We start from the raw sequence: 55,239 nt of genomic DNA on the forward strand, positions 1-55,239 counted from the left end.
TGCGCCGGGGACGTGGCTGAGGCCTTTAGCGCTTATGTCCGGCCTTTCTATGCAATGACCCTGCGCATGGCTATCATGCGTGCCTCATTGTGAGGCGATACTTGCATGCTGACGTTGTTAAAACTTCTGAAAGACGGCCGATTTCACTCCGGAGAAGCACTTGGCGCCGCCCTGGGCGTCAGTCGAAGTGCAGTCTGGAAACAACTCCAGCACCTTGAGGCAGAGCTGAACCTGCCCATCCATAAGGTTCGTGGCAAGGGGTATCAATTGGCTTCGCCGCTGGTGTTCTTGAGTGCTGAGGAGATCGCGCTATTTGCGCCCTCGTTGACGTGGCCTGTTCGTATTTCCGACTCCATTGACTCTACCAATGCCGAAGCACTGCGTCTTGTCGAGACAGGCTCTGCGGCGCCGTTCCTGGTGCTGGCGGAGCAGCAAACAGCAGGAAGAGGCAGGCGTGGCCGAAAGTGGGTCAGCCCCTTCGCGCAAAATGTGTATTACAGCCTTGTACTGCGTATAGAGGGTGGTCTTCGACAGCTTGAGGGTTTGAGTCTTGTTGTTGGCTTGGCCGTCATGCAGGCCCTGCGTGAGTCGGGTGTGCGTGGGGCTGCCTTGAAGTGGCCAAACGATGTGTTGGTTGGGCAGAAAAAAATTGCCGGGATTTTGCTGGAATTGGTAGGGGACCCTGCTGATATCTGTCACGTTGTCCTTGGAATCGGGATCAATGTGAATATGCAGAGGGCTGACGAGGTTGATCAGCAATGGACCTCGGTGCAGCTCGAGACGGGGGCTCCTGTCAATCGTAATGTCCTGGTGGCCCAACTCGGTCTGCAGTTGCAAAGCTATCTTGATCGTCATAGAGCCGCTGGCTTCGCAGCACTTCAGGCGGAATGGGAGCAGAGTCATGCGTGGCAGGGCAAGGCGGTATCGCTCATTGCAGGTGTCAACCAAGTGGATGGCGTGGTGCTGGGTGTCGATGGGCAAGGTGCTTTGCGTTTAAGCGTCGATGGGGTCGAGAAAATATACAGTGGTGGTGAGTTAAGCCTGAGGTTGCGTGATGATTCTTGAGCTCGACTGTGGGAATAGCTTTATCAAATGGCGTGTGCTCGGCTCAGGTGGGGGGGGCGCTTGCGCGGAGGGCGTTGCGGGTTCGGATGTCGCGTTGATAGAAAGCCTGGTGGCGTTGCCTGGCTTGTCGCTGACGCGCTGCCGGTTGGTGAGCGTTCGTGCCCAGGAAGAAACAAGCAGGCTTGCCGAGGCGCTGGTGGAGGCTTTTGGCGTTGCTGTTTCCTGTGCGGCCTCTGCGCGTGAAATGGCAGGCGTACGTAACGGCTACGAGGATTTCGAGCGTCTTGGGCTTGATCGGTGGCTGGCAATGTTGGGTGGATTCAAATTGGCTTCAGGTGCCTGCCTCGTGCTTGATTTTGGTACGGCGGCGACTGCAGATTTTATTGCTGCAGATGGCGAGCACCTCGGCGGCTTTATTTGTCCGGGTATGCCGCTCATGCGAAACCAGCTGCGTACGCACACGCGCAAGATCCGTTACGACGATGCCGCCGCCGAAAGGGCCCTGGAGCGCCTTTCTCCTGGTCGTACGACCGTAGAGGCGGTCGAGCGCGGCTGCACGCTGATGCTCAGGGGGTTTGTGTTGACTCAGCTTGAGCAGGCCCGTAGCTACTGGGGTGATGACTTCACTGTGTTCCTGACCGGTGGAGATGCCGATCTGGTACGAGATGCCGTGCCCCAGGCCCGACTCGTTCCTGACTTGGTTTTTGTCGGGTTGGCGATGGCGTGTCCTTTATCTTGAGGTGATTATGCGTTGGCTGTTTTTGCTTTTACTCGTCCTCAACGCCTTCTACTACATTTGGCACCAGCAAGAAGCGCCTCTGCGCGCCAAGGATGTCACGCCCTTGAGTCTCTATCGGGGTTCTCAGCAGGATATTCGACTGTTGAGTGAATCATCGGATGCCGTGGTCCGCAGGGATCGGGCAAAAGCGTCCGATGCGCAAAGCACCTGCTTGTACATCGGCGGCTTTGCGGATCAGCACGAAGCGCAATCTCTCGAGCAGCGTCTCATTAGTCTGGATATAAAGGTCAAGCTTCAGCTGCTGAGTACGCCCGACATCTCGGGTTACTGGCTTCGCGTAGCCCCGGAAAGCCGACGCCTGGCGGATGATCTGCCCTTTGAAAACCTTGCTAAGGAATTCAATGAGTTAAAACATAAAATAATGCTGTGCGAAGGCATTGCAACTCTCGAATAGTTTGCATAGAATGGCGCCCGCTTCGCAGTGAAGACCTTTAAGGCCTTCAGTGAGAAGCGAGGTCAACGCAGCTAACCTCATATTTTTAAATGAGAAAATGCTTGACAGAAGGCCGGCGTGATGTAGAATGCCGGCTCGCTTAGGAGGGGTTCCCGAGCGGCCAAAGGGATCAGACTGTAAATCTGACGTCTACGACTTCGAAGGTTCGAATCCTTCCCCCTCCACCATTTTTAGCGTGAGCTGCAAGCTCCGCGGGTATAGTTTAGTGGTAGAACCTCAGCCTTCCAAGCTGATGATGCGGGTTCGATTCCCGCTACCCGCTCCAAGTTTGCAGGTTGTGCACGGTGTTTTGCTCTTGTAGCTCAGTTGGTAGAGCACACCCTTGGTAAGGGTGAGGTCAGCGGTTCAAATCCGCTCAAGAGCTCCATATAACAAGGCAGATATGAAAATATCTGCCTTTGTTTTAACAGCTGCCTCGGCTTGATTGTGTTGTGCTTGGCTTTGTTGCTGGGTGTTTTCAAGTCTCTAGGGGTTGGTTGTTGTAAAGTCTTTTTCAGGCCTGCATAATGGTCGGCCTGATTTTGTTTTAGGTCAGTAGCTCAATTGGCAGAGCGACGGTCTCCAAAACCGTAGGTTGGGGGTTCGATTCCCTCCTGACCTGCCAGATTCACGTGGTGTGTCTGGCTTTCTTTTCACAGGATCTTCATAGATGACTCCTAAGGCTGAAGCTCAAAGCTCTCGTTTCGATCTCGTCAAGTGGCTCGCCGTAGTCGCATTGGTGGTCGTAGGCGTTGTTGGCAATCAGTACTACTCTGCTTCGCCGATCCTGTACCGCGTCCTCGCTTTGCTCGCCCTTGCTGCTGTGGCTGCCTTTGTAGGCCTGCAGACTGCTAAAGGCAAGTCGTTCGCGGTCCTGGTAAAGGAAGCACGCACCGAAATCCGTAAAGTCGTTTGGCCGACTCGCCAAGAAACCACGCAGACCACGTTGATCGTTGTGGCTGTTGTTCTGGTTATGGCGTTGCTGTTGTGGGGGCTTGATTCCCTGCTCGGCTGGCTTGTTTCCTTGATTGTTGGCTAAGGGTGTCCCGTGGCTAAGCGTTGGTACGTTGTGCATGCTTACTCGGGTTACGAGAAGCATGTTATGCGCTCTTTGCTAGAGCGCGTAAAGCTCGCAGGCATGGAAGATGGCTTCGGCGAAATTCTGGTTCCCACTGAAGAAGTGGTTGAAATGCGGAATGGTCAGAAGCGTAAAAGCGAACGCAAGTTCTTCCCTGGCTACGTGCTGGTTCAGATGGACATGAATGAAGGTACTTGGCACTTGGTCAAGGACACTCCTCGTGTCATGGGTTTTATCGGCGGTACTGCTGATAAGCCTGCTCCGATCACCGACAAAGAGGCAGAAGCAATTCTGCGTCGTGTTGCTGACGGTAGCGACAAGCCCAAGCCGAAGACTTTGTTCGAGCCGGGTGAGGTTGTTCGTGTCACAGATGGTCCGTTTGCTGATTTTAACGGCACCGTCGAAGAGGTTAACTACGAAAAGAGCCGGATCCAAGTGGCAGTGCTCATTTTCGGTCGCTCTACTCCGGTAGAGTTGGAGTTCAGCCAGGTCGAGAAGGTCTAGCTGGGCAAGCATCCCAACCCCGCAGCCTTAGGCTGTGGGGTTTTGTCGTCACTGGGATAAACGCGCAAGTAACCGGGGAGCCTTTCGAGGCGTTAGAACCCGTAATTGGAGTGCCTCATGGCCAAGAAGATTACCGCTTACATCAAGCTGCAAGTGAAGGCCGCTCAGGCCAACCCTAGCCCACCCGTCGGTCCAGCTCTGGGTCAGCACGGCGTGAACATCATGGAATTCTGCAAGGCCTTCAACGCCCGTACTCAGGGTCTTGAGCCAGGTCTGCCGACTCCAGTGATCATCACTGTATACAGCGACCGTAGCTTCACTTTCGAAACCAAGTCGACCCCGGCTTCGGTTCTGCTGAAGAAAGCTGCTGGTCTGACTAGCGGTTCCGCTCGTCCTAATACCGTTAAGGTTGGCACCGTGACTCGTGCTCAGCTGGAAGAAATCGCGAAAACCAAAAACGCGGATCTGACTGCAGCTGATATGGATGCAGCCGTGCGTACCATCGCCGGTTCTGCTCGTAGCATGGGCCTTAACGTGGAGGGTGTGTAATGGCTAAGCTGACCAAACGCCAAAAGGCTATCGCCGGCAAAATTGAAGCAGGCAAGTCCTACAACTTTGTAGACGCTGCTGCCCTGCTGACCGAGCTGTCGACTGTCAAGTTCAGCGAGTCCGTTGACGTTGCTGTAAACCTGGGTGTTGACCCACGTAAATCCGACCAGGTCGTTCGTAGCGCAACTGTGCTGCCACACGGTACCGGTAAGACTGTACGTGTAGCTGTCTTCACCCAAGGCCCGGCAGCTGAAGCTGCTCTGGCCGCCGGCGCTGACCGCGTTGGCATGGACGACCTGGCTGCCGAAATGAAAGGCGGCGACCTGAACTACGACGTAGTTATTGCTTCCCCGGATGCAATGCGCGTTGTAGGTCAGTTGGGTCAGATCCTCGGTCCACGTGGTCTGATGCCTAACCCGAAAGTCGGCACCGTGACTCCAGACGTAGCTACCGCGGTTAAAAACGCCAAGGCTGGTCAGGTTCGTTATCGCACCGACAAAAACGGCATCATTCACACCTCCGTTGGCAAAGTCGGCTTCGACGCCGTCAAGCTGAAGGAAAACGTTGAAGCCCTGATCGCTGATCTGAAGCGTATCAAGCCAGCTTCCTCGAAAGGTATCTACGTCAAGCGCGTTACCCTGAGCACCACTATGGGCCCAGGTCTGGTCATCGACCAAGGCTCGCTGGACGTATAAGACACAGATTGGCGCGAGAGATTGCGCCAATTGAAAAAATTGGGGTCCCTGCCTGGCGGGGGCTATCCAAGACCGTAGGCGGCGCAAGTCTTAAACCACAAGCCTACGCAGATGGTGCTCCCGGTTCCTTACCGAATCAGACACCAAAACGACATCCGGCTTCGGCCAGATGAAACGGTAACAAGCAGGAGTTAAACCCGTGGCAATTAATCTCGAAGACAAGAAGGCCATCGTCGCTGAAGTCAACGAGGCTGCCAAAGCTGCTCTGTCCGCTGTCGTGGCTGATGCCCGTGGTGTGACAGTAGGCGCTATGACCGGACTCCGTAAAGAGGCTCGTGAAGCTGGCGTATACGTACGTGTTGTACGTAACACCCTGCTCAAGCGCGCTGTTGCTGACACTGAATACAGTGTTCTCAACGACGTGTTCACCGGCCCGACTCTGATCGCGTTCTCCAAAGAACATCCAGGCGCTGCTGCCCGTTTGTTCAAAGAGTTCGCCAAGAGTCAGGATAAGTTCGAGATCAAGGCAGCTGCGTTCGAGGGCAAGTTCCTCGCAGCTAACCAAATCGACGTACTGGCAACACTGCCGACCCGCGACGAAGCCATTTCGCAGCTGATGAGCGTGATTCAAGGCGCTACCAGCAAGCTGGCTCGTACTCTGGCTGCAGTTCGCGAGCAAAAAGAAGCTGCCGCAGCCTAAGGCTGAGCGACTTCTCTCGCGTATTTTTGTTTATTTCGATGGCCGCGTAGGCCGTCCCCCAATTCAGGAAATACAGCAATGTCTATCTCCCAAGACGATATCCTCAACGCCGTAGCTGAAATGTCGGTTCTGCAGGTTGTTGAGCTGATCAAAGCTTTCGAAGAAAAATTCGGCGTTTCCGCTGCCGCTGCTTCCGCTGGCCCAGCTGCTGCTGCTGCCGTTGTTGAAGAGCAAACCGAATTCAACGTCATGCTGACCGAAGCTGGCGAGAAGAAAGTAAACGTGATCAAGGCAGTACGTGAACTGACCGGTCTGGGCCTGAAAGAAGCCAAGGCTGTAGTTGACGGCGCTCCTGCCCTGGTTCTGGAAGCTGTTGCCAAAGACGCAGCTGACAAAGCCAAAGCAGTACTGGAAGAAGCAGGCGCTAAAGTCGAGCTGAAGTAAGCATCGACCTTGCGTCTCCAGCCCAAGCGTTAAGCTGAAGGCTGATGGCTGGTGGCTCTTGCCACCGGCCTTTTTCCGTTCTTGGCTGTCGACTCGGTCGCCGCCATTAACGCGCTGTAGCCACCCGATGCGGTGGTGCAAACCATGGGGTTTGCAAGATTTTCTGGCTGCTCCCGTCGGAGGGGCCAAACAAGCAGGTGACCAAGCTGGGGAACGCTGATGGCTTACTCATATACTGAGAAAAAACGTATCCGCAAGGACTTTAGCAAGTTGCCGGACGTCATGGATGTCCCGTACCTTCTGGCTATCCAGCTGGATTCGTATCGTGAATTCTTGCAGGCGGGAGCGACCAAAGATCAGTTCCGCGACGTGGGCCTGCATGCGGCCTTCAAATCCGTTTTCCCGATCATCAGCTACTCCGGCAATGCTGCGCTGGAGTACGTCGGTTATCGCCTGGGCGAACCGGCATTTGATGTCAAAGAATGCGTGTTGCGCGGTGTTACGTACGCCGTACCTTTGCGGGTAAAAGTCCGCCTGATCATTTTCGACAAAGAATCGTCGAACAAAGCGATCAAGGACATCAAAGAGCAAGAAGTCTACATGGGCGAAATCCCATTGATGACTGAAAACGGTACCTTCGTTATCAACGGTACCGAGCGTGTTATCGTTTCCCAGCTGCACCGTTCCCCGGGCGTGTTCTTTGACCACGACCGCGGCAAGACGCACAGCTCCGGCAAGCTCCTGTACTCCGCGCGGATCATTCCGTACCGTGGTTCGTGGTTGGACTTCGAGTTCGACCCTAAAGACTGCGTGTTCGTGCGTATCGACCGTCGTCGCAAGCTGCCGGCCTCGGTACTGCTGCGCGCGCTCGGCTATACCACTGAGCAAGTGCTGGACGCCTTCTACACCACCAACGTATTCAGCCTGAAGGATGAAACCCTCAAGCTGGAGCTGATCGCTTCGCGTCTGCGTGGTGAAATTGCCGTCCTGGACATCCAGGATGAAAAAGGCAAGGTCATTGTTGAAGCTGGCCGTCGTATCACTGCGCGCCACATCAACCAGATCGAAAAGGCCGGTATCAAAGAGCTGGAAGTGCCTCTGGACTACGTCCTGGGTCGCACTACCGCCAAGGTCATCGTTCACCCGGCTACAGGCGAAATCCTGGCTGAGTGCAACACCGAGCTGAACACCGAGATCCTGGCCAAAATCGCCAAGGCTCAGGTCGTTCGCATCGAGACCCTGTACACCAACGACATCGACTGCGGTCCGTTCATCTCCGACACTCTGAAGATCGACTCCACCAGCAACCAATTGGAAGCGCTGGTCGAGATCTATCGCATGATGCGTCCTGGCGAGCCACCGACCAAAGACGCTGCCGAGACCCTGTTCAACAACCTGTTCTTCAGCCCTGAGCGCTATGACCTGTCTGCGGTCGGCCGGATGAAGTTCAACCGTCGTATCGGTCGTACCGAGATCGAAGGTTCGGGCGTGTTGTGCAAGGAAGACATCGTCGCGGTACTGAAGACTCTGGTCGACATCCGTAACGGCAAAGGCATCGTCGATGACATCGACCACCTGGGTAACCGTCGTGTTCGCTGCGTAGGCGAAATGGCCGAGAACCAGTTCCGCGTTGGCCTGGTGCGTGTTGAGCGTGCGGTCAAAGAGCGTCTGTCGATGGCTGAAAGCGAAGGCCTGATGCCACAAGACCTGATCAACGCCAAGCCAGTGGCTGCGGCGGTGAAAGAGTTCTTCGGCTCCAGCCAGCTCTCGCAGTTCATGGACCAGAACAACCCGCTCTCCGAGATCACCCACAAGCGCCGTGTTTCGGCACTGGGCCCGGGCGGTCTGACCCGTGAGCGTGCAGGCTTTGAAGTTCGTGACGTACACCCGACGCACTACGGTCGTGTTTGCCCGATCGAAACGCCGGAAGGTCCGAACATCGGTCTGATCAACTCCCTGGCTGCGTATGCGCGCACCAACCAGTACGGCTTCCTCGAGAGCCCGTACCGCGTGGTGAAAGACGCTCTGGTCACCGACGAGATCGTGTTCCTGTCCGCCATCGAAGAAGCTGATCACGTGATCGCCCAGGCCTCGGCCACGATGAACGACAAGAAAGTCCTGGTCGACGAGCTGGTAGCGGTTCGTCACTTGAACGAGTTCACCGTCAAGGCGCCGGAAGACGTCACCTTGATGGACGTTTCGCCGAAGCAGGTAGTTTCGGTTGCAGCGTCGCTGATCCCGTTCCTCGAGCACGACGACGCCAACCGTGCGTTGATGGGTTCCAACATGCAGCGTCAAGCTGTACCGACCCTGCGCGCTGACAAGCCGCTGGTAGGTACCGGCATGGAGCGTAACGTAGCCCGTGACTCCGGCGTTTGCGTCGTGGCTCGTCGTGGCGGCGTGATCGACTCCGTTGATGCCAGCCGTATCGTGGTTCGTGTTGCCGATGACGAAGTTGAAACTGGCGAAGCCGGTGTCGACATCTACAACCTGACCAAATACACCCGCTCGAACCAGAACACCTGCATCAACCAGCGTCCGCTGGTGAGCAAGGGTGATCGCGTTCAGCGTAGCGACATCATGGCCGACGGCCCGTCCACCGACATGGGTGAACTGGCACTGGGCCAGAACATGCGCATCGCGTTCATGGCATGGAACGGCTTCAACTTCGAAGACTCCATCTGCCTGTCCGAGCGTGTTGTTCAAGAAGACCGTTTCACCACGATCCACATTCAGGAACTGACCTGTGTGGCACGTGACACCAAGCTTGGGCCTGAGGAAATCACTGCAGACATCCCGAACGTGGGTGAAGCTGCACTGAACAAGCTGGACGAAGCCGGTATCGTTTATGTAGGTGCTGAAGTCGGCGCAGGCGACATCCTGGTAGGTAAGGTCACTCCGAAAGGCGAGACCCAACTGACTCCGGAAGAAAAACTGCTGCGTGCGATCTTCGGTGAAAAAGCCAGCGACGTTAAAGACACCTCCCTGCGTGTACCTACCGGTACCAAGGGTACTGTCATCGACGTACAGGTCTTCACCCGTGACGGCGTTGAGCGTGATGCTCGTGCACTGTCCATCGAGAAGACCCAGCTCGACGAGATCCGCAAGGATCTGAACGAAGAGTTCCGTATCGTTGAAGGCGCGACCTTCGAACGTCTGCGTTCCGCCCTGGTAGGCCACAAGGCTGAAGGCGGCGCAGGTCTGAAGAAAGGTCAGGACATCACCGACGAAGTTCTCGACGGTCTTGAGCACGGCCAGTGGTTCAAACTGCGCATGGCTGAAGATGCTCTGAACGAGCAGCTCGAGAAGGCCCAGGCCTATATCGTTGATCGTCGCCGTCTGCTGGACGACAAGTTCGAAGACAAGAAGCGCAAACTGCAGCAAGGCGATGACCTGGCTCCAGGCGTGCTGAAAATCGTCAAGGTTTACCTGGCAATCCGTCGTCGCATCCAACCGGGCGACAAGATGGCCGGTCGTCACGGTAACAAAGGTGTGGTCTCCGTGATCATGCCGGTTGAAGACATGCCGCACGATGCCAATGGCACACCGGTCGACGTCGTCCTCAACCCGTTGGGCGTACCTTCGCGTATGAACGTTGGTCAGATCCTTGAAACCCACCTGGGCCTCGCGGCCAAAGGTCTGGGCGAGAAGATCAACCGTATGATCGAAGAGCAGCGCAAGGTCGCAGACCTGCGTAAGTTCCTGCACGAGATCTACAACGAGATCGGCGGTCGCAACGAAGAGCTGGACACCTTCTCCGACCAGGAAATCCTGGATCTGGCGAAGAACCTGCGCGGCGGCGTTCCAATGGCTACCCCGGTGTTCGACGGTGCCAAGGAAAGCGAAATCAAGGCCATGCTGAAACTGGCAGACCTGCCAGAAAGCGGCCAGATGCAGCTGTTCGACGGCCGTACCGGCAACAAGTTCGAGCGCCCGGTTACTGTTGGCTACATGTACATGCTGAAGCTGAACCACTTGGTAGACGACAAGATGCACGCTCGTTCTACCGGTTCGTACAGCCTCGTTACCCAGCAGCCGCTGGGTGGTAAGGCTCAGTTCGGTGGTCAGCGTTTCGGGGAGATGGAGGTCTGGGCACTGGAAGCATACGGTGCTGCTTACACTCTGCAAGAAATGCTCACAGTGAAGTCGGACGATGTGAACGGTCGGACCAAGATGTACAAAAACATCGTGGACGGCGATCACCGTATGGAGCCGGGCATGCCCGAGTCCTTCAACGTGTTGATCAAAGAAATTCGTTCCCTCGGCATCGATATCGATCTGGAAACCGAATAACACGTGACGCGAATCGAGAGCGGGGCCGTTTAGCCCGCTCTCTGCTCCGCCAGGAGGAAAGGCCTTGAAAGACCTACTGAATTTGCTGAAAAACCAGGGTCAAGTCGAAGAGTTCGACGCCATCCGTATTGGATTGGCATCGCCTGAGATGATCCGTTCGTGGTCGTTCGGTGAAGTTAAAAAGCCGGAAACCATCAACTACCGTACGTTCAAACCTGAGCGTGACGGCCTGTTCTGCGCCAAGATCTTTGGCCCGGTAAAGGATTACGAGTGCCTGTGCGGTAAGTACAAGCGCTTGAAGCACCGTGGTGTGATCTGCGAGAAGTGCGGCGTTGAAGTTGCACTGGCCAAGGTTCGTCGTGAGCGCATGGCGCACATCGAGCTGGCTTCGCCGGTTGCCCACATCTGGTTCCTGAAATCGCTGCCGTCCCGTATCGGCTTGCTGATGGACATGACCCTGCGTGATATCGAACGCGTTCTCTACTTCGAGAGCTATGTCGTTATCGATCCAGGCATGACCACCCTTGAAAAAGGTCAGCTGCTGAACGACGAGCAGTACTTCGAAGCGCTGGAAGAATTCGGTGACGATTTCGATGCCCGCATGGGTGCCGAAGCTGTCCGCGAACTGCTGCACGCTATCGACCTGGAGCACGAGATTGGCCGTCTGCGTGAAGAGATTCCGCAAACCAACTCCGAAACCAAGATCAAGAAGCTGTCCAAGCGTCTGAAGTTGATGGAAGCCTTCCAGGGTTCCGGCAACCTGCCAGAGTGGATGGTGCTGACCGTTCTGCCGGTTCTGCCGCCAGACCTGCGTCCGCTGGTACCGTTGGATGGTGGTCGTTTCGCGACTTCCGACCTCAACGACCTGTACCGTCGCGTGATCAACCGTAACAACCGCTTGAAGCGCCTGCTCGACCTGTCCGCTCCGGACATCATCGTGCGCAACGAAAAGCGTATGTTGCAAGAAGCTGTCGATGCCTTGCTCGACAACGGTCGTCGTGGCCGCGCTATCACCGGTTCGAACAAGCGTCCTCTGAAATCCTTGGCTGACATGATCAAGGGTAAGCAAGGTCGTTTCCGTCAGAACTTGCTCGGTAAGCGTGTTGACTACTCCGGTCGTTCGGTAATTACCGTAGGCCCGACCCTGCGTCTGCACCAGTGCGGTCTGCCGAAGAAGATGGCTCTCGAGCTGTTCAAGCCGTTCATTTTCGGCAAGCTGGAAATGCGCGGTCTCGCGACCACCATCAAGGCCGCCAAGAAAATGGTCGAGCGCGAACTGCCAGAGGTTTGGGACGTTCTCGCTGAAGTGATCCGTGAACACCCGGTTCTCCTCAACCGTGCACCGACCCTTCACCGTCTGGGTATCCAGGCGTTTGAACCGGTACTGATCGAAGGTAAGGCTATTCAGCTGCACCCGCTGGTCTGTGCTGCGTACAACGCCGACTTCGACGGCGACCAAATGGCCGTGCACGTACCGCTGACACTGGAAGCCCAGTTGGAAGCGCGCGCGTTGATGATGTCGACCAACAACATTCTGTCGCCAGCCAACGGTGAGCCAATCATCGTTCCGTCGCAGGACGTTGTACTGGGTCTGTACTACATGACCCGTGAAGCGATCAATGCCAAGGGCGAAGGTCGTGTGTTCGCTGACCTGCAGGAAGTTGACCGTGTGTTCCGTGCCGGCGAAGCCGCACTGCACGCCAAGGTCAAGGTGCGGATCAACGAAACCGTCAACGACCGTGACGGCGGCAGCGTGACCAACACTCGTATCGTCGACACCACTGTCGGCCGTGCGCTGTTGTATCAAGTTGTGCCAAAAGGTCTGTCGTACGATGTCGTCAACCTGCCGATGAAGAAAAAGGCGATCTCCAAGCTGATCAACCAGTGCTACCGCGTGGTTGGTTTGAAAGAGACCGTGATCTTCGCTGACCAGTTGATGTACACCGGTTTTGCTTATTCGACCATTTCCGGCGTTTCCATCGGCGTTAACGACTTCGTTATCCCGGATGAAAAAGCCCGCATCATCGGTGCAGCCACCGACGAAGTGAAAGAGATCGAAAGCCAGTACGCCTCCGGCCTGGTAACCCAGGGCGAGAAGTACAACAAGGTGATCGACCTTTGGTCCAAGGCGAACGACGAAGTATCCAAGGCGATGATGGCCAACCTCTCGAAAGAGAAAGTCATCGACCGCCACGGCGTCGAAGTTGACCAGGAATCCTTCAACTCGATGTACATGATGGCCGACTCGGGCGCACGGGGTTCTGCTGCGCAGATCCGTCAGCTCGCCGGTATGCGTGGCCTGATGGCCAAGCCGGACGGCTCCATCATCGAAACGCCGATTACTGCGAACTTCCGTGAAGGTTTGAGCGTACTTCAGTACTTCATCTCCACTCACGGTGCTCGTAAAGGTCTGGCGGATACCGCGTTGAAAACCGCTAACTCCGGTTACCTGACGCGTCGTCTGGTAGACGTTGCACAAGATCTGGTTGTAACCGAGATCGATTGCGGCACCGAGCACGGCCTGCTGATGACTCCGCACATTGAAGGCGGTGACGTTGTAGAGCCGCTGGGTGAGCGCGTATTGGGTCGTGTTATTGCCCGTGACGTATTCAAGCCAGGTACCGAGGAAGTTATCGTTCCTGCCGGCACTCTGGTCGACGAGAAGTGGGTCGAGTTCATCGAACTCAACAGCATCGACGAAGTGATTGTTCGCTCGCCGATCAGCTGCGAAACCCGCTATGGCATTTGCGCCAAGTGCTACGGCCGTGACTTGGCTCGTGGTCACCAGGTGAACATCGGTGAAGCGGTCGGCGTTATCGCTGCCCAGTCCATCGGTGAGCCGGGTACCCAGCTGACCATGCGTACGTTCCACATCGGTGGTGCGGCAAGCCGGACCTCCGCAGCTGACAGCGTTCAGGTGAAGAATGGCGGTACCGTCCGTCTGCACAACCTGAAGCACGTTGAGCGAGTGGATGGCCACCTGGTTGCTGTGTCCCGTTCCGGTGAGCTGGCAATCGCTGATGACTACGGTCGTGAGCGTGAGCGCTACAAGCTGCCGTACGGTGCTGTGATCTCGGTTAAAGAAGGTGACAAGGTCGACGCTGGCGCAATCGTGGCCAAGTGGGATCCGCACACTCACCCAATCGTTACCGAAATGAAAGGTACCGTGACCTACGTGGGCATGGAAGAAGGCATCACGATCAAGCGTCAGACTGACGAATTGACCGGTATGACCAACATTGAAGTACTCGACGCGAAAGATCGTCCAGCTGCCGGTAAAGACATCCGTCCTGCCGTGAAGATGGTCGATGACAACGGCAAGGACTTGTTGCTGCCAGGCACTGACGTAATCGCTCAGTACTTCCTGCCAGCCAACGCCCTGGTCGGTGTAGCGGATGGTGCGAAGATCGCGATCGGTGATGTTATCGCGCGTATCCCGCAAGAAACTTCGAAGACCCGTGACATCACCGGTGGTCTGCCGCGTGTTGCCGACTTGTTCGAAGCTCGTCGTCCGAAAGAAGCGTCGATTCTGGCTGAAGTCAGCGGTACCATCGCGTTCGGTAAAGAGACCAAGGGCAAGCGCCGTCTGGTCATTACCCCGAACGACGGTAGCGATCCGTATGAAGAGCTGATTCCGAAGTGGCGTCACCTGAACGTGTTCGAAGGCGAACAGGTAAACCGCGGCGAAGTTATCTCCGACGGTCCAAGCGATCCACACGACATCCTGCGTCTGCTGGGTGTGAGTGCGCTGGCCAAGTACATCGTTAACGAGATCCAGGACGTTTACCGCCTGCAAGGCGTGAAGATCAACGATAAGCACATCGAGACCATCCTGCGTCAGATGCTGCGTAAAGTTGAAATCGCTGAGTCTGGCGATTCCAGTTTCATCAAGGGCGACCAGATGGAATTGACTCACGTGCTGGTGGAAAACGAGCGCCTGACGAACGAAGAGAAATTCGTTTCCAAGTTCACTCGCGTGCTGCTGGGTATCACCAAGGCGTCGTTGTCGACTGAGTCGTTCATCTCGGCGGCCTCCTTCCAGGAGACCACTCGCGTACTGACCGAAGCAGCGGTAACCGGCAAGCGCGATTACCTGCGCGGCCTGAAAGAAAACGTGGTCGTGGGTCGTCTGATCCCGGCAGGTACCGGTTTGGCTTACCACAGCGAGCGCAAGCGCCGCCGTGATGCTGACAAGCCGCTGCGCGTAAGCGCCAGTGAAGTGGAAGCTGCACTGACCGAAGCGCTGAACTCTAGCGGTAACTGAGTTCTGCGATAAATAAGTCTGGGCCCTGGCAGCCCCCATTCGTCGGATCGAGGCAATTTTGTCGCGGTTCGATGAGAGGGGAGGTCGGGGCCTTGCCTTGACTGGGGGCAAGATCCTCTTTAGACTCTTGTACCCCTAAATTTGGCGGGAATTCGTTCCTGCCATTTTGCTTTTCTTGCAAGACAATAGCGTCGCAAGACAACAGTGGAGCTAGTAGATGGCAACTATCAACCAGCTGGTACGTCAGCCGCGTAAGCGTATCGTCGAGAAATCCGACGTACCTGCGCTGCAGAACTGCCCGCAACGTCGTGGCGTATGCACTCGCGTGTATACCACTACGCCGAAAAAACCTAACTCGGCACTGCGTAAAGTATGCCGTGTGCGTCTGACCAACGGTTTCGAGGTTTCCTCGTACATCGGCGGTGAAGGCCACAACCTGCAAGAGCACAGCGTGGTACTGATCCGCGGCGGTCGTGTAAAAGACTTGCCAGGTGTTCGTTACCACACCGTACGCGGCTCCTTGGATACTTCCGGCGTTAAAGGTCGTAACCAGGGTCGTTCGAAGTACGGTACCAAGAAGCCTAAGTAGTAGCGGCTTTTTGTAAAACTGAATCATCTTATTTTCTGAGTCGATAAGAGTAAGGTCGGAGGCGTCCCGAAAGGGCACCGATTCCGAGCGAACCTGAAGACCGTTTGAGGGCTTATCCATGCCAAGAAGACGCGTAGCAGCCAAGCGCGAAGTGCTTGACGATCCAAAATACGGAAGCCAAATTCTGGCCAAGTTCATGAACCACGTGATGGAAAGCGGCAAGAAAGCCGTTGCCGAGCGTATCGTTTATGGCGCGCTGGAAAAGGTTAAAGAACGCAAGAACAGCGACCCCCTGGAAATCTTCGAGAAAGCTCTCGACGCCATCGCTCCGCTGGTCGAAGTGAAGTCGCGCCGTGTAGGCGGTGCTACTTACCAGGTTCCGGTTGAAGTTCGTCCGTCCCGTCGTAACGCTCTGGCAATGCGCTGGTTGGTAGACTTCGCCCGTAAGCGCGGCGAGAAGTCTATGGCTCTGCGTTTGGCTGGCGAACTGTTGGACGCTGCTGAAGGTAAAGGTGCTGCTGTTAAGAAGCGTGAAGACGTGCACCGTATGGCTGAAGCTAACAAAGCTTTCTCGCACTACCGCTTCTAATCTTAGCTTCACTAATTTTGCGAGGGCTTTATGGCTCGTACTACTCCGATTAGCCGCTACCGTAACATCGGTATCGTTGCTCACGTGGATGCTGGTAAAACCACCACCACCGAGCGCGTACTGTTTTACACCGGCAAAAGTCACAAAATGGGCGAGGTGCATGATGGCGCCGCGACCACAGACTGGATGGTTCAGGAGCAGGAGCGTGGTATTACCATTACTTCTGCTGCTATTACCGCCTTCTGGAAAGGTTCCGAGAAGCAGTACAAGGATGAGCACCGCTTCAACGTAATCGATACCCCGGGCCACGTAGACTTCACCATTGAAGTTGAGCGTTCCCTGCGCGTACTCGACGGCGCTGTCGTTGTGTTCTGTGGTACTTCGGGTGTTGAGCCTCAGTCGGAAACCGTATGGCGTCAAGCCAACAAATACGGCGTTCCACGTCTTGTTTACGTAAACAAGATGGACCGTGCTGGTGCCAACTTCCTGCGCGTGATCGGTCAGATCAAGCAGCGTCTGGGTCACACCCCGGTGCCAATCCAATTGGCCATCGGTTCCGAAGACAACTTCCAGGGTCAGATCGATCTGATCAACATGGAAGCTGTTTACTGGAATGACGCTGACAAAGGTATGGTCCCTGTTCGCAAGCCTATCCCTGCAGAGCTGCAGGAACTGGCTGACGAATGGCGCAATAACATGGTTGAGGCTGCTGCCGAAGCCAGCGAAGAGCTGATGAACAAGTACCTCGAAGGTGAAGAGCTCACCAACGCGGAAATCAAGGCCGCTCTGCGTCAGCGTACTATCGCTGGTGAGATCGTCTTGGCTGTTTGCGGTTCTTCCTTCAAGAACAAGGGTGTTCCCCTGGTTCTCGACGCCGTTATCGACTACCTGCCTGCTCCAACTGACATTCCTGCTATCAAGGGTACCAACCCTGATAACGAGGAAGAAGAGATGGAGCGTCACGCCGATGACAGCGAGCCGTTCTCGGCTCTGGCGTTCAAGATCGCTACTGACCCATTCGTGGGTACTTTGACCTTCGTCCGCGTTTACTCGGGCGTGTTGGCCTCCGGCGACGGCGTGATCAACTCGGTTAAAGGCAAGAAAGAGCGCGTGGGTCGTATGGTGCAAATGCACGCAAACGCCCGTGAAGAGATCAAGGAAGTGCGCGCTGGTGACATCGCGGCCCTGATCGGCATGAAGGACGTCACCACTGGTGAGACTTTGTGCGACGCTGCTAAGCCAATCATCCTGGTTCGCATGGACTTCCCGGAGCCGGTTATTTCGGTTGCCGTTGAGCCTAAGACCAAGGATGACCAGGAAAAAATGGGTATCGCTCTGGGCAAACTTGCTCAGGAAGATCCATCTTTCCGCGTCAAGACTGATGAAGAGACTGGTCAAACGATCATCTCCGGCATGGGCGAGTTGCACCTGGACATCCTGGTTGACCGGATGCGCCGTGAGTTCAACGTCGAAGCCAACATCGGTAAGCCTCAGGTTTCCTATCGTGAGCGCATCACGAAGAACTGTGAAATCGAAGGCAAGTTCGTTCGTCAGTCCGGCGGTCGTGGTCAGTTCGGTCACTGCTGGATCCGTTTTGCTCCTGCTGACGAAGGTCAGGAAGGTCTGCAATTCGTGAACGAAGTAGTAGGTGGTGTTGTTCCTAAGGAATACATCCCTGCTATCCAGAAGGGTATCGAAGAGCAGATGAAGAACGGTGTTGTTGCCGGCTATCCGCTGATCGGCCTGAAAGCAACCGTTTTTGACGGTTCTTACCACGACGTCGACTCCAACGAGATGGCGTTTAAGGTGGCTGCTTCCATGGCAACCAAGCAACTGGCCCAGAAGGGCGGTGGTGAGTTGCTTGAGCCAATCATGGCGGTAGAAGTTGTTACACCTGAAGACTATATGGGTGATGTCATGGGCGACCTTAACCGTCGTCGCGGCATGATCTTGGGTATGGAAGACACGGTTTCCGGCAAAGTGATTCGCGCCGAGGTTCCGTTGGGTGAGATGTTCGGTTATGCGACCGACGTTCGCTCCATGTCCCAGGGTCGCGCAAGCTACTCTATGGAATTCAAAAAATACAACACAGCTCCGGCGCACATCGCTGAAACTGTATCCAAAAAACAAGGCTGATTCAGTCCTTTAGGCAAGGAGTTAATTGTCGTGGCTAAAGAAAAATTTGATCGTTCCCTACCGCACGTAAACGTTGGCACCATCGGCCACGTTGACCACGGTAAAACCACTCTGACCGCTGCTCTGACTCGCGTCTGCTCCGAAGTTTTCGGTTCGGCTCGTGTTGACTTCGACAAGATCGACAGCGCACCAGAAGAAAAAGCTCGTGGTATCACCATCAACACCGCGCACGTTGAGTACAACTCGACTATTCGTCACTACGCTCACGTTGACTGCCCAGGTCACGCTGACTACGTGAAGAACATGATCACTGGTGCTGCCCAGATGGACGGCGCGATCCTGGTTTGCTCGGCCGCTGATGGTCCGATGCCACAGACCCGTGAGCACATCCTGCTGTCCCGCCAGGTAGGCGTTCCGTACATCGTGGTTTTCCTGAACAAGGCTGACCTGGTAGACGACGCTGAGCTGCTGGAACTGGTTGAGATGGAAGTGCGCGATCTGCTGAGCACTTACGACTTCCCAGGCGACGACACTCCGATCATCATCGGTTCTGCTCGTATGGCTCTGGAAGGTAACGACGAAAACGAAATGGGCACCACTGCCGTTCGTAAACTGGTTGAAACTCTGGACAGCTACATCCCAGAACCAGTTCGTCTGACCGACAAGCCGTTCCTGATGCCAATCGAAGACGTATTCTCGATCTCTGGTCGCGGTACTGTTGTGACTGGTCGTATCGAGCGCGGTATCGTTCGCGTTCAAGATCCACTGGAAATCGTTGGTCTGCGTGACACCACCGTCACCACCTGCACCGGTGTTGAAATGTTCCGCAAGCTGCTCGACGAAGGTCGTGCTGGCGAGAACTGCGGCGTTCTGCTGCGTGGTACCAAGCGTGACGACGTTGAGCGTGGCCAGGTTCTGGTTAAGCCAGGTTCGGTTAAGCCGCACACCAAGTTCACCGCAGAAGTTTACGTTCTGAGCAAAGAAGAAGGCGGCCGTCACACTCCGTTCTTCAAAGGCTACCGTCCACAGTTCTACTTCCGTACTACTGACGTGACTGGTAACTGCGAACTGCCGGAAGGCGTTGAAATGGTAATGCCAGGCGATAACATTCAAATGACTGTTACCCTGATCAAAACCATCGCAATGGAAGACGGTCTGCGCTTCGCAATCCGCGAAGGCGGCCGTACCGTTGGTGCTGGCGTTGTAGCTAAAATCATCGAGTAATTATCTCTTCTGAGATAGCTCGATTTTTTGAGAAGGCCCCCGCTTAGCGGGGGCCTTTTTTATTGGGTTGACACCTATCTGGGGCGTCTATAGAATTGCGCCTCCTTTTAACGGGCGTATTGCGCTCGCTGGGAATAGCAGCCGGAGTCTGAAATCCAATGCAAAATCAGCAAATCCGTATCAGGTTGAAGGCTTTTGACCATCGCCTGATCGACCAATCCACCCAGGAAATCGTGGAAACCGCGAAACGTACTGGTGCTCAAGTGCGTGGTCCAATTCCACTGCCTACCCGTAAAGAGCGGTTCACCGTTCTGGTCTCCCCGCACGTCAACAAAGACGCGCGTGACCAGTACGAGATCCGTACTCATAAGCGCGTACTGGACATCGTCCAGCCAACGGATAAAACCGTTGATGCACTTATGAAGCTCGATCTGGCGGCCGGTGTGGAAGTACAGATCAGCCTCGGCTAAGACTTGGGTCTTAGTCGTGTAACGCTCTGAAATGGGCGGCCATAGCGGGTGAAAGCCCCGTACACTCATGAGGTTTACAACATGACTATTGGTGTAGTCGGTCGTAAATGCGGTATGACCCGTATTTTCACCGAAGAAGGTGTCTCCATTCCGGTCACGGTCATTGAGATCGAGCCGAATCGCGTCACCCAGTTCAAAACTGAAGAAACCGATGGCTATCGTGCAGTGCAAGTCACTGTCGGCGAGCGTCGTGCTTCGCGCGTGACTGCTGCTCAAGCAGGTCACTTCGCTAAAGCAAACGTTGCAGCTGGTCGCACTGTTATGGAGTTCCGTCTCGAAGACGGCGACTACCAGGCTGGCGATCTGATCAACGCTGAAATCTTCGCCGCTGGTCAACTGGTTGATGTAACCGGTCAGTCCAAGGGTAAAGGCTTCCAGGGTACGATCAAGCGTTGGAATTTCCGTGGTCAAGACAACACTCACGGTAACTCCGTTTCCCACCGCGTCCCGGGCTCTATTGGCCAGTGCCAGACTCCTGGTCGTGTATTCAAGGGCAAAAAAATGTCCGGTCATATGGGCGCTGAGCGCGTGACCGTGCAGTCCCTCGAAGTAGTGCGCGTCGACGCTGAACGCAATCTGTTGTTGGTCAAGGGTGCTGTTCCTGGCGCTACTGGCGGCAACCTGGTTGTACGTCCAGCGGCCAAGGCTCGCGGTTAAGGGGAAGCTGACATGCAATTAAATGTAAATGACGCTCAAGCGATCGAAGTTTCCGAACTGACATTTGGCGGCGAATTCAACGAGACGCTGGTTCACCAAGCAGTCGTGGCCTACATGGCCGGCGGCCGTCAAGGTAGCAAGCAGCAAAAGACCCGTTCCGACGTACGTGGTGGCGGTAAGCGCCCTTGGCGTCAGAAAGGTACTGGCCGTGCTCGTGCCGGTACTATCCGTAGCCCAATCTGGCGTGGCGGCGGTACCACTTTCGCAGCTCGTCCACAGGATCACTCTCAGAAGCTCAACAAGAAGATGTATCGCGCAGCACTGCGCTCCATCCTTGCTGAACTCGTGCGTACTGATCGTCTGGTTGTGGTTCAGGACTTCGCTGTTGAAAGCCCGAAAACCAAAGATCTGCTGGGCAAGCTGAACAACATGAGCCTGACCGACGTTTTGATCGTGTCTGAAGCTGTTGATCAGAACCTGTACCTGGCTGCTCGCAACCTGCCACACGTTGATGTACGTGACGTGCAAGGTTCCGATCCAGTTAGTCTGATCGCATACGACAAGGTGTTGATCACCGTGTCGGCCGTGAAGAAATTCGAGGAGCTGCTGGGATGAACCAGGAACGCGTATTTAAAGTTCTGCTTGGCCCGCACGTTTCCGAAAAGGCTACGGTTCTGGCTGACAAGAAAGGCCAGTTCGTTTTCAAGGTTGCAACCGATGCAACCAAGCTGGAAATCAAGAAGGCCGTCGAAAGCCTGTTCAGCGTGAAAGTAGAGCGTGTTACTACCCTGAATGTTCTGGGTAAGAGCAAGCGCACTGCTCGCGGTCTGGGCAAGCGTAATGACTGGAAGAAGGCAGTTATCTCCCTTCAGCCAGGCCAAGATCTCGATTTCAGCAGCAGTGCTGAGTAAGGAAGGGGTGCATCATGGCAATCGTTAAATGCAAACCGACTTCCCCTGGCCGCCGTTTTGTGGTCAAGGTGGTCAACCAGGAGCTGCATAAAGGCGCTCCTCACGCACCGCTGCTCGAGAAGAAATCGAAGTCTGGTGGTCGTAACAACAATGGTCGTATTACCACTCGTCACATCGGTGGTGGCCATAAGCAGCATTATCGTCTGGTCGACTTCCGTCGCAACGACAAAGATGGCATCGCTGCCACTGTCGAGCGTATCGAATACGATCCAAACCGTACTGCTCACATCGCTCTGCTGCTGTACGCAGATGGCGAGCGTCGCTACATCATCGCCCCTAAAGGCGTGAGCGCTGGCGACCAGCTGATCGCAGGTGCCCTGGCACCGATCAAGCCGGGCAACGCTCTGCAACTGCGTAACATTCCAGTTGGTAGCACCGTACACGGCATCGAATTGAAGCCAGGTAAAGGCGCGCAAATCGCTCGTTCCGCTGGTGCTTCGGCTCAGCTGATCGCTCGTGAAGGTGTCTACGTGACCCTGCGTCTGCGTTCTGGTGAGATGCGTAAAGTGCTGGCTGAATGCCGCGCGACCCTGGGTGAAGTCTCGAACTCCGAGCACAGCCTGCGTTCGCTGGGTAAAGCTGGTGCCAAACGCTGGCGTGGCGTTCGCCCAACCGTTCGTGGTGTTGCCATGAACCCGGTTGACCACCCACACGGTGGTGGTGAAGGTCGTACCTCTGGTGGTCGTCATCCGGTATCGCCATGGGGCTTCCCGACTAAGGGCGCGAAGACTCGTGGTAATAAGCGTACCGACAAAATGATCGTCCGTCGTCGCAAGTAAATAGAGGGATACGACAGTGCCACGTTCTCTGAAAAAAGGTCCTTTTATTGATCTTCACCTACTGAAGAAGATCGAAGTGGCGGCGGAAAAGAACGATCGCAAACCAGTTAAGACCTGGTCGCGTCGTTCGATGATCCTGCCACAAATGGTCGGTCTGACCATTGCAGTACACAACGGTCGTCAACACGTCCCAGTTCTCGTTAACGAAGACATGGTCGGCCACAAACTAGGCGAGTTTGCCGGTACCCGCACTTATCGTGGGCACGTGGCAGACAAGAAAGCCAAGCGTTAAGGGGTAAGGAAATGGAAGTAGCCGCTAAGTTGTCGGGCGCTCGAATCTCCGCCCAGAAAGCCCGCTTGGTCGCCGACCAGATCCGCGGGAAGAAGGTGGGCGAAGCGCTCAACCTGTTGGCTTTCAGCAGTAAGAAAGCCGCCGAGATCATGAAGAAAGTGCTGGAGTCGGCCGTAGCCAACGCCGAGCATAACGAAGGCGCAGACGTTGATGACCTGAAGGTCAGCACCGTTTTCGTCAACGAAGGGCGTTCGCTGAAGCGCATCATGCCACGTGCCAAAGGCCGTGCTGATCGCATCGTCAAGCGGTCTTGCCATATCACTGTCAAGGTTGCTGACAAGTAACGGAGTCGAAGAGATGGGTCAGAAAGTACATCCCATTGGCATTCGCCTGGGAATCGTCAAGGAGCACACCTCCGTCTGGTACGCAGACGGTCGGACTTATGCGGACTACTTGTTCGCTGATCTGAAGGTGCGTGAGTATCTCCAAGACAAACTAAAAAGCGCGTCCGTAAGCCGTATCGATATCCATCGTCCGGCCCAAACTGCACGTATCACCATCCACACCGCTCGTCCAGGTATCGTTATCGGGAAGAAAGGTGAAGATGTTGAGAAACTGCGTCAGGACCTGACCAAGCAAATGGGTGTGCCTGTGCACATCAATATCGAAGAGATCCGCAAGCCGGAGCTCGACGGTATGCTGGTTGCGCAGAGCGTAGCTCAGCAGCTGGAGCGTCGCGTAATGTTCCGTCGCGCTATGAAGCGCGCCGTACAGAACGCCATGCGCATTGGTGCCAAAGGCATCAAAATCCAAGTGAGCGGTCGTCTCGGCGGTGCTGAAATCGCACGTACTGAATGGTATCGCGAAGGTCGTGTGCCACTGCACACCCTGCGTGCCGACATCGACTATGCCAACTACGAAGCTCACACCACTTACGGTGTGATCGGTGTAAAGGTTTGGATCTTCAAAGGCGAAGTAATTGGTGGTCGCCAAGAAGAACTGAAACCACAAGCACCAGCGCCTCGTAAAAAAGCTGCTAAGTAAGGGGTACGCCAAATGTTGCAACCTAAGCGTACGAAGTTCCGCAAGCAGATGACAGGCCACAACCGTGGTCTGGCTCAGCGCGGTAGCAAAGTCAGCTTCGGCGAGTTCGCGCTGAAGTCTGTAGCTCGTGGTCGTCTCACCGCTCGTCAGATCGAGTCAGCGCGTCGTGCTCTGACCCGTCACGTAAAACGTGGCGGCAAGATCTGGATCCGTGTATTCCCGGACAAGCCGATCTCCAAAAAACCTCTCGAGGTTCGGATGGGTAAAGGTAAGGGTAACGTGGAATACTGGGTAGCCCAGATTCAGCCAGGCAAAGTCCTGTATGAAATCGAGGGTGTTTCTGAAGAGCTGGCGCGTGAGGCTTTCGCCCTGGCTGCTGCAAAGCTGCCGCTCGCCACCTCCTTTGTTAAACGGACGGTGATGTGATGAAAGCGAATGAACTTCGTGAAAAATCCGCACAGCAGCTGAACGAGCAACTGCTCGGCCTGCTGCGCGACCAGTTCAATCTGCGTATGCAGAAAGCAACTGGCCAGTTGGGGCAGTCTCATCTGCTCTCGCAAGTTAAGCGTGACATCGCTCGCGTGAAGACTGTGCTCAACCAGCAGGCAGGTAAGTGATCATGGCTGAAGCCGAAAAGACTGTCCGTACGCTGACTGGCCGTGTTGTCAGCGACAAGATGGACAAAACCATCACCGTTTTGATCGAGCGTCGCGTTAAGCACCCGATCTACGGTAAATATGTTAAGCGTTCGACTAAGCTGCACGCGCACGACGAAACCAATCAGTGCCACATCGGCGACAAAGTCACTATTCGTGAAACTCGTCCGCTGGCCAAGACCAAGTCTTGGGCACTGGTTGATGTTCTCGAACGCGCTGTGGAAGTCTAAGGACTAGGGGTCGGAGAAATTATATGATTCAGACTCAATCCATGCTCGATGTGGCCGATAACAGCGGCGCTCGCCGTGTTATGTGCATCAAGGTGCTGGGTGGCTCCCATCGTCGTTACGCTGGTATCGGTGACATCATCAAAGTTACCGTGAAGGAAGCAATTCCTCGCGGTAAGGTGAAAAAAGGCCAAGTGATGACTGCTGTTGTAGTCCGCACTCGTCACGGCGTACGCCGTGCAGATGGCTCCATTATCCGCTTTGATGGCAACGCTGCTGTTCTTCTGAACAACAAGCAAGAGCCGATCGGCACCCGTATCTTTGGGCCAGTGACCCGTGAACTTCGTACTGAGAAGTTCATGAAGATCGTCTCGCTCGCCCCAGAAGTGCTGTAAGGAGATCCGACATGCAAAAGATTCGTCGTGACGACGAGATCATCGTGATCGCCGGCAAAGACAAAGGTAAGCGCGGTAAGGTGCTGAAGGTTCTCGCTGACGACCGTCTGGTCGTTGGTGGTCTGAACCTGGTCAAGCGTCATACCAAGCCTAACCCGATGTCGGGCGTACAGGGCGGTATCGTCGAGAAAGAAGCGCCACTGCACGCTTCTAACGTCGCCATCTTCAACGGCGAAACCAACAAGGCTGATCGTGTTGGTTTCAAAGTAGAAGACGGTAAGAAAATTCGTGTCTTCAAGTCGACCCAAAAAGCGGTTGATGCTTGAACACTGCTAGGTAGATAAGACCATGGCACGACTACAAGAGATTTACCGGAAGGAAATCGCCCCCAAGCTTAAGGAAGAACTTAAGCTCGGGAACGTGATGGAAGTTCCGCGCGTTACCAAAATCACCCTGAACATGGGTCTGGGCGAAGCGATCGGCGACAAAAAAGTCATCGAGCACGCTGTTGCTGACCTGGAAAAGATCACCGGTCAAAAGGTCGTTGTGACTTACGCTCGGAAATCCATCGCTGGCTTTAAAGTCCGTGAAGGTTGGCCGATCGGCGTCAAAGTGACCCTGCGCCGTGAGCGTATGTACGAATTCCTGGATCGTCTGCTGTCGATCTCCCTGCCTCGGGTTCGCGACTTCCGCGGCCTGAATGCCAAGTCCTTCGATGGTCGTGGTAACTACAGCATGGGCGTGAAAGAGCAGATCATCTTCCCGGAAATCGACTACGACAAGATCGATGCTCTCCGCGGTCTGGACATCACCCTGACCACCACTGCCAAGAACGATGATGAAGGCCGCGCTCTGCTGCGTGCATTCAAATTCCCGTTCCGCAACTGATTGGAGTAGGACCATGGCCAAGATGAGCATGAAAAACCGCGAGCTGAAGCGTCAGCTCACGGTTGCCAAGTACGCCAAGAAGCGTGCAGCACTGAAAGCGATCATCGTTGATCTGAACGCAAGTCCAGAAGCGCGTTGGGAAGCTACAGTTGCTCTGCAGAAGCAGCCACGTGACGCAAGCGCTTCGCGCATGCGTAACCGCTGCCGCCTGACCGGTCGTCCACACGGCGTTTACCGCAAGTTCGGCCTCGGCCGTAACAAACTGCGTGAAGCGGCAATGCGTGGTGACGTACCAGGTCTGGTTAAAGCCAGCTGGTAAGTACTTTCAGCGTCCAGGTGGGAGGTATCTCAAGATACTGACCACCGGTGACCTTGAATCTGGAACAAGCCCCTTTTGGGGCTTGTTTCATTTCCGGAGTGTGTCTAGAATACCCGGCTCGCCTGAGCCCGTGTTTTCTATGCTCGGAGATTCTCGGCGACATATGTAGCCGCAAGGCTAATTTTTTTGTATTAGGAGCGTCTAGCCCATGAGTATGCAGGACCCGTTAGCGGACATGCTAACTCGTATCCGTAATGCCCAGATGGCTGAAAAGTCCGTCGTAAGCATGCCATCTTCCAAGTTGAAGGTAGCTGTTGCCAAAGTCCTGAAAGACGAAGGCTACATTGCGGGTTATCAGATCAGCAGCGAAACCAAGCCACTGCTGTCCATCGAGCTGAAGTACTTCGAAGGCCGTTCGGTCATCGAGGAAGTGAAGCGCGTTAGCCGTCCAGGCCTGCGTCAGTACAAGTCCGCTGAGGATCTGCCGAAAGTTCGTGGCGGTCTTGGCGTGTCTATCGTCTCCACCAACAAAGGTGTGATGACGGATCGTGCTGCGCGCGCTGCCGGTGTCGGCGGCGAAGTTCTTTGCACTGTGTTCTAAGGGGGGATAAGCATGTCTCGCGTCGCTAAGAACCCCGTTAAGCTGCCAGCCGGTGTCGAAGTCAAATTCGCAGGCCAACAGCTTTCGGTGAAGGGTGCCAAGGGTACTCTTGAACTGAACATCCATTCGTCCGTTGAGATCGTTGAAGAAGCTGGTGAGCTGCGTTTCGCTGCTCGCAATGGCGATCAACAAACTCGCGCAATGGCCGGTACCACGCGTGCGTTGGTAAACAATATGGTCCAAGGCGTAAGCCAAGGCTTCGAGCGTAAGCTCCAGCTGGTCGGTGTTGGTTACAAAGCGCAAGCAAAAGGCACGGTTTTGAACCTGGCCCTTGGCTTCTCGCACCCAGTGGATTACGAACTGCCGGAAGGCATCACCGCTGAGACTCCTAGCCAGACCGATATCCTGATCAAGGGCATCGATAAGCAGCTGGTAGGTCAAGTGGCTGCTGAGATCCGCGACTTCCGTCCACCAGAGCCGTACAAAGGCAAAGGTGTGCGCTACGCGGACGAAGTCGTCCGTCGTAAAGAAGCCAAGAAGAAGTAGGGCATAGCAAATGACCGACAAAAAAGTTACTCGACTGCGTCGCGCTCGCAAAGCACGCCTGAAAATGCACGAACTCGAAGTCGTGCGTCTCTGCGTGTTCCGCTCGTCGCAGCACATCTACGCCCAGGTCATCTCGGCCGACGGCAACAAAGTCCTGGCAAGCGCCTCGACTTTGGATAAAGAACTGCGTGATGGTGCCACTGGCAACATCGACGCGGCCACAAAGGTTGGCCAGCTGGTCGCTACGCGTGCTAAGGCCGCTGGCGTCTCGCAAGTGGCTTTCGACCGCTCTGGCTTCAAGTACCACGGCCGCGTTAAAGCGCTGGCTGATGCTGCTCGTGAAGCTGGGCTGGAGTTCTAAGTTATGTCAAATAACGACCAAAAGCGCGACGAAGGCTACATTGAGAAGCTGGTTCAAGTTAACCGCGTAGCCAAAACCGTTAAAGGCGGCCGTATCTTCACTTTCACCGCGTTGACCGTGGTGGGTGATGGTAAAGGGCGCGTTGGCTTCGGCCGTGGCAAGTCGCGTGAAGTGCCTGCTGCGATCCAGAAGGCAATGGAAGCTGCTCGTCGCAACATGATCCAAGTTGATCTGAACGGCACCACGCTGCAGTACGCAATGAAGTCCGCTCATGGCGCTTCGAAGGTGTACATGCAGCCTGCTTCTGAAGGTACCGGTATCATCGCTGGCGGCGCTATGCGTGCTGTCCTCGAAGTTGCTGGCGTTCAGAACGTTCTGGCCAAGTGCTACGGCTCGACTAACCCGGTAAACGTGGTTCACGCCACTTTCAAAGGTTTGAAAGCTATGCAATCCCCTGAATCCATTGCCGCCAAGCGTGGCAAAAGCGTCCAGGAGATCTTCTGATCATGGCTACCGTTAAAGTAACGCTGATCAAAAGCATGACCGGCCGCATCCCTAACCACAAACTGTGCGTTAAAGGTCTGGGTCTGCGTCGCATCGGTCACACTGTAGAAGTCCAGGATACTCCCGAGAATCGCGGGATGATCAACAAGGCTTACTACATGCTGCGTGTAGAGGGTTAATCGATGAAACTCAATGATCTGAGTCCAGCGCCGGGTTCCCGTCGCGAAAAGCATCGTCCGGGCCGTGGTATCGGTAGCGGTTTGGGTAAGACTGGTGGCCGTGGCCACAAAGGTCAAACCTCCCGCTCCGGTGGCACCATTGCTCCAGGCTTTGAAGGCGGTCAACAGCCGCTGCATCGTCGCCTGCCTAAGTTCGGTTTCGTTTCCCTGAAAGCCATGGATCGCGCAGAAGTGCGTCTGTCCGAGCTGGCCAAAGTGGAAGGCGACATCGTTACTGTGCAGACCCTGAAAGATGCCAACGTGATCAACGTCAACGTACAGCGTGTGAAAATCATGCTGTCCGGTGAAGTGACTCGCGCTGTCACTATCGGCAAGGGAATCGGCGCCACCAAAGGTGCGCGTTCGGCTATCGAAGCAGCTGGCGGCAAGTTCGAGGAATAAATGGCTAAGCAAGGTGCTCTCTCAGCGCTCGGCAAAGGCGGTATGTCTGAACTTTGGGCTCGTCTGCGTTTTCTGTTCCTGGCGATTATCGTCTACCGAATAGGCGCACACATCCCGGTTCCAGGTATCAACCCGGACCGACTCGCAGACCTGTTTCGACAGAATGAGGGGACCATTCTTAGCTTGTTCAACATGTTTTCCGGCGGCGCGCTGGAACGGATGAGCATCTTTGCACTGGGGATCATGCCGTACATTTCGGCATCGATCATCATGCAACTGATGACCGCCGTCAGCCCGCAGCTGGAGCAGTTGAAGAAGGAAGGTGAAGCTGGCCGTCGCAAGATTAGCCAGTACACCCGCTACGGCACTGTCATCCTCGCCCTGGTTCAAGCTATCGGCATGTCCGTTGGCCTGGCCGGGCAGGGTGTTGCGTTCACTGGTGACTTTGGCTTCCATTTCGTCGCGGTATCCACTTTTGTGGCTGGTGCGATGTTCATGATGTGGCTGGGTGAGCAGATTACTGAGCGTGGTGTTGGCAACGGTATCTCGATGTTGATTTTCGCAGGTATCGTCGCCGGTCTTCCGAGAGCAATCGGGCAGTCTTTCGAGTCTGCGCGTCAGGGTGATATCAATATTTTCGCCCTGGTTGCCATCGGTTTGCTGGCAGTAGCGATTATCGGTTTTGTGGTGTTCATTGAGCGTGGCCAGCGTCGTATTGCTGTTCACTACGCCAAGCGTCAGCAGGGCCGCAAGGTCTTTGCTGCGCAGACCAGCCACTTGCCGCTGAAAGTGAATATGGCCGGTGTTATTCCGGCAATTTTCGCGAGCAGCATTTTGCTGTTTCCGGCTTCGTTGGGTACCTGGTTTGGTCAGTCTGAAAATATGGGCTGGCTGCAGGACCTCTCTCAGTCGATCGCTCCTGGTCAGCCGTTGAATATTCTGCTGTTTAGTGCAGGGATTATTTTCTTCTGCTTCTTCTATACGGCGTTGATGTTCAATCCGAAAGACGTAGCGGAAAACCTGAAGAAGTCCGGTGCCTTTATTCCGGGTATTCGTCCAGGTGAGCAGTCTGCACGCTACATTGATGGCGTTCTGACTCGTTTGACCCTGTTCGGTGCTCTATATATGACGGCCGTGTGCTTGTTGCCCCAGTTCCTGGTGGTTGCAGCAAACGTTCCGTTCTACCTTGGCGGGACCTCGTTGCTGATCGTGGTCGTGGTTGTGATGGACTTCATGTCCCAAGTACAATCGCACCTCGTTTCGCACCAGTACGAATCCCTGATGAAGAAAGCCAACCTGAAGGGCTACGGCAGCGGCATGTTGCGCTGAGTACCCCATAAGGTTCGAGGAGTTGGTGATGAAAGTTCGTGCATCGGTGAAAAAGCTGTGCCGTAACTGCAAGATTATTCGCCGCGAAGGTGTTGTTCGAGTAATTTGCAGCGCGGAACCGCGTCACAAACAGCGCCAAGGCTGAGTGTGATCCGCTTGAAGCCCGGCAGCTAGTGCGCTGCCGGGTTGATTATTTGTTATTACAGCGATATTATCTCGCGCCCTATTTCTTGGCTTCCGGGGCGTAGGTAGCTGTCAATTGGAGTCCCACTGAATGGCCCGTATTGCAGGCGTTAACATTCCAGATAACAAGCACACTGTTATCTCGCTGACCTACATCTATGGTGTTGGTCGCACTACTGCGCAGAAAATTTGCGCAGTTGCTGGGGTAAACCCAGCCGCTAAGATCAAGGATCTGAGCGACGAGCAGATTGAACAGCTGCGTGGCGAAGTGGCGAAGTTCACCACTGAAGGTGACCTGCGTCGCGAAATCAACATGAAAATCAAGCGTTTGATGGACCTCGGTTGCTATCGCGGTCTGCGTCATCGTCGTGGTCTTCCAGTACGCGGTCAGCGTACCAAGACTAACGCGCGTACCCGTAAAGGTCCGCGTAAGCCGATCCGCAAGTAATCGCCCCAGCGAATCGACAGGAAAATTATCATGGCAAAACCTGCTGCTCGTCCTCGTAAAAAAGTTAAAAAGACAGTGGTTGATGGCATCGCCCACATCCATGCTTCTTTTAACAACACCATCGTGACCATCACCGACCGTCAAGGTAACGCGCTTTCTTGGGCTACCTCCGGTGGTTCGGGTTTCCGCGGTTCCCGCAAGTCCACCCCGTTTGCTGCTCAAGTAGCTGCTGAACGTGCTGGTCAAGCTGCGCTGGAATACGGCCTGAAAAACCTCGACGTTAACGTCAAAGGTCCAGGTCCAGGTCGTGAGTCTGCTGTCCGTGCTTTGAACGGCTGTGGCTATAAGATCGCCAGCATCACCGACGTGACGCCAATCCCGCACAACGGGTGCCGTCCGCCGAAGAAGCGCCGCGTGTAATCCAGGAGATTGTAAAGAATGGCTCGTTACATTGGTCCAAAATGCAAACTCGCTCGTCGCGAAGGCACCGATCTCTTCCTGAAGAGCGGCGTGCGCGCGATCGAATCGAAGTGCAACATTGAAGCAGCACCTGGTATCCACGGCCAACGCCGCGGTCGCCAGTCCGATTACGGCACCCAACTGCGTGAAAAGCAGAAGGTCCGTCGTATCTACGGCGTTCTCGAGCGTCAGTTCAGCGGCTACTACAAAGAAGCTGCTGGCAAGAAAGGTGCAACCGGTGAAAACCTGCTGCAACTGCTCGAATGCCGTCTGGACAACGTTGTATACCGTATGGGCTTTGGTTCGACTCGTGCCGAATCCCGTCAGCTGGTATCGCACAAGTCGATCAGCGTTAACGGTCAGACCGTAAACGTTCCGTCCTACCAGGTTCGTGCTGGTGACGTGGTCGCAGTTCGCGAGAAAGCAAAAAACCAACTTCGCATTGTCCAAGCTCTCGATCTGTGTGCCCAACGTGGCCGCGTAGAATGGGTAGAAGTAGACACTGAGAAGAAGTCGGGCGTTTTCAAGAACGTTCCTGCTCGCAGTGATCTGTCCGCCGACATCAACGAAAGCCTGATTGTCGAGCTCTACTCCAAGTAAGGGCTAGAAAATAGGTGCATCCATGCAGATTTCGGTAAATGAGTTCCTGACACCCCGCCACATTGATGTGCAGGTTGTCAGTCCAACCCGCGCCAAGATCACTCTCGAGCCTCTCGAGCGTGGTTTTGGCCACACCCTGGGCAACGCGCTGCGCCGCATCCTGTTGTCCTCAATGCCCGGCTGTGCAGTAGTCGAGGCCGAGATTGACGGTGTGCTCCACGAGTACAGCGCCATCGAAGGTGTACAGGAAGACGTAATTGAAATCCTGTTGAACCTTAAAGGTCTGGCTATCAAGCTGCACGGCCGTGACGAAGTTACGCTGACCTTGTCGAAGAAGGGTTCGGGGGTGGTTACCGCTGCCGATATTCAGCTGGATCATGATGTCGAGATCGTTAACCCCGATCACGTAATCGCTAACCTGGCGTCTAACGGCGCCCTGAACATGAAGCTCACCGTAGCTCGTGGTCGTGGTTATGAACCGGCCGACTCGCGTCAGAGCGATGAAGACGAAAGCCGCAGCATTGGTCGCTTGCAGCTTGACTCTTCGTTCAGCCCGGTTCGCCGTATCGCATACGTGGTGGAAAACGCCCGTGTCGAGCAGCGTACTAACCTGGACAAGCTGGTTATTGATCTGGAAACCAACGGTACTCTGGATCCTGAAGAGGCTATCCGCCGCGCTGCAACCATTCTGCAACAGCAGTTGGCTGCGTTCGTCGACCTCAAAGGTGACAGCGAACCAGTGGTAATCGAGCAGGAAGACGAGATCGATCCGATCCTGCTTCGCCCGGTTGACGATCTGGAACTGACTGTACGTTCGGCTAACTGCCTTAAGGCGGAAAACATTTACTACATCGGCGACCTGATTCAGCGTACCGAAGTAGAACTGTTGAAGACTCCGAACCTGGGCAAGAAATCCTTGACTGAAATCAAGGACGTTCTGGCCTCCCGCGGTCTGTCCCTCGGCATGCGCCTCGACAACTGGCCGCCTGCAAGTCTTAAGAAGGACGACAAGGCGACTGCCTGATCGTCGTAATCACCGAACGTGAGTTTGGTAAGGAATGAACCATGCGTCATCGTAAAAGTGGTCGTCACCTGAGCCGTACCAGCTCGCACCGCAAGGCCATGTTCCAAAACATGGCGGTGTCGCTGTTCGAGCACGAGCTGATCAAAACTACACTGCCGAAAGCTAAAGAACTGCGTCGCGTTGCTGAGCCGCTGATTACTTTGGCCAAGACAGACAGCCTGGCTAACCGCCGTCTGGCTTTCGACCGTACTCGTTCGAAAGCTATCGTTGGTAAGCTCTTCAACGACCTGGGCAAGCGTTACGCTACCCGTGAGGGTGGCTACCTGCGCATCCTCAAGTGCGGTTTCCGCGCTGGCGACAACGCGCCTATGGCGTACGTCGAGTTGGTTGATCGTGCTACTGCTGGCGAAGCTGTAAGCGCCGAGTAAGACGACAAGCTGTAACGAAGAACCGGGCCTAGTGCCCGGTTTTTTGTGCGCGTAATAAAAGCGCCACGTGTACAAGCTTTCGTCAGGTCAAGATTGGCACTATGAATGGAGGGATTGTCGGTAGTTTTTCTCTATTGATGTCTGCAATTTAATGAATTTGTAGACGTCATGTTGATGATCGATACTTCCTCCAAGCCGATAGCCGGCAGTTCCAAGTCCGACCTGAGGAAAATTGAGCATGAGCCAGAACAAAATCCTTACTACTGCCAGTGGCGCGCCCGTTGCGGATAACCAGAATTCCCGTTCCGCCGGCCCTCGTGGCCCGCTGCTTCTTGACGACTTTCACCTGATCGAGAAGCTTGCCCATTTCAACCGTGAGAACATCCCTGAGCGTCGCGTACACGCCAAAGGCTCGGGTGCTTACGGTACATTCACCGTGACAAAAGACATTACTCAATACACCAGTGCCAAACTGTTCGAGTCTATTGGCAAGCAAACCCCAACCTTCCTGCGGTTTTCCACGGTAGGCGGCGAGCGTGGTTCGGCTGACACCGAGCGCGATCCGCGTGGTTTCGCCCTGAAGTTCTACACCGAAGAAGGCAACTGGGACATCGTGGGTAACAACACGCCGGTATTCTTCATTCGTGATCCATTGAAGTTCCCTGACTTCATCCACACCCAGAAACGTCTGCCGCAAAGCAACTTGAAAAGCGCGCAGATGATGTGGGACTTCTGGTCGCACTCCCCTGAGGCGCTGCACCAGGTCACCATCCTGTTTTCGGACCGTGGCATCCCCGATGGCTACCGTCACATGCATGGCTTCGGCAGCCATACCTACAGCCTGATCAACGCCAAGGGCGAGCGTCACTGGGTGAAGTGGCACTACAAGACCAAGCAAGGCATCAAGAACCTGGCGCCTGCCGAGGCTGCACGCCTGGCTGGTACCGATCCTGATTACGCCCAGCGCGACTTGTTCGGTGCAATCGAGCGCGGTGATTTCCCGAAATGGCGCGTCTGCATCCAGATCATGACTGAAGCCCAGGCAAACGCTCACTATGAGAACCCTTTCGACGTGACCAAGACCTGGTCGCAGAAGGAGTTTCCGCTGATCGAAGTGGGTGAGCTGGAGCTCAATCGCAATCCGCAGAACTATTTCGCCGAAGTGGAACAAGCTGCGTTCGGTCCGAGCAACATGGTGCCGGGTGTGGGCTTGTCGCCAGACCGCATGCTGCAGGGGCGTGTGTTCGCGTACGCAGATGCCCACCGCTACCGCGTCGGCACGAATCACCAGCAACTGCCGGTGAATGCCCCGCGTAGCCCGGTAAATAGCTACCAGCGTGACGGCTCGATGGCATTCGGCAGCAACGGTGGTGCGGCGCCCAACTATGAGCCCAACAGCTACAGTGACGCACCGAAGCAAGCCCCGCAGTACGCTGAGCCTGCCCTGGCGCTGAACGGTGCCGCGGATCGCTACGATCACCGCGAAGACACCGATTACTACAGCCATGCAGGTGCGCTGTTCCGCCTGATGAATGATGAGCAGAAAGCATTGCTCACCAGTAACATCGCCGGTGCAATGTCCGGGGTTTCCAGTGATGTGGTTCAGCGTCAATTGCAGCACTTCTACAAGGCAGATCCTGCTTATGGAGAAGCAATCGCAAAGGCACTGGGTGTATCGCTTAACTGACTCTAAACGATAAGCAGAACCGCCCTCATTTGGGCGGTTTTTGCGTTATTTCAGCTACTTTTCTCCGGAAATCTTCACTTTTCTGCCGTTGATCTCGTGACCTATAGATCAGCATGGTTCAAACTACAGGCTTTCAAGCAGGGAGATGTAGGGCGATGCAAGGTCACCCCGACGTAATCGATTACCTCAACACGTTGCTGACGGGCGAACTGGCAGCTCGTGACCAATATTTCATCCACTCGCGTATGTACGAAGACTGGGGCTTTACCGAGCTCTACGAGCGTATCAACCACGAAATGGAAGAAGAGGCACAGCACGCCGACGCTCTGATGCGCCGTATCCTGATGCTCGAAGGCACGCCACGTATGCGGCCCGACGATCTGGATGTGGGCACCACGGTGCCTGACATGCTCGCTGCCGATCTTCGCCTCGAGTACAAGGTCCGTGCCGCCCTCTGCAAAGGCATCGAGCTTTGCGAGCAGCACAACGACTACGTCACCCGGGAAATCCTGCGGGTGCAGTTGAACGATACCGAAGAAGATCACACCTACTGGCTGGAAAAACAGCTTGGCCTGATCAAGCTGATCGGCCTGGAGAACTACCTGCAATCGCAGTTCTGATTTCCGGCTACAAAAAAGCCCCTGTCATCTTGAAGTGACAGGGGCTTTTTATTGGGCCCGGGAAGGTCAGGCCCGATCGCGCGCCAGCAGCGGTTTCAAGTAGTAACCGGTGTGGGACTGTGGCATCTCGGAGACCTGCTCCGGTGTCCCCACTGCAATGATCTGGCCGCCCTTGGAGCCGCCTTCCGGCCCCAGGTCTACCAGCCAGTCGGCTGTCTTGATCACATCCAGGTTGTGCTCGATCACTACCACGGTGTTGCCGTGGTCCCGCAGGCGGTGCAGCACGTCCAGCAGTTGCTGGATATCCGCGAAGTGCAGACCGGTGGTTGGCTCATCGAGGATATACAGGGTCTTGCCCGTATCGCGCTTGGACAGCTCGCGCGACAACTTCACCCGCTGCGCTTCACCGCCGGACAGGGTGGTCGCCGATTGCCCCAGCTTGATATACGACAGGCCCACATCCATCAGTGTTTGCAGCTTGCGCGCCAACGCCGGGACGGCGTCGAAGAACACCCGGGCTTCCTCGATGGTCATCTCGAGGGTTTCGTGGATGCTCTTGCCCTTGTATTTGATCTCCAGGGTTTCGCGGTTATAGCGCTTGCTCTTGCACACATCGCATGGCACGTAGATGTCCGGCAGGAAGTGCATCTCGACCTTGATCAGGCCATCGCCCTGACAGGCCTCGCAGCGCCCACCCTTGACGTTGAACGAGAACCGGCCCGGCCCGTAGCCCCGCGAGCGGGACTCCGGCACACCGGCGAACAGCTCGCGAATCGGCGTGAACAGCCCGGTGTAGGTTGCCGGATTGGAGCGCGGTGTACGGCCAATCGGGCTCTGGTCGATATCGACCACCTTGTCCAGGTGTTCCAGGCCCTTGATGCTGTCGTGCGCTGCAGCTTCCAGCGTAGTCGCGCCGTTCAGGGCGGTGGCACTCAGCGGGAAGAGCGTGTTGTTGATCAGCGTCGACTTGCCCGAGCCGGACACGCCGGTCACGCAGGTCAACAGGCCCAAGGGGATTTCCAGGTCCACATTGCGCAGGTTATTGCCACGCGCTCCCTTGAGGTGCAGCGCGAGCTTCTTGTTGCGCGGAGTGCGCTTGGCCGGCACTTCAATCTTCACGCGGCCAGACAAGTATTTGCCGGTCAGCGAGTCCGGGTGCGCCATGACTTCGGCAGGTGTGCCTTCAGCGACGATATGTCCGCCATGCACACCCGCACCCGGGCCAATGTCGACGACATAATCCGCCAGGCGGATCGCGTCTTCATCGTGCTCGACCACGATCACCGTGTTGCCGATATCCCGCAGGTGTTTCAGCGTACCCAGGAGGCGGTCGTTGTCGCGCTGATGCAGGCCAATCGACGGTTCATCAAGGATATACAGCACGCCCACGAGGCCTGCACCGATCTGGCTGGCCAGTCGAATCCGCTGGGCCTCACCACCGGACAAGGTGTCGGCGCTGCGATCCAGCGACAGGTAGTCCAGGCCCACGTTAACCAGGAACTGCAGGCGCTCGCGGATTTCCTTGAGGATCTTGTCGGCAATTTCCCCGCGGCGTCCGGTCAGCTTCAGTACACCAAAGTATTCACAGGCATCGCCGATTGGCAGGTTGGTCACCGCCGGCAGGGTCTTCTCGCCGACCCAAACATGCCGGGCCTCACGACGCAGGCGTGTGCCACGGCAATCCGGGCACGGCTGGGTGCTGAGGAATTTCGCCAGCTCCTCGCGCACGCTTGCCGATTCGGTCTCGCGGTAACGGCGTTCCAGGTTCGGCACGATGCCTTCGAACGGGTGCGAGCGCTTGACGATGTCGCCACGGTCGTTCAGGTACTTGAAGTCGACGTTCTGCGAACCACTGCCGTTGAGAATGACCTTCTGCTGGTCAGCAGGCAGTTGGTTGAAGGGTACTTCAAGACTGAACTTATAATGGGAGGCCAACGACCCGAGCATCTGGAAGTAATAGACGTTGCGCCTGTCCCAGCCGCGTATCGCCCCCTCCGCCAGTGTCAGTTCGCCATTCACCAGGCGCTTGATGTCGAAGAATTGCTTCACACCCAGGCCATCACAGGTGGGGCAGGCGCCAGCCGGGTTGTTGAAGGAAAACAGCTTGGGTTCCAGCTCGCTGATGGCGTGGCCACAGATCGGGCAGGCGAAGCGCGCGGAGAAGATGATTTCTTCGCCTGGCTCGTCGTCCATCGGTGCGACCAGGGCGATGCCATCGGCCAGCTTCAATGCGGTCTCGAACGACTCCGCCAAACGCTGCTGCAGGTCGGCGCGCACTTTGAAGCGGTCGACCACCACATCGATCGAGTGCTTCTTCTGCTTGTCGAGCTTAGGCGCTTCGTCCAGCTCATAGAGCTTGCCATTGATGCGCGCGCGTACAAAACCTTGCGCGCGCAGCTCTTCGAAGACCGAAAGGTGTTCACCCTTGCGCTCGCGAATTACCGGTGCCAGCAGCATCAGCTTCGCGCCTTCCGGCTGCGCCAGCACCAGGTCGACCATCTGGCTGACGGTCTGGGCCTCCAGCGGGATGTCGTGGTCCGGGCAGCGTGGAATACCTACTCGCGCGTAGAGCAGGCGCAGGTAGTCGTAGATCTCGGTAATGGTGCCCACGGTGGAGCGTGGGTTATGGGAGGTCGACTTCTGTTCGATGGAGATCGCCGGCGACAGGCCTTCAATGGTGTCGACGTCTGGCTTTTCCATCATCGACAGGAACTGGCGGGCGTAGGCCGACAGCGACTCCACATAGCGGCGCTGGCCTTCGGCATACAGCGTGTCGAACGCCAGGGACGATTTGCCGGAGCCGGACAGGCCGGTGATGACGATCAGTTTGTCCCGGGGCAGGGTCAGGTCGATGTTCTTCAGGTTGTGGGTTCTAGCCCCACGAATCAGGATCTTGTCCAAGATGGCCTCGCACGGCGGGCGTAAATAATGCCGGAGTATACGGCTAAAGACTGGATGAATATACACTGTCAAAAGGCCGCTTGCAGCCTTACATGAAAGCTGCGCGGCAAACCGCCGCATATACCCTCTCAATCGATGGGACTGGTAGAATCGCCGCCGGTTCACACGAGGTTTTTCCATGCACGATCCCCACAGCGAACGCATGAGTAGCGGCGAGACCCGAGCAGCAAGCGGTCTGGCCCTGGTGTTCGCCTTCCGTATGCTTGGCATGTTCATGGTGTTGCCGGTGCTGGCGACCTATGGGATGGACCTCGCAGGCGCGACCCCCGCATTGATCGGCCTGGCGATTGGCGCCTATGGGCTGACCCAGGCAATTTTCCAAATTCCTTTCGGGATCATTTCCGACCGCATCGGCCGTCGCCCGGTGATTTACCTGGGGCTGATCGTGTTCGCCCTCGGCAGTGTGCTCGCGGCCCAGTCCGATTCGATCTGGGGCGTGATCGCCGGACGCATCCTGCAAGGCGCCGGTGCAATTTCCGCCGCTGTCATGGCGTTGTTGTCGGACCTGACCCGCGAGCAACACCGCACCAAGGCCATGGCCATGATCGGCATGACCATCGGTCTGTCCTTCGCCGTGGCGATGGTGGTCGGCCCCTTGCTGACGCGTGCCTTCGGTTTGCACGGGCTGTTCCTGGCCACTGGCGGCATGGCGTTGTTCGGTATCGTGATCGTGGCCTTTATGGTGCCGCGCTCCACCGGCACCCTGCAGCACCGTGAATCGGGTGTCGCACGCAAGGCATTATTACCGACGCTCAAGCACCCGGACCTGTTGCGCCTGGATTTAGGTATCTTCGTATTGCACGCGATGCTGATGTGCAGCTTCGTCGCCTTGCCTCTCGCACTGGTGGAAAAAGCCGGTCTGCCCAAGGAGCAGCACTGGTGGGTCTACCTGACAGCGCTGCTGGTTTCGTTCTTCGCCATGATCCCGTTCATCATCTACGGCGAGAAGAAACGCAAAATGAAACGAGTTTTGCTCGGCGCCGTCACGACGCTGATGCTCACTGAGCTATTCTTCTGGCAGTTCGGCGACAGCCTGCGGGCGCTGGTAATCGGCACGGTGGTGTTCTTCACCGCGTTCAACCTGCTGGAGGCCTCGCTGCCGTCGCTGATCAGTAAAGTTTCACCGGCCGGGGGCAAGGGCACTGCGATGGGGGTGTATTCCACCAGTCAGTTCCTGGGTTCCGCACTGGGCGGCATCATGGGCGGCTGGATGTTCCAGCATGGCGGTTTGTCGGTTGTGTTCCTCGGATGCGCCGGGCTGGCTGCACTTTGGCTGGCCTTTGCTGTTACCATGCGCGAACCTCCCTACGTCACAAGTCTGCGTTTGCCGCTGTCGCCAGAGGCGATCCGTGAAAGCGGTCTGGTAGAGCGCCTGAAGGCCGTCGTAGGGGTAACAGATGCAGTCGTGGTCGCTGAAGAGGCGGCCATTTACATCAAACTGGACACCGAATTATTGGATCGCGCGACGCTCGAGCAACTGGTCAACCCAGTGCCGACAGCGCGCCCAGCCTAGGAGAACGTTATGGCCCGTGGGGTTAACAAAGTCATATTGGTCGGTACATGCGGCCAGGATCCCGAAGTTCGCTACTTGCCTAACGGTAACGCCGTGACCAACCTGAGTCTGGCGACCAGCGAACAGTGGACCGACAAGCAGACCGGCCAGAAGGTCGAGAAAACCGAATGGCACCGCGTATCGATGTTCGGCAAGGTCGCCGAGATCGCCGGTGAGTACCTGCGCAAAGGTTCGCAGGTCTATATCGAAGGCAAGCTGCAGACCCGCGAGTGGGAAAAAGACGGCATCAAGCGTTACACCACCGAAATCGTGGTCGACATGCAAGGCACCATGCAACTGCTGGGCGGCCGTCCACAGGGCGACCAACAGGGCCAGGGCGGCATGTCCAACTCGGCACCGCGTCCACAACAGTCGCGTCCGCAGCCAAGCCAGCAGCCACCGCGTGAGTCGCGTCCAGCGCCACAACAGGCCGCGCCGCAGCCTGCGCCGGATTTCGACAGCTTTGATGACGATATCCCGTTCTAAGGTTTAACCTTCGGAACGAGCAAAACCCCCGACGGCGCAAGCCTCGGGGGTTTTTTATTGCCGTTTGTCAGGCGTCTGTCGAGGCCGCTCGCACCACCAATTCCTTAAAGCGTTGCAGCACTGCCGAGCCATCACCCACCCGCGTCGCCAGATGCAAGGGTGCTACCAGGCTGCGGCACTCGCTCAACTCCCGGTAGACGATGCCATCCCCCCGCAGCCGCTGCATAGACGCCGGCACAATCGACACCCCAAGGCCCGCAGCCACCAGGCTCAACGTGGCGGTCATGCGCGGTGCTTCCTGGACCACTTGCGGACTGAACCCCGCTTCACGGCAGGCCACCAGGATTGCGTCATACAACCCCAGTCCGACACGACGGCGATAGAGCACGAAAGACTCGGTGGCCAGCGCAGACAAGGGCAGGGGGATGTCAAAGTCGATCGCCAATGGATGATCGGTCGGCAGCGCCAGCAACATCGGCTCCACTAGGATCGGCTCGTCCTGCAATGATTGCGTGCCGCTGAGCGGTGAGCGGATAAACGCCGCGTCGAGTTTCTCATGCGCCAGCGCGTCCAGTAGTTCGCCGGTTCCGGCTTCCTCCAGTACGACCGAGACTCCCACGAAGGTTTCCCGAAACAGCCGCAACACACTCGGCACAAACGGGTGCAAGGCCGCTGAGCTGGTAAAGCCGATGGCCAGGCGCCCGCGTTCTCCCCGAGCGGCGCGACGCACGACATCGGCGACACCGTCGACGCGCGCCAGCACCTCGCGTGCTTCATCCAGCAGGGCCAACCCGGCCGGAGTCGGCCGCACGCCGCGTGGCAGGCGTTCCATCAGTACCACATCCAATTCGGCTTCCAGGCTTTGCAGCAAGCGCGTCAACGGTGGCTGCTGCATGCCCAGGCGTTGCGCAGCGCGGGTGATGTAGCCTTCTTCGGCAATGGCAACGAAGGCTTTGAGTTGGCGAAGCTCCAGCATAGGAATACTTTTGAGGTATGGGAGGTAGCCAATCCTGGCATTTGTTCTCATGGCTCACAAGAATTAGGCTGTAGCCAACCTCAAAAAGAAGGAAAGCCGCGATGACCTGGTCAGCCAAGCAATACACAATGTTCGAACAGCAGCGCACCCGTCCCGTCCGTGACCTGGTCGCGGCCATTCCGAATACCGAGGTGCGCAATGCCGTCGACCTGGGCTGCGGCCCCGGCAACTCCACCGAAGTACTCGCCGAGCGCTTCCCGCAGGCGCACGTCACTGGCATGGACAGCTCCGATGACATGCTGGTCGACGCCCGCAAACGGCTGCCGGCGTTGAGCTTCGAACTGGCGGATATTGGGGCCTGGCGCCCTGCACAGGCTTACGATGTGATCCTGGCCAATGCCTCGCTGCAATGGCTGCCGGACCACGCCACACTCTACCCGCATCTGGTCAACCAACTGACGCCCGGCGGCACGCTGGCCGTGCAGACGCCGGACAACCTCGACGAACCTGCCCACCGGCTGGCCCGCGAGGTGGCTGCCGACGGCCCGTGGGCGGCCAGCATCGGTGCGGTCAAACACAATGAGCGGCACAGCGCGAACTACTACTACGAGCTGTTGAGCAAACACTGCACCGTGGACGTGTGGCGCACCACCTACCTGCATCCACTGGCCGACCACGCGGCTGTGGTGGAGTGGTTCAAGGCCTCGGCATTGCGGCCGTTTCTGGCGCCGTTGACCGACGAAGAAAAGGTCGCCTTCCTACGTGAATATCAGGCACGAATTACCCAGGCTTACCCAGCCCTGGACGATGGCACCGTATTGCTGCCATTTCCGCGCCTGTTCATCATCGCCACGCGCTGACGCGCTCCACACGAGTGGCGGTTACGCGGCCGCCGCTTGTGCCTGCAAATACTCCTGTGCCGACACCACGCTGGCATAACCAAACGCCAACGATGCCATGTAGGTGTCATGCACTTGCGCCGCCGGGATCACCTTGCCATTGAATTCCAGGTCCCGCGTGGCGCAGGCGTCATGGATCAGTGTGACCTTGTAGCCCAGGTCCGCCGCCGCTCGCACCACCGCATCAATGCACATATGGCTCATGCTGCCGACCACCACCAACTCCGTGATGCTGCGTTGTTCCAGCAGTGCACGCAGGTTGGTCTCGCGAAACGCATTGACGAAATGCTTGAGCACCACCGGCTCGCTGCCCTCATTCAGCACCTTGGGGTGCAAATAAGCGCCCTCGGAGCCCGGGGTGAAGAAGGGCGCGTCATCCGAGGTAAATTCATGGCGCACATGAATCACCGCATCGCCCGCCTGGCGAAAGGCCTGGAGCACCTGCGCGGCCTTGTCTGCCGCGGCTTCCACGCCGTCGAGCGGCCACTTGCCCTGGGGGAAGTAGTCGTTCTGGATATCGATTAGGATGAGCGCTTGCTTGGCCATGGGTGTTGCCTCGTGATGGGTTGATGGGGCCAGTATGTTAGCTGGCGCCGGCGCACGGGATTGGCTGCACCGACAATAACAGGGGGAAAACTGACAATGGCGGTTGTGGAGCTGGGCGTGTTGATCTACCACGGTGCACAGTTGGCGGCTGTCCACGGCCTGACCGATTTGTTCGGGGTGGCTAACCGGATTGCTGCCGAGCATCAATCCGCGCAACTGCCGTTGCTGCGGGTCAGCCACTGGCAGGTGGATGCCCATGGCACGCCTGCGCGGGTATTCGACACTCACCCCGGCCCCGGGCAACCGATGATGGCCCTGCTGGTGCCGCCTTCAATCGGTGAGTTCAGCGAAGAACAGGCACCGCCCGCGCTGCTCGAGTGGATTCGCCAGCAACACGCGGTTGGCACCGTGCTCGGCGGTGTGTGCATCGGCTCCATCATGCTGGCGCGCAGCGGCCTGTTGGACGGGCGCAGCGCCACCACTCATTGGTCCTCCGCCAGCGCCTTCGCCACACGGTATCCGGCGGTGCGCCTGGAGGCCGATAAACCTATCGTCGATGACGGCGACCTGATCACCACTGCCGGGCTGATGGCCTGGTCCGAACTGGGCCTGCGCCTGGTCGATCGCCTGATGGGCCCGAGCATCGCCGCCGGTACCGCGCGCTTCCTGGTGATCGAGCACAGTGACAGCGCCAGCCAATGCGGCAGCAACTTTGCGCCGATCCTGGGGCACGGCGACAGCGCGATCCTCAAGGTTCAGCACTGGCTGCAAGCCAGTGGCGCAGTGGACGTGTCGGTGGCGGCGATGGCGCAGGAGGCGGGCCTGGAAGAACGCACCTTCCTGCGGCGGTTTCGCGCCGCCACCGGCTTGAAACCCACCGAATACTGCCAGCACCTGCGCGTCGGCAAGGCGCGGCAGATGCTGGAATTCACCAACGGCACCATCGACCATATCGCCTGGACCGTGGGCTACCAGGACCCCAGTGCATTTCGAGCGATCTTCAAGAAAATCACTGGCCTGGCCCCCAGCGATTATCGCAACCGTTTCGGCGTGTGAATCGTGCAGAACGCCGCAGCTTCAAGGCGGCGTCGTGCAGAATCAAACAGGCCAACTGCCATCGCTTTTTCGACAACCGGTTGATTTCATTCGCATCCTCCTTGAAGGCGCCTTGGCCTGATCCCTGCAACCTCCCCACTACACACATGGCGGAAGGCCAAGGGGGACGCATGACCCCGAAGAATCGCAAAAAACTCGTAGTTGCCCACTCCACGCGGGAGGGTGCGCCACAGCATGAGGTGGAAACCAATCGTGCGCTGGCGCGCTGGCTGGCGCAGATCCTCGGGCTGAAGTTCGGTGGCAGCTATGACCCCGACCAGCATGCCGACCGAGCCCTCTACCTGTTGCCCACACAAACCCTGGTCGGCGCGGCCCAGGCCCGCGCGCTGAACGTCAATGGCCCCGAAGACCTGTGGGGCGGCTACGTGGATCACGACTTTATCTGCACCAAAGCCATCAGCCATGGCGTTTTGGGCCCGGATGCGGTGACCCCACTCGGCTGGTCGCCATTGTTCTGCGAGCGGGTACGCGACGTCGTACTCGACGGCCTCAGCGTATTTGCCCAGCAGGATGCACGCGAAGCCGCCACACGCTTGCTCTACAGCGGCCCGATTCGCTTGAAACCGGTGCATGCCTGCGCCGGGCGTGGCCAGGAAGTGATCCGCAGTCTCGACGCGTTCGATGCGGTGCTGGCGCGACCAAACGCCGCGCAGCTGTTTGAGAGCGGCGTGGTGCTGGAGCAGGACTTGCACGACGTCATCACCCACAGCGTGGGCCAGAGCTTTATTGGCGAGCACGTGCTCAGTTATTGCGGCGAGCAGTTCCTGACACAAGACGCACACGGCGAAGAGGTGTACGGCGGTTCCGATTTAATCGTGGTCCCGGGCGACTACGAAACGCTGCTCGCCCTCGCGCTGCCGGACGACGTGCGCCAAGCCATCGAACAAGCACAGGTTTTCGACGCGGCCGCCGATGAGGCCTACCCTGGCTTCTATGCCTCGCGGCGCAACTACGACATCGCCCAGGGCCTGGACAGTGACGGCCAGCGCCGCAGTGGCGTGCTCGAACAGTCCTGGCGCATGGGCGGGGCCAGCAGCGCGGAAGTCGCGGCGTTGCAAAGCTTCATCAACCACCCCGGCCTGCGCGCGATCCGGGTGTCCTCGGTGGAAACCTACGTGGACCAGGCGCTGCCCGCCGATGCCATCGAGGTGTACCGCGGCCCGGCGGAAAACAGCGAGTTTCTTCTCAAGTATGTGACGGTTAAATCTTATGACGGCTAGAAGCGAAAGCATTGCGATCGATATCGACGACGAACAGATGAGCGCCACCTTCCTGAGCCCCAAATCCAAAGTCCCGGGCGTGTTGTTTGTGCACGGCTGGGGCGGTAGCCAGGAGCGCGACCTGGAGCGTGCCAAAGGCATCGCCGGCCTAGGCTGCGTGTGCCTGACCTTCGACCTCCGGGGGCATGCCGGCACCGGTATCCCGTTGTCGCGCGTTACCCGCGAAGACAACCTGCGCGACCTGCTGGCAGCTTATGACCGGCTGCTCTCGCACCCGGCCATCGACACCTCCGCAGTGGCGGTGGTGGGCACCAGCTACGGGGGTTACCTGGCGGCGATTCTGACCTCGTTGCGCCCGGTGCGCTGGCTGGCGCTGCGTGTGCCGGCGCTGTATCGCGATCAGGAATGGCTCAAGCCCAAGCGCGATTTGGACAAGGCCGACCTGATGGATTACCGCAGCACCCTGGTCCAGGCTGAGACCAATCGCGCGCTGCATGCCTGCGCGCAATTTACCGGGGATGTGCTGATCGTCGAATCGGAAACCGACGACCATGTGCCCCATGCGACTATCATGAGCTACCGCGCGGCCTGCCAGCAGACGCACTCGCTGACTCACCGCATCATCGATGGCGCGGATCACTCCCTTAGCGATCCAGTGTCCCAGCAGGCCTACACCTCGATCCTGGTGGACTGGATTACCGAGATGGTGGTGGGCGAGCGGTTGAGCATCATCCAGTCTCAATAGGGGGGCTTTGGATCGCTATTGGCGGCAACCCAACACCTGCAGGGGAGCGCATCGCAGTGTAGGCGCTGGCTTGCCATCGATAGCGATGCCCCCGGCAACATCTTTCTCAAGCCGGTGTTTTCTTCACCCGCAACGCCTTGGCCTTCGCCTCGACACCGACGTACATCACCAGCGCGATCAGCAGCGGCAGAATAAAGTAGATCGCGCGGTAGGCAATCAGCCCGGCAAGCAAACTGCCGCGCGAGGCCTCATGTTGCAGCAGGGCAATAAACACCGCCTCCAGCACGCCCAGCCCGGCGGGGATATGCGTGATTACGCCGGCAATCGCGCTGATCAGTAACACGCCGAGCACGAGCGGATAATCCAGTTTCGCCGGCAGCAAGGTGAAAATCACCGCGGCCATCAACGACCAGTTCAACGCCCCCAGCGCCAATTGCAGGCATGCCATACGCAGCGACGGCAGGTTGATCTCGATTCCGCGAATCGACCAGGCGCGCTTTTTCGAAAACTGGCAGGCCGCCAGATACCCCAGGCTGGCCAGGACCAGCAACACACCAATGCCCTGCAATGCACCGCTGCTGACTTTCCACCCTGGCGGCATCGTCACCAGGCCGCTGCTGAACACCACCCCGGCCAGGGCCATATAGCCAAACCAATTGGTGGCCAGGCTCAGGCCGAGGATCTTGGCGATGTTGCCAGTGCTCACCCCCAGCCGCGAATACAGCCGATAACGCATGGCGATGCCGCCGACCCAGGCGCTCAGGTTGAGGTTGAACGCATAGCTGATGATGCCCACTGGCAGGATCTGTTTCCAGCGCAGGGGCTGACGGATGTAGGTGCGGCCGATCAGGTCGAAGCAGGCGTAGACGACAAAGCTGCAGGCTGTCAGCCCGCCCGCGATGATCAGCGTGCGCACCTTGAAATTGCCGAGGGTTTCGAACACCTCGCTCCAGTCGATGCGCCGGGCAAGCAGGGTGAACAGCACGATCAACAGCAGGAAGAACGCGATAGTCAGCGGTTTCTTCCAGCGCGCGAACCGAGAACCGCTGGCTTCAGACGTCATGGGGCGAACGCTCGAAAGGTTTCAGGCGGGGCTTGTGCGCCGGCAACCAGCCCGTCAGCGCGGGGAAGTGGCGCATCACATGGAACACCAGGAAACCCACGGTCAGCCGCCACAGCCACAGGCGCGGCTTGCGGTTCTCCGGCATGGTCCGACAATGCGTGTCAGCGAGTACTTCCAGGCGCTCGTACAGCTGCTGGTTGAAGGCGCGGTCACGAATCAGCACATTGGCCTCCAGGTTCAACGACAGGCTCAGCGGGTCGAGGTTGCTCGAACCGACGGTGCTCCATTCGTCATCCACCAGCGCGACCTTGCCGTGCAGCGGCCGCTGGCAATACTCGTGAATCACCACACCGTCCTTGAGCAGGTAGTCGTAGAGCATGCGCGCAGCCAGCTTGGCCAGCAGCACGTCAGGCTGGCCCTGCATGATCAGTTGCACGTGCACGCCACGGCGCGCGGCGTTACGAATCTCGCGCAGCAGGCGGTAGCCGGGGAAGAAATACGCGTTGGCGATCACCACACGTTTCTGCGCCTTGCTCAGGGCGTGGATATACGCCTCTTCGATGTCGTCGCGATGCTGGACATTGTCGCGATAGATCAGGCGCACCAGGCCTTTGCCTTTCTCGGTGGCCCACAGCGAAGGGCGTTGCTGGCGCCGGCGCCAACCGCGGCGGGTGCGGACCTGTCGACCGCTTTGCGCGAGGGCGAAATGATGCAGGTCGGCCACCGCCGGGCCGGTCACCTGCACTGCGTAATCCTGCTTGGCCTCGGGGCCGAAATCACCCAGATGGTCGGCGGAAAAGTTGATCCCGCCGATAAACGCCACGGCCGCATCCACCACCACAATCTTGCGATGCAGGCGGCGAAACCAGTTGGTGCGGATGCCCAGTGTCTTGGACGCCGGGTCAAACATCTGCACCGTCACTCCTGCCTCCGCCAGCTCACCGAGAAACCCCGGGCTCAGTTCGCCGCAGCCAAAACCGTCCAGGCTCACGACCACCTTGACCCCGCGTTGCGCCGCCTCGATGAGGATGCCCTGCAGCTCGTGTCCGACCTTGTCTTCGAAGAGGATAAAGGTCTCCAGCAGGATCTCCCGATGCGCTTCACGCATCGCTTCGAAGACCCGGGGGAAATACGCCTCGCCGTTCTCCAGCAACTCGACCCGGTTGTCGCTCTGCCAGCCGTAATCCAGGTCGCGGGCCTTGGCTTCATCCGGCGGCTGATCGGTAGCGATGTGTTCCACGGCAACGTTCATAGCTCAATCTCCACCGACAGGGGCGCGTGGTCTGACAAATGTGACCAGGGGCGGGCAGTGAGCACTCGCGGGTTATGCACCTTCACGTTGCGCACATAAATACGGTCCAGCGGCAGCAATGGCAGGCGCGCCGGGAAGGTGCGTGCGGGTTTGCCGTGGGTCTCGATGAACACTTCCTTCAGGCCGCTCTGGCTGAGGTCGGCACGCTGGCGCCAGTCGTTGAAATCGCCGGCAACCACCAAAGGTGCATCGGCCGGAATCTCGCGGATGCGCTGCTCCAGCAAGCGCAATTGCTGCTGGCGATGCACCTCGCGCAGGCCCAGGTGAATGCAGATTGCGTGTACCTCTTGGCCGGTGCCCGGCAGGCGCAGCACGCAATGCAACAGGCCACGGTTTTCATGCCCGCTTTGTGAAATGTCGAGGTTGTCGTAGCGCACGATCTGGAATTTCGACAGCAGCGCATTGCCGTGGTCGCCATGCGGGTAGACCGCGTTGCGCCCGTAGGCGAACTGCGGCCAGATGCTGTCGGCGAGGAACTCGTACTGCGGCATGTTCGGCCAGTCGCTATAGCGCTGGGGATGGCGCTCGTGGGTGCCATGGATTTCCTGCAGGAACACCATATCGGCGCCGATACTGCGCACCGCTTCACGCAACTCGGGCAGGATGAAACGCCGATTCAGCGCAGTGAAGCCCTTGTGAATATTCACCGTCAACACGGTAAAACGCGTTATCGCGGTGGTCGGGGCGATGGGTACCCATTCCGGCTGTGTCATGGCATCACCCCGGGTTCCGGCAACTTGCCGGGTTCGGTGAGGAGGTGCTTATCCAGCCCGAAACGCCCGAGCAACTGGCGGGCATCGAAGGGCGCCCGCACCTTGATGTCGTTGTCGAAAAAACAGAAGACCTCGCGCTGCTTGCGCGCGGCGGGCTTGCGCAGCGGGTCGACCAGGTGCGCATCCGCCGGCTGCTTGCCGTGTGCCCAGCGCTCGATGCGATCACCCCAGCGCTTGAGGGCTTCATCGGTGTAGCCGCTGGCGTACAGCTGCTTGTCGCCATGCAAACGCAGATAGAGGAAGTTGGCGGTGATGTCTTCGAGGTACGGCCACTTGCCGGCAGTGTCCGCCACCACCAGGGCCACGCCGTGCTGAGCCAGCATCTGCACAAACTCAGGCACCGCAAAACTCTTGTGCCGGATCTCCACCGCATGCCGCAGGGCGCGCTTGCCATGAGCCTGCAGGCTCGCCTTGCCGTTCAGGCGTGGCTCATGCTGGCGGGCGAGGGTAGCGGCTTGCAGCGTGTCAGTGGGCAAATCGGCGAGGAAGGCTTCGAACAGCGCTGGGTCGAAGGTGAAGCTGGGCGGAAATTGCCAAAGGATCGGGCCGAGTTTTTCCTGCAGCTCCAGTACCCCGGAGGCGAAGAAATTCGCCATTGGCTTGTGCACCTCCCGCAGGCGCAGGATATGCGTGATATAGCGCGGTGCCTTGACGCTGAACATGAAGCCTTCAGGGGTGTCTGCGTACCACTCGGCGTAGCGCTTGGGGGTTTGCAGCGCGTAGAACGAACCATTGATTTCAATGCTGTTGACGGCACGTGACGCAAACTGCAACTCGCGTTTCTGGGTCAGCCCCTCGGGGTAGAAATCCCCGCGCCAGGGCGTGTAGCGCCAGCCGGAAATGCCGATATGAATCGCCGCCATGGTGACTCCCGTGAATGGTGGGTCGAGTGACCTCCGTTCTGGAATGACTGCGCTATTTGCGCGAAAGTTTCCACGGTCCTACAGACGGCACCGGCTAAAACTGTGGGAGCGGGCTTGCTCGCGAAGGCAATCTGTCAGCAATCAATTCATCGACTGACCCACCGTCATCGCCGGCAAGCCAGCTCCCACATGGGATTGAGGCGTGGCCGAATCAGTGCCCGGAAAAAAACTGTGGGATTGAAGGTGCTACCGGATCAGCGCCCGGTAAAAAACTGTGGGAGCTGGCTTGCCTGCGATAGCGATTTGTCAGCAATGAATTCATCGACGGACCCCCCGCCATCGCCGGCAAGCCAGCTCCCACATAGGATTGAAGGTGCTACCGGATCAGTGCCCGGTAAAAAACTGTGGGAGCTGGCTTGCCTGCGATAGCGATTCGTCAGCAATCAATTCATCGACTGACCCCCCGCCATCGCCGGCAAGTCAGCTCCCACATGGGATTGAAGGTGCTACCGCATCAGTGCCCGACCACACTGCGTGTCGAACTCTCGGGATACACCGGGCCAAGGCGGTCCAGCCGGCCACTCCACGCGGTCAGCGCCAGGGCCACCAGCACCACCAGCCCGCCAATCCACGCCGTGTGAATCAGGCCCATATGGGCCACGATCAAACCACCCGCCCAGGCGCCACCGGCGATTCCCAGGTTGAACGCGGCGATATTCAGCCCCGACGCCACGTCCACCGCATTCGGCGTGTGATGTTCGGCCTGGCGCACCACATACACCTGCAGGCCGGGCACGTTGCCGAAGGCGACCGCGCCCCATACCAGCACGGTGGCCAGGGCCAGCCAAGGATTGCTGGCGGTCATCGTCAGGACAAACAGCACGGCCGCGAGCAGGGCAAAGATGATTTTCAACGCGCTGATCGGGCCGCGTTTATCCGCCAGCTTGCCGCCCCAGATGTTCCCGGCCGCGACCGAGATGCCATACACCAGCAGCACCAGGCTGACCGTGCCGGCGCTGAAGCCGGAGATGTCCTGAAGGATCGGCGCCAGGAAGGTAAACGCGATAAACGAGCCGCCGTAGCCGACGGCGGTCATTGCGTACACCAGCAGCAAACGCGGTTGCTTGAGCACTTGCAGTTGTTGCAGCAGCGACGCGGGTTTGCTGTGGGCGATGTGTTTGGGTACGTAGATCAGGCTGCCGATAAACGCGATCACACCCAGGGCGGACACGGCGAGGAAGGTTTCGCGCCAGCCGAAGTGCTGGCCGATAAAGGTGCCCAGCGGCACACCCGTGACCAGGGCGACGGTGAGGCCGGTAAACATTATGGCAATCGCGCTGGCGGCCTTTTCCTTGGGCACCAGGCTGGTGGCGATGGTCGAGCCGATCGAGAAAAACACCCCGTGGGCCAGGCCGGTAACGATCCGCGCCAGCACCAGCGATTCATAACTCGGCGCCTGCCAGGCCAGCAAGTTGCCAAGGGTGAACAGCACCATCAGCGACAGCAGCAGGAATTTGCGCGGCACCTTGCCGGTGAGCGCGGTCAGCACCGGCGCGCCGATGGCCACGCCGAGGGCGTAGAGGCTGACCAACAGGCCGGCGGACGGCAGGTCGACACCCAGGTCGGCGCCGATGGTGGGTAACAGGCCGACGATGACGAACTCGGTCGTCCCGATGGCGAAAGCGCTGAGGGTCAGCGCGAGCAAGGCAATGGGCATGGCTGCAACTCCGGTGGGTTTCATTCAGGAGCGCAGTGTCTGGTTTTGGCCTGTGCGGAAAAAGCCAGGGATCGACATTTGATATTTGCCTGCAGGTCAAAGATCTCGAAACAGGGGAACGATCAGGGTTCAAACCCGTCAGTTCCTTACAGACCCTGTTGATGGAGGCCCGGCGTTTTGCTGAATCTCAAGACTGCACTACTGCTCGGCGCGCTGCTGTTTTGTGGCAGCGGCGCACTGCAAGCCGCGGCCACCGCGCCTGAACCCGAAGCGCCGGCCAAGCCGGAATTGCTCGTCGAAGGCGGCCTGCTCGGTGCCATCAGCTCCAGCATCGATGATGTGCAGGAGAAGCTCGACCTCAATCAGAACCTGATCGATGAATGGCGTTTGCGTGCCGACCGCGCCGCGGACGAAGTCGGCCGGCTGGTCGATCAGACGGCCGAGCGCTCGCCGTGGAGCGTCGCCGGGGATTTCCTGTTGCTGTCGGGGGTGTGGATAGGCGCCTTCGCGGTGTTGACGTTGCTCGCGCGCTTCATCGTACGGCGCCTGAGCCAGCGCACATTCATTCAGCAGCGCAAGCGATTGCAGGCGGTGCTCGGGTATGTGCTGCCCTACACGATCCCCGCGCTGATCTGCCTGCCGCTGACCCTCTACGTCAGCCATTTTTTACCCACATCTATCGGCCGCGCGCTGGCGCTGTGTTTTGCCTACGCCACCAGCAGCGGCATCTTCTCGACCTCGATGCTGCTGTGCGTCATCGTGATGTTCAACGTAGGGCACAAGCGCCCGGCGGTGCAGATCATTCGCGATTACTGCCCCAAGCCGCTGTTCCTGATCGGCTTCCTCGCCGCCCTCAGTGATGCGCTGACCAGTCCGCAGATCGCCCGTCAGCTCGGTGGCAATATCACCAGCAGCATCGCGGTGTTTACCGGCCTGTTTGCCGCGGTGATCTTCGGCGTGCTGGTGGTGCGCCTGCGCCGTCCGGTGGCGCACCTGATCCGCAACCGACCCTTGGCCCAGCGCCTGAAACACCCGGCGCTGCAACAGTCGCTGCGGGTGTTTTCGGGGCTGTGGTACTGGCCGATCCTGTTGATGGTGCTGGTCTCGGCAATCAACCTGATCGGTGCCGGCGACGACAACCAGAAGGCCCTGCGTTGCGCGCTGTTCACCACCATCCTGTTGATCGGCACGGTATTCCTCAGCACCGTGCTGCAACACCTGTTCAAGTCGCGCAGCCAGGTGGCGATCCAGCGCAGCAGTGCCTACAAGGAGCGCTTCCTCAGCCTGCTGCACGCGATCCTGCGCATCGCCATGGCGATCGCCTTTATCGAAATCCTCGGGCGTATCTGGGGCGTCTCGCTGTTCGAATTCGCCCAGCGCAATTCGGTGGGCCGCGCCATCAGCGACTCGCTCAGCAGCATCGGCCTGATCCTTCTGGTGACCTGGCTGTTCTGGGTGGTGCTCGACACGGCGATTCAGGAAGCGCTGAAGCCACCGGTGAACAAACGCTCCAGCCGTCAGCCCAGCACGCGGGTCAAGACCATCCTGCCGCTGCTGCGCAATGCGGTGAAAATCATCCTGGTGGTGATCTGCGCGATCACCACCATGGCCAACCTGGGCATCAACGTCGCGCCGCTGCTGGCGGGTGCCGGTGTGGTCGGCCTGGCGATTGGTTTCGGCTCCCAGCAACTGGTGCAGGACGTGATCACCGGCCTGTTCATCATCATCGAAGACACACTGTCCATCGGCGACTGGGTGGTGCTCGACTCCGGCCACGCCGGTACCGTCGAAGGCCTGACCATCCGCACCCTGCGCCTGCGCGACGGCAAGGGCTTCGTGCACTCGGTGCCGTTCGGGCAGATCAAGGCGGTCACCAACCAGTCACGCCAGTTTGCGTATGCGTTCTTCTCGGTGCAGTTCACCTACGACACCGATGTGGACAAGGCCGTGGAGCTGATCCGCGAAGCCGGGCAGTCGATCCGCGACGACGTGTTCCTCAAGTACAACCTGCAAGGGCCGCTGGAGGTGTTTGGCGTCGACAAGATGGACCTCAACGGTGTGGTTCTCACCGCGCAGTTCCGCACCGTGTCCGGTGGGCAATATGCAGTCAGTCGCGCGTTCAACCAGCGCCTGAAAAAGCTTGTGGATAACTGTGATGAGGTGCACTTCGCGCAGACTTATCCACAGCAGGTGCTGCTGCCCAAGCGCACGCCGCAGGTGGATGAGCCGGATGAAGCGGTGCCGGCGTCGGTGGTGGTGACGGAGCAGCCGCGTACCCAGTGATTGATGTCGCCCGGGCTGGCCTCATCGCGGGCAGGCCCGGCTCCCCCATTCTCGACCGTGTGAACCCGTACAAATGTAGGCGCTGGCTTGCCTGCGCTGGTGTCAGATAAGGCATCCCTAATGCCTGATCAACTTCTCCTGCACCGCCTGCTGGTCCACCTCCAGCAACACCTGCTGCTTGCCCGCGACCATCACCGCCGCCGGCAACCCATCGCGATACACAATCCGATTACCGCTGACCGCCGGCACTTTGCTGCCGGGTAACAACGTGCCCACCAGGTTCAGCGGATCGGCCCCGCACACTGCAATCAGACTTCCATCATGCGGGCGCCGTCGCACCTCACGCAGCAGCGGGATTGCTTCCGGCAACGCAAACTGCTCACCCGCCAAACCACTGACAAATCGCCCGCCGCGAATCTCACCGCGCGCTTCCAGCCGATGGAACGTGCGCAGCAATTCGCGCCAGCTCGGTAACCAGTCCGCCTCTCGCTCCAGCAGCCGCCAGAACACCACGCCGTAGCGGCGCAGCAAGGTCATCGCCACATGCTCCAAGGTCTCCGCCGAGTGCGCGCCGGCGGCGGTCGCGGGGCGCCGGATCAGTGCCCAGCGCCCGGCATCGTCCATGCCGCCGACAAACGCCCCACGCCCGCGCCGGCTGCTGCGCGCCTGGCGTTTGCTCGCCGGCGTGGTCAACGCCCGCAGCCCGGCAAAGCTGTCGGCATTCACCAGGCCGGCACCGACCAGTTCCTGCAAGGCACTTTCCAGCTCGCTGCGCAGCAGGTGGGCTTCGTGCACCAACTCATCAAAAAACAGCGCGCCATGTTCGCGCAGGGCCAGGTGGACTTTCTGCGCCTTGGGCGACAGCGTCGTGCTGTCGGTGGGTTCGGTCAGCCCGCTCCACAGCGGCACCTGGCTGCGCGGCAACAGCACCACCGGCGTGCTGCGCAGGGCGATGGCGCTGGCCTTGTTGCTCAAGCGCGTCCACACCAGCTTGCCGCTGCGGCACAACTCATCGAGCCAGGTGGAGGAATAATCCTTGAGCCGCGCGCTGAGCAAATCAGTGTCCCAGGCGGACGTGGCAGCGGCGTAGCCTTCGAACTGGCCGACGATCTGCGCCAACATCGCGCTGCCCTGGCCACGGGTGCTCTCGGACAAGTGCTGCCAATCGAACAGGAAACGCATGAAGTCCTGCAGCGC

Annotated in this window: 61 protein-coding genes and 4 tRNA genes (1 of these 65 only partly in view); 56 read left to right on the forward strand and 9 right to left on the reverse strand. The window is 57.8% G+C overall.

The genetic code is table 11. The features are described from left to right. The first annotated feature begins 105 nt into the window (after positions 1-105). The 49 genes from birA to bfr all read left to right on the forward strand — a co-directional run bounded on the left by birA (position 106) and on the right by bfr (position 35,530). On the forward strand, positions 106-1,065 hold the full coding sequence (birA, locus tag NTD80_RS17300) for a bifunctional biotin--[acetyl-CoA-carboxylase] ligase/biotin operon repressor BirA (RefSeq protein WP_262134415.1): 960 nt from the start codon (positions 106-108) through the stop codon (positions 1,063-1,065). Then, the gene (locus NTD80_RS17305) at positions 1,055-1,804 is read left to right on the forward strand and encodes a pantothenate kinase (RefSeq protein WP_262134416.1); all 750 of its coding nucleotides are present in this window, start codon (positions 1,055-1,057) and stop codon (positions 1,802-1,804) included. The genes birA and NTD80_RS17305 overlap by 11 nt, the downstream gene beginning before the upstream one ends. Positions 1,805-1,811: 7 nt before the next feature. Then, complete coding sequence (locus tag NTD80_RS17310; protein ID WP_262134417.1) at positions 1,812-2,258, forward strand: hypothetical protein; 447 nt, start codon at positions 1,812-1,814, stop codon at positions 2,256-2,258. A 142-nt stretch (positions 2,259-2,400) separates the two neighbouring features. Beyond that, positions 2,401-2,485, forward strand: a tRNA-Tyr gene (locus tag NTD80_RS17315). 24 nt (positions 2,486-2,509) lie between these two features. Next, a tRNA-Gly gene (locus NTD80_RS17320) sits at positions 2,510-2,583 on the forward strand. Positions 2,584-2,609: 26 nt separating this feature from the next. Then, positions 2,610-2,685, forward strand: a tRNA-Thr gene (locus tag NTD80_RS17325). Positions 2,686-2,846: 161 nt separating this feature from the next. After that, positions 2,847-2,922: transfer RNA gene (locus NTD80_RS17330), tRNA-Trp, on the forward strand. 45 nt (positions 2,923-2,967) lie between these two features. Beyond that, complete coding sequence (gene secE / locus NTD80_RS17335) at positions 2,968-3,336, forward strand: preprotein translocase subunit SecE (protein WP_003194658.1); 369 nt, start codon at positions 2,968-2,970, stop codon at positions 3,334-3,336. A gap of 9 nt (positions 3,337-3,345) precedes the next feature. Then, on the forward strand, positions 3,346-3,879 hold the full coding sequence (gene nusG / locus NTD80_RS17340; RefSeq protein ID WP_003176436.1) for a transcription termination/antitermination protein NusG: 534 nt from the start codon (positions 3,346-3,348) through the stop codon (positions 3,877-3,879). 117 nt (positions 3,880-3,996) lie between these two features. Continuing rightward, positions 3,997-4,428, forward strand: a complete 432-nt coding sequence (gene rplK / locus NTD80_RS17345; RefSeq protein ID WP_003176435.1) for a 50S ribosomal protein L11 — start codon at positions 3,997-3,999, stop codon at positions 4,426-4,428. Beyond that, positions 4,428-5,123: a 50S ribosomal protein L1 gene (rplA, locus tag NTD80_RS17350; protein ID WP_003176434.1), complete on the forward strand. Its 696-nt coding sequence runs from the start codon at positions 4,428-4,430 to the stop codon at positions 5,121-5,123. The genes rplK and rplA overlap by 1 nt, the downstream gene beginning before the upstream one ends. A gap of 199 nt (positions 5,124-5,322) precedes the next feature. Beyond that, positions 5,323-5,823 carry a 50S ribosomal protein L10 gene (gene rplJ, locus NTD80_RS17355; protein WP_016969477.1) on the forward strand — a complete coding sequence of 167 codons (501 nt, stop codon included), beginning with the start codon at positions 5,323-5,325 and terminating at the stop codon, positions 5,821-5,823. Positions 5,824-5,901: 78 nt separating this feature from the next. Further along, positions 5,902-6,267 (forward strand): 50S ribosomal protein L7/L12, encoded by a 366-nt coding sequence (rplL, locus tag NTD80_RS17360; protein WP_016969476.1) that lies wholly within the window; start codon positions 5,902-5,904, stop codon positions 6,265-6,267. 219 nt (positions 6,268-6,486) lie between these two features. Continuing rightward, entirely contained in the window at positions 6,487-10,560 is a 4,074-nt protein-coding gene (gene rpoB / locus NTD80_RS17365) for a DNA-directed RNA polymerase subunit beta (protein WP_025857208.1), read from the forward strand. A gap of 64 nt (positions 10,561-10,624) precedes the next feature. Beyond that, positions 10,625-14,824: a DNA-directed RNA polymerase subunit beta' gene (gene rpoC / locus NTD80_RS17370; protein ID WP_065909923.1), complete on the forward strand. Its 4,200-nt coding sequence runs from the start codon at positions 10,625-10,627 to the stop codon at positions 14,822-14,824. Positions 14,825-15,041: 217 nt separating this feature from the next. Continuing rightward, positions 15,042-15,413, forward strand: coding sequence for a 30S ribosomal protein S12 (gene rpsL / locus NTD80_RS17375; RefSeq protein ID WP_002555494.1), 372 nt, complete (start codon positions 15,042-15,044; stop codon positions 15,411-15,413). Positions 15,414-15,531: 118 nt separating this feature from the next. Next, positions 15,532-16,002, forward strand: coding sequence for a 30S ribosomal protein S7 (rpsG, locus tag NTD80_RS17380; protein ID WP_002555493.1), 471 nt, complete (start codon positions 15,532-15,534; stop codon positions 16,000-16,002). A 30-nt stretch (positions 16,003-16,032) separates the two neighbouring features. Further along, positions 16,033-18,138, forward strand: a complete 2,106-nt coding sequence (gene fusA / locus NTD80_RS17385; RefSeq protein WP_065909927.1) for an elongation factor G — start codon at positions 16,033-16,035, stop codon at positions 18,136-18,138. A 30-nt stretch (positions 18,139-18,168) separates the two neighbouring features. After that, positions 18,169-19,362: an elongation factor Tu gene (gene tuf, locus NTD80_RS17390; protein WP_005791980.1), complete on the forward strand. Its 1,194-nt coding sequence runs from the start codon at positions 18,169-18,171 to the stop codon at positions 19,360-19,362. Between the two features lie 158 nt (positions 19,363-19,520). Next, the gene (gene rpsJ / locus NTD80_RS17395) at positions 19,521-19,832 is read left to right on the forward strand and encodes a 30S ribosomal protein S10 (protein WP_003186070.1); all 312 of its coding nucleotides are present in this window, start codon (positions 19,521-19,523) and stop codon (positions 19,830-19,832) included. Positions 19,833-19,913: 81 nt separating this feature from the next. Continuing rightward, on the forward strand, positions 19,914-20,549 hold the full coding sequence (rplC, locus tag NTD80_RS17400) for a 50S ribosomal protein L3 (protein ID WP_003194649.1): 636 nt from the start codon (positions 19,914-19,916) through the stop codon (positions 20,547-20,549). Positions 20,550-20,561: 12 nt separating this feature from the next. Then, positions 20,562-21,164, forward strand: a complete 603-nt coding sequence (gene rplD / locus NTD80_RS17405; protein ID WP_003176424.1) for a 50S ribosomal protein L4 — start codon at positions 20,562-20,564, stop codon at positions 21,162-21,164. Beyond that, a complete protein-coding gene (gene rplW / locus NTD80_RS17410) occupies positions 21,161-21,460 on the forward strand; it encodes a 50S ribosomal protein L23 (protein WP_002555488.1) in 300 nt (99 codons plus the stop codon). Before rplD ends, rplW begins: the two co-directional genes overlap by 4 nt. 14 nt (positions 21,461-21,474) lie before the next feature. Then, on the forward strand, positions 21,475-22,299 hold the full coding sequence (gene rplB, locus NTD80_RS17415; RefSeq protein ID WP_003186055.1) for a 50S ribosomal protein L2: 825 nt from the start codon (positions 21,475-21,477) through the stop codon (positions 22,297-22,299). 16 nt (positions 22,300-22,315) lie between these two features. Continuing rightward, positions 22,316-22,591: a 30S ribosomal protein S19 gene (rpsS, locus tag NTD80_RS17420; RefSeq protein ID WP_002555486.1), complete on the forward strand. Its 276-nt coding sequence runs from the start codon at positions 22,316-22,318 to the stop codon at positions 22,589-22,591. Positions 22,592-22,602: 11 nt separating this feature from the next. Beyond that, positions 22,603-22,935, forward strand: a complete 333-nt coding sequence (rplV, locus tag NTD80_RS17425; RefSeq protein WP_003103908.1) for a 50S ribosomal protein L22 — start codon at positions 22,603-22,605, stop codon at positions 22,933-22,935. Between the two features lie 13 nt (positions 22,936-22,948). Continuing rightward, positions 22,949-23,635 (forward strand): 30S ribosomal protein S3, encoded by a 687-nt coding sequence (rpsC, locus tag NTD80_RS17430; protein WP_003176422.1) that lies wholly within the window; start codon positions 22,949-22,951, stop codon positions 23,633-23,635. A gap of 12 nt (positions 23,636-23,647) precedes the next feature. Next, a complete protein-coding gene (gene rplP / locus NTD80_RS17435) occupies positions 23,648-24,061 on the forward strand; it encodes a 50S ribosomal protein L16 (protein ID WP_003176421.1) in 414 nt (137 codons plus the stop codon). Continuing rightward, on the forward strand, positions 24,061-24,252 hold the full coding sequence (gene rpmC, locus NTD80_RS17440; protein ID WP_002555481.1) for a 50S ribosomal protein L29: 192 nt from the start codon (positions 24,061-24,063) through the stop codon (positions 24,250-24,252). Before rplP ends, rpmC begins: the two co-directional genes overlap by 1 nt. Positions 24,253-24,254: 2 nt before the next feature. Continuing rightward, complete coding sequence (rpsQ, locus tag NTD80_RS17445) at positions 24,255-24,521, forward strand: 30S ribosomal protein S17 (RefSeq protein ID WP_003176419.1); 267 nt, start codon at positions 24,255-24,257, stop codon at positions 24,519-24,521. A gap of 23 nt (positions 24,522-24,544) precedes the next feature. After that, positions 24,545-24,913: a 50S ribosomal protein L14 gene (gene rplN / locus NTD80_RS17450; RefSeq protein ID WP_002555479.1), complete on the forward strand. Its 369-nt coding sequence runs from the start codon at positions 24,545-24,547 to the stop codon at positions 24,911-24,913. Positions 24,914-24,924: 11 nt separating this feature from the next. Beyond that, entirely contained in the window at positions 24,925-25,239 is a 315-nt protein-coding gene (rplX, locus tag NTD80_RS17455) for a 50S ribosomal protein L24 (RefSeq protein WP_007896770.1), read from the forward strand. A 22-nt stretch (positions 25,240-25,261) separates the two neighbouring features. Continuing rightward, positions 25,262-25,801, forward strand: a complete 540-nt coding sequence (gene rplE / locus NTD80_RS17460; RefSeq protein ID WP_003194642.1) for a 50S ribosomal protein L5 — start codon at positions 25,262-25,264, stop codon at positions 25,799-25,801. Between the two features lie 13 nt (positions 25,802-25,814). Further along, positions 25,815-26,120 carry a 30S ribosomal protein S14 gene (rpsN, locus tag NTD80_RS17465; protein WP_003176414.1) on the forward strand — a complete coding sequence of 102 codons (306 nt, stop codon included), beginning with the start codon at positions 25,815-25,817 and terminating at the stop codon, positions 26,118-26,120. A gap of 208 nt (positions 26,121-26,328) precedes the next feature. Then, a complete protein-coding gene (gene rpsH / locus NTD80_RS17470; RefSeq protein ID WP_010566853.1) occupies positions 26,329-26,721 on the forward strand; it encodes a 30S ribosomal protein S8 in 393 nt (130 codons plus the stop codon). Positions 26,722-26,733: 12 nt separating this feature from the next. After that, complete coding sequence (rplF, locus tag NTD80_RS17475; protein ID WP_003176412.1) at positions 26,734-27,267, forward strand: 50S ribosomal protein L6; 534 nt, start codon at positions 26,734-26,736, stop codon at positions 27,265-27,267. 10 nt (positions 27,268-27,277) lie between these two features. Beyond that, on the forward strand, positions 27,278-27,628 hold the full coding sequence (rplR, locus tag NTD80_RS17480) for a 50S ribosomal protein L18 (protein WP_003186037.1): 351 nt from the start codon (positions 27,278-27,280) through the stop codon (positions 27,626-27,628). 3 nt (positions 27,629-27,631) lie between these two features. Next, positions 27,632-28,132 (forward strand): 30S ribosomal protein S5, encoded by a 501-nt coding sequence (rpsE, locus tag NTD80_RS17485; protein WP_010566852.1) that lies wholly within the window; start codon positions 27,632-27,634, stop codon positions 28,130-28,132. Positions 28,133-28,134: 2 nt separating this feature from the next. Further along, positions 28,135-28,311 carry a 50S ribosomal protein L30 gene (gene rpmD / locus NTD80_RS17490; RefSeq protein WP_003176408.1) on the forward strand — a complete coding sequence of 59 codons (177 nt, stop codon included), beginning with the start codon at positions 28,135-28,137 and terminating at the stop codon, positions 28,309-28,311. 3 nt (positions 28,312-28,314) lie between these two features. Continuing rightward, positions 28,315-28,752, forward strand: a complete 438-nt coding sequence (rplO, locus tag NTD80_RS17495) for a 50S ribosomal protein L15 (RefSeq protein ID WP_003176407.1) — start codon at positions 28,315-28,317, stop codon at positions 28,750-28,752. Further along, positions 28,753-30,081 carry a preprotein translocase subunit SecY gene (gene secY, locus NTD80_RS17500; protein ID WP_003176406.1) on the forward strand — a complete coding sequence of 443 codons (1,329 nt, stop codon included), beginning with the start codon at positions 28,753-28,755 and terminating at the stop codon, positions 30,079-30,081. Positions 30,082-30,109: 28 nt separating this feature from the next. After that, on the forward strand, positions 30,110-30,226 hold the full coding sequence (gene rpmJ / locus NTD80_RS17505) for a 50S ribosomal protein L36 (protein ID WP_002555468.1): 117 nt from the start codon (positions 30,110-30,112) through the stop codon (positions 30,224-30,226). Between the two features lie 129 nt (positions 30,227-30,355). Further along, the gene (rpsM, locus tag NTD80_RS17510) at positions 30,356-30,712 is read left to right on the forward strand and encodes a 30S ribosomal protein S13 (protein ID WP_003194635.1); all 357 of its coding nucleotides are present in this window, start codon (positions 30,356-30,358) and stop codon (positions 30,710-30,712) included. Positions 30,713-30,742: 30 nt separating this feature from the next. After that, positions 30,743-31,132, forward strand: coding sequence for a 30S ribosomal protein S11 (rpsK, locus tag NTD80_RS17515; RefSeq protein WP_002555466.1), 390 nt, complete (start codon positions 30,743-30,745; stop codon positions 31,130-31,132). Positions 31,133-31,150: 18 nt separating this feature from the next. After that, entirely contained in the window at positions 31,151-31,771 is a 621-nt protein-coding gene (rpsD, locus tag NTD80_RS17520; protein ID WP_003176404.1) for a 30S ribosomal protein S4, read from the forward strand. A gap of 22 nt (positions 31,772-31,793) precedes the next feature. Further along, positions 31,794-32,795, forward strand: coding sequence for a DNA-directed RNA polymerase subunit alpha (locus NTD80_RS17525; protein WP_003176403.1), 1,002 nt, complete (start codon positions 31,794-31,796; stop codon positions 32,793-32,795). Positions 32,796-32,836: 41 nt separating this feature from the next. Beyond that, positions 32,837-33,223, forward strand: coding sequence for a 50S ribosomal protein L17 (gene rplQ / locus NTD80_RS17530; RefSeq protein WP_003176402.1), 387 nt, complete (start codon positions 32,837-32,839; stop codon positions 33,221-33,223). A gap of 238 nt (positions 33,224-33,461) precedes the next feature. Beyond that, on the forward strand, positions 33,462-34,910 hold the full coding sequence (locus tag NTD80_RS17535; RefSeq protein ID WP_262134418.1) for a catalase: 1,449 nt from the start codon (positions 33,462-33,464) through the stop codon (positions 34,908-34,910). A gap of 155 nt (positions 34,911-35,065) precedes the next feature. Continuing rightward, complete coding sequence (gene bfr, locus NTD80_RS17540) at positions 35,066-35,530, forward strand: bacterioferritin (protein WP_003176400.1); 465 nt, start codon at positions 35,066-35,068, stop codon at positions 35,528-35,530. Between the two features lie 66 nt (positions 35,531-35,596). On the opposite strand, the gene uvrA is transcribed toward bfr, so the two are convergent. Continuing rightward, positions 35,597-38,431 (reverse strand): excinuclease ABC subunit UvrA, encoded by a 2,835-nt coding sequence (gene uvrA, locus NTD80_RS17545; protein WP_106802493.1) that lies wholly within the window; start codon positions 38,429-38,431, stop codon positions 35,597-35,599. Positions 38,432-38,609: 178 nt separating this feature from the next. On the opposite strand from uvrA, the gene NTD80_RS17550 reads away from it, so the two are divergent. Together NTD80_RS17550 and NTD80_RS17555 are read left to right on the forward strand one after the other, a co-directional pair. Next, entirely contained in the window at positions 38,610-40,004 is a 1,395-nt protein-coding gene (locus NTD80_RS17550) for an MFS transporter (protein ID WP_065909934.1), read from the forward strand. Positions 40,005-40,013: 9 nt separating this feature from the next. Then, entirely contained in the window at positions 40,014-40,529 is a 516-nt protein-coding gene (locus NTD80_RS17555) for a single-stranded DNA-binding protein (protein WP_262134419.1), read from the forward strand. A gap of 67 nt (positions 40,530-40,596) precedes the next feature. On the opposite strand, the gene NTD80_RS17560 is transcribed toward NTD80_RS17555, so the two are convergent. After that, positions 40,597-41,505, reverse strand: coding sequence for a LysR family transcriptional regulator (locus NTD80_RS17560; protein WP_262134420.1), 909 nt, complete (start codon positions 41,503-41,505; stop codon positions 40,597-40,599). 101 nt (positions 41,506-41,606) lie between these two features. Between NTD80_RS17560 and tam the strand changes: the two genes are divergently transcribed. Further along, positions 41,607-42,365 carry a trans-aconitate 2-methyltransferase gene (tam, locus tag NTD80_RS17565; protein ID WP_262134421.1) on the forward strand — a complete coding sequence of 253 codons (759 nt, stop codon included), beginning with the start codon at positions 41,607-41,609 and terminating at the stop codon, positions 42,363-42,365. 21 nt (positions 42,366-42,386) lie between these two features. Here tam and NTD80_RS17570 read toward each other — a convergent pair whose 3' ends face one another. Beyond that, positions 42,387-42,950, reverse strand: coding sequence for a cysteine hydrolase family protein (locus NTD80_RS17570; RefSeq protein ID WP_262134422.1), 564 nt, complete (start codon positions 42,948-42,950; stop codon positions 42,387-42,389). 96 nt (positions 42,951-43,046) lie between these two features. On the opposite strand from NTD80_RS17570, the gene NTD80_RS17575 reads away from it, so the two are divergent. The 3 genes from NTD80_RS17575 (at position 43,047) to NTD80_RS17585 (ending at position 46,031) form a co-directional block, all read left to right on the forward strand. After that, positions 43,047-44,006, forward strand: coding sequence for a GlxA family transcriptional regulator (locus NTD80_RS17575; protein ID WP_262134423.1), 960 nt, complete (start codon positions 43,047-43,049; stop codon positions 44,004-44,006). 170 nt (positions 44,007-44,176) lie between these two features. Then, positions 44,177-45,286, forward strand: coding sequence for a DUF3182 family protein (locus NTD80_RS17580; RefSeq protein WP_262134424.1), 1,110 nt, complete (start codon positions 44,177-44,179; stop codon positions 45,284-45,286). Further along, a complete protein-coding gene (locus NTD80_RS17585) occupies positions 45,276-46,031 on the forward strand; it encodes an alpha/beta hydrolase family protein (RefSeq protein WP_262134425.1) in 756 nt (251 codons plus the stop codon). The genes NTD80_RS17580 and NTD80_RS17585 overlap by 11 nt, the downstream gene beginning before the upstream one ends. 106 nt (positions 46,032-46,137) lie before the next feature. Here the strand turns inward: NTD80_RS17585 and NTD80_RS17590 are convergent, their stop codons facing one another. The 5 genes from NTD80_RS17590 to NTD80_RS17610 all read right to left on the reverse strand — a co-directional run bounded on the left by NTD80_RS17590 (position 46,138) and on the right by NTD80_RS17610 (position 51,759). After that, a complete protein-coding gene (locus tag NTD80_RS17590; protein WP_262134426.1) occupies positions 46,138-47,094 on the reverse strand; it encodes a lysylphosphatidylglycerol synthase domain-containing protein in 957 nt (318 codons plus the stop codon). Further along, positions 47,084-48,346: a cardiolipin synthase ClsB gene (gene clsB / locus NTD80_RS17595; protein ID WP_201145980.1), complete on the reverse strand. Its 1,263-nt coding sequence runs from the start codon at positions 48,344-48,346 to the stop codon at positions 47,084-47,086. The genes NTD80_RS17590 and clsB overlap by 11 nt, the downstream gene beginning before the upstream one ends. Next, positions 48,343-49,119, reverse strand: a complete 777-nt coding sequence (locus NTD80_RS17600; RefSeq protein WP_106802500.1) for an endonuclease/exonuclease/phosphatase family protein — start codon at positions 49,117-49,119, stop codon at positions 48,343-48,345. The genes clsB and NTD80_RS17600 overlap by 4 nt, the downstream gene beginning before the upstream one ends. Next, positions 49,116-50,042, reverse strand: coding sequence for a DUF72 domain-containing protein (locus NTD80_RS17605; RefSeq protein ID WP_262134427.1), 927 nt, complete (start codon positions 50,040-50,042; stop codon positions 49,116-49,118). Before NTD80_RS17605 ends, NTD80_RS17600 begins: the two co-directional genes overlap by 4 nt. A gap of 514 nt (positions 50,043-50,556) precedes the next feature. Then, the gene (locus NTD80_RS17610) at positions 50,557-51,759 is read right to left on the reverse strand and encodes an MFS transporter (RefSeq protein WP_106802502.1); all 1,203 of its coding nucleotides are present in this window, start codon (positions 51,757-51,759) and stop codon (positions 50,557-50,559) included. Positions 51,760-51,936: 177 nt separating this feature from the next. Here NTD80_RS17610 and NTD80_RS17615 point away from each other — a divergent pair, with 177 nt between their 5' ends. Continuing rightward, positions 51,937-54,042 (forward strand): mechanosensitive ion channel family protein, encoded by a 2,106-nt coding sequence (locus NTD80_RS17615; RefSeq protein WP_262134428.1) that lies wholly within the window; start codon positions 51,937-51,939, stop codon positions 54,040-54,042. Positions 54,043-54,159: 117 nt separating this feature from the next. Here the strand turns inward: NTD80_RS17615 and NTD80_RS17620 are convergent, their stop codons facing one another. After that, positions 54,160-55,239: the 3' portion of a DEAD/DEAH box helicase gene (locus tag NTD80_RS17620; RefSeq protein WP_262134429.1), read on the reverse strand. Its footprint extends 3,168 nt past the window's final position; 1,080 of the gene's 4,248 nt are visible here — the last part of the coding sequence; its start codon lies beyond the right edge, outside the window; it ends in the stop codon at positions 54,160-54,162.

Source organism: Pseudomonas sp. 13B_2.1_Bac1 (assembly GCF_025466155.1).
Taxonomy (GTDB): domain Bacteria; phylum Pseudomonadota; class Gammaproteobacteria; order Pseudomonadales; family Pseudomonadaceae; genus Aquipseudomonas; species Aquipseudomonas aylmerensis.

Bases quoted from the DNA above. Each gene is read 5' to 3' on its own strand.
- NTD80_RS17525 (WP_003176403.1), top strand. From the start codon at position 31,794: ATGCAGATTTCGGTAAATGAGTTCCTGACACCCCGCCACATTGATGTG.
- rpsJ (WP_003186070.1), top strand. From the start codon at position 19,521: ATGCAAAATCAGCAAATCCGTATCAGGTTGAAGGCTTTTGACCATCGC.
- rpsG (WP_002555493.1), top strand. From the start codon at position 15,532: ATGCCAAGAAGACGCGTAGCAGCCAAGCGCGAAGTGCTTGACGATCCA.
- rplV (WP_003103908.1), top strand. From the start codon at position 22,603: ATGGAAGTAGCCGCTAAGTTGTCGGGCGCTCGAATCTCCGCCCAGAAA.
- NTD80_RS17585 (WP_262134425.1), top strand. From the start codon at position 45,276: ATGACGGCTAGAAGCGAAAGCATTGCGATCGATATCGACGACGAACAG.
- rpsD (WP_003176404.1), top strand. From the start codon at position 31,151: ATGGCTCGTTACATTGGTCCAAAATGCAAACTCGCTCGTCGCGAAGGC.
- NTD80_RS17590 (WP_262134426.1), bottom strand. From the start codon at position 47,094: ATGACGTCTGAAGCCAGCGGTTCTCGGTTCGCGCGCTGGAAGAAACCG.
- NTD80_RS17555 (WP_262134419.1), top strand. From the start codon at position 40,014: ATGGCCCGTGGGGTTAACAAAGTCATATTGGTCGGTACATGCGGCCAG.
- rplO (WP_003176407.1), top strand. From the start codon at position 28,315: ATGAAACTCAATGATCTGAGTCCAGCGCCGGGTTCCCGTCGCGAAAAG.
- rplK (WP_003176435.1), top strand. From the start codon at position 3,997: ATGGCCAAGAAGATTACCGCTTACATCAAGCTGCAAGTGAAGGCCGCT.
- clsB (WP_201145980.1), bottom strand. From the start codon at position 48,346: ATGAACGTTGCCGTGGAACACATCGCTACCGATCAGCCGCCGGATGAA.
- rpmJ (WP_002555468.1), top strand. From the start codon at position 30,110: ATGAAAGTTCGTGCATCGGTGAAAAAGCTGTGCCGTAACTGCAAGATT.
- rplA (WP_003176434.1), top strand. From the start codon at position 4,428: ATGGCTAAGCTGACCAAACGCCAAAAGGCTATCGCCGGCAAAATTGAA.
- NTD80_RS17605 (WP_262134427.1), bottom strand. From the start codon at position 50,042: ATGGCGGCGATTCATATCGGCATTTCCGGCTGGCGCTACACGCCCTGG.
- NTD80_RS17305 (WP_262134416.1), top strand. From the start codon at position 1,055: ATGATTCTTGAGCTCGACTGTGGGAATAGCTTTATCAAATGGCGTGTG.
- rpsC (WP_003176422.1), top strand. From the start codon at position 22,949: ATGGGTCAGAAAGTACATCCCATTGGCATTCGCCTGGGAATCGTCAAG.
- rplQ (WP_003176402.1), top strand. From the start codon at position 32,837: ATGCGTCATCGTAAAAGTGGTCGTCACCTGAGCCGTACCAGCTCGCAC.
- NTD80_RS17550 (WP_065909934.1), top strand. From the start codon at position 38,610: ATGCACGATCCCCACAGCGAACGCATGAGTAGCGGCGAGACCCGAGCA.
- NTD80_RS17570 (WP_262134422.1), bottom strand. From the start codon at position 42,950: ATGGCCAAGCAAGCGCTCATCCTAATCGATATCCAGAACGACTACTTC.
- rplL (WP_016969476.1), top strand. From the start codon at position 5,902: ATGTCTATCTCCCAAGACGATATCCTCAACGCCGTAGCTGAAATGTCG.
- NTD80_RS17600 (WP_106802500.1), bottom strand. From the start codon at position 49,119: ATGACACAGCCGGAATGGGTACCCATCGCCCCGACCACCGCGATAACG.
- NTD80_RS17560 (WP_262134420.1), bottom strand. From the start codon at position 41,505: ATGCTGGAGCTTCGCCAACTCAAAGCCTTCGTTGCCATTGCCGAAGAA.
- rpsM (WP_003194635.1), top strand. From the start codon at position 30,356: ATGGCCCGTATTGCAGGCGTTAACATTCCAGATAACAAGCACACTGTT.
- NTD80_RS17580 (WP_262134424.1), top strand. From the start codon at position 44,177: ATGACCCCGAAGAATCGCAAAAAACTCGTAGTTGCCCACTCCACGCGG.
- rpsK (WP_002555466.1), top strand. From the start codon at position 30,743: ATGGCAAAACCTGCTGCTCGTCCTCGTAAAAAAGTTAAAAAGACAGTG.
- rpsE (WP_010566852.1), top strand. From the start codon at position 27,632: ATGTCAAATAACGACCAAAAGCGCGACGAAGGCTACATTGAGAAGCTG.
- rpmD (WP_003176408.1), top strand. From the start codon at position 28,135: ATGGCTACCGTTAAAGTAACGCTGATCAAAAGCATGACCGGCCGCATC.
- rplR (WP_003186037.1), top strand. From the start codon at position 27,278: ATGACCGACAAAAAAGTTACTCGACTGCGTCGCGCTCGCAAAGCACGC.
- rpoB (WP_025857208.1), top strand. From the start codon at position 6,487: ATGGCTTACTCATATACTGAGAAAAAACGTATCCGCAAGGACTTTAGC.
- rpsQ (WP_003176419.1), top strand. From the start codon at position 24,255: ATGGCTGAAGCCGAAAAGACTGTCCGTACGCTGACTGGCCGTGTTGTC.
- secY (WP_003176406.1), top strand. From the start codon at position 28,753: ATGGCTAAGCAAGGTGCTCTCTCAGCGCTCGGCAAAGGCGGTATGTCT.
- rpsL (WP_002555494.1), top strand. From the start codon at position 15,042: ATGGCAACTATCAACCAGCTGGTACGTCAGCCGCGTAAGCGTATCGTC.
- NTD80_RS17575 (WP_262134423.1), top strand. From the start codon at position 43,047: ATGGCGGTTGTGGAGCTGGGCGTGTTGATCTACCACGGTGCACAGTTG.
- NTD80_RS17610 (WP_106802502.1), bottom strand. From the start codon at position 51,759: ATGCCCATTGCCTTGCTCGCGCTGACCCTCAGCGCTTTCGCCATCGGG.
- rplC (WP_003194649.1), top strand. From the start codon at position 19,914: ATGACTATTGGTGTAGTCGGTCGTAAATGCGGTATGACCCGTATTTTC.
- rplB (WP_003186055.1), top strand. From the start codon at position 21,475: ATGGCAATCGTTAAATGCAAACCGACTTCCCCTGGCCGCCGTTTTGTG.
- rplW (WP_002555488.1), top strand. From the start codon at position 21,161: ATGAACCAGGAACGCGTATTTAAAGTTCTGCTTGGCCCGCACGTTTCC.
- NTD80_RS17535 (WP_262134418.1), top strand. From the start codon at position 33,462: ATGAGCCAGAACAAAATCCTTACTACTGCCAGTGGCGCGCCCGTTGCG.
- NTD80_RS17310 (WP_262134417.1), top strand. From the start codon at position 1,812: ATGCGTTGGCTGTTTTTGCTTTTACTCGTCCTCAACGCCTTCTACTAC.
- rplE (WP_003194642.1), top strand. From the start codon at position 25,262: ATGGCACGACTACAAGAGATTTACCGGAAGGAAATCGCCCCCAAGCTT.
- secE (WP_003194658.1), top strand. From the start codon at position 2,968: ATGACTCCTAAGGCTGAAGCTCAAAGCTCTCGTTTCGATCTCGTCAAG.
- rplF (WP_003176412.1), top strand. From the start codon at position 26,734: ATGTCTCGCGTCGCTAAGAACCCCGTTAAGCTGCCAGCCGGTGTCGAA.
- fusA (WP_065909927.1), top strand. From the start codon at position 16,033: ATGGCTCGTACTACTCCGATTAGCCGCTACCGTAACATCGGTATCGTT.
- rpsN (WP_003176414.1), top strand. From the start codon at position 25,815: ATGGCCAAGATGAGCATGAAAAACCGCGAGCTGAAGCGTCAGCTCACG.
- rpmC (WP_002555481.1), top strand. From the start codon at position 24,061: ATGAAAGCGAATGAACTTCGTGAAAAATCCGCACAGCAGCTGAACGAG.
- birA (WP_262134415.1), top strand. From the start codon at position 106: ATGCTGACGTTGTTAAAACTTCTGAAAGACGGCCGATTTCACTCCGGA.
- rplN (WP_002555479.1), top strand. From the start codon at position 24,545: ATGATTCAGACTCAATCCATGCTCGATGTGGCCGATAACAGCGGCGCT.
- rplP (WP_003176421.1), top strand. From the start codon at position 23,648: ATGTTGCAACCTAAGCGTACGAAGTTCCGCAAGCAGATGACAGGCCAC.
- rplD (WP_003176424.1), top strand. From the start codon at position 20,562: ATGCAATTAAATGTAAATGACGCTCAAGCGATCGAAGTTTCCGAACTG.
- rplX (WP_007896770.1), top strand. From the start codon at position 24,925: ATGCAAAAGATTCGTCGTGACGACGAGATCATCGTGATCGCCGGCAAA.
- tam (WP_262134421.1), top strand. From the start codon at position 41,607: ATGACCTGGTCAGCCAAGCAATACACAATGTTCGAACAGCAGCGCACC.
- rpsH (WP_010566853.1), top strand. From the start codon at position 26,329: ATGAGTATGCAGGACCCGTTAGCGGACATGCTAACTCGTATCCGTAAT.
- bfr (WP_003176400.1), top strand. From the start codon at position 35,066: ATGCAAGGTCACCCCGACGTAATCGATTACCTCAACACGTTGCTGACG.